At 62.8% G+C, this 57,235-nt stretch carries 59 protein-coding genes and 1 pseudogene (1 of these 60 cut by a window edge); 11 read left to right on the forward strand and 49 right to left on the reverse strand.

Features of this window, described 5'->3' with window-relative positions; genetic code table 11:
- Nucleotides 1-9 precede the first annotated feature (9 nt).
- Complete coding sequence (locus ACKAMS_RS21050; protein WP_408989508.1) at nt 10-399, forward strand: serine hydrolase; 390 nt, start codon at nt 10-12, stop codon at nt 397-399.
- A 42-nt stretch (nt 400-441) separates the two neighbouring features.
- Nucleotides 442-1,080: a PadR family transcriptional regulator gene (locus ACKAMS_RS21055; protein ID WP_021333542.1), complete on the forward strand. Its 639-nt coding sequence runs from the start codon at nt 442-444 to the stop codon at nt 1,078-1,080.
- A gap of 240 nt (nt 1,081-1,320) precedes the next feature.
- Here ACKAMS_RS21055 and ACKAMS_RS21060 read toward each other — a convergent pair.
- Nucleotides 1,321-1,561, reverse strand: a pseudogene (locus ACKAMS_RS21060) (VOC family protein); the annotation flags it as partial.
- A 66-nt stretch (nt 1,562-1,627) separates the two neighbouring features.
- On the opposite strand from ACKAMS_RS21060, the gene ACKAMS_RS21065 reads away from it, so the two are divergent.
- On the forward strand, nt 1,628-2,035 hold the full coding sequence (locus ACKAMS_RS21065; protein ID WP_264614433.1) for a hypothetical protein: 408 nt from the start codon (nt 1,628-1,630) through the stop codon (nt 2,033-2,035).
- 46 nt (nt 2,036-2,081) lie between these two features.
- Here the strand turns inward: ACKAMS_RS21065 and ACKAMS_RS21070 are convergent, their stop codons facing one another.
- From ACKAMS_RS21070 to ACKAMS_RS21175, 22 genes are all read right to left on the reverse strand, one after another.
- The gene (locus tag ACKAMS_RS21070) at nt 2,082-2,825 is read right to left on the reverse strand and encodes a DUF6390 family protein (RefSeq protein WP_264614432.1); all 744 of its coding nucleotides are present in this window, start codon (nt 2,823-2,825) and stop codon (nt 2,082-2,084) included.
- On the reverse strand, nt 2,825-3,895 hold the full coding sequence (gene hypE, locus ACKAMS_RS21075) for a hydrogenase expression/formation protein HypE (RefSeq protein WP_408989475.1): 1,071 nt from the start codon (nt 3,893-3,895) through the stop codon (nt 2,825-2,827). Before hypE ends, ACKAMS_RS21070 begins: the two co-directional genes overlap by 1 nt.
- A complete protein-coding gene (gene hypD, locus ACKAMS_RS21080) occupies nt 3,885-4,997 on the reverse strand; it encodes a hydrogenase formation protein HypD (protein ID WP_021333540.1) in 1,113 nt (370 codons plus the stop codon). The genes hypE and hypD overlap by 11 nt, the downstream gene beginning before the upstream one ends.
- Entirely contained in the window at nt 4,994-5,293 is a 300-nt protein-coding gene (locus tag ACKAMS_RS21085) for a HypC/HybG/HupF family hydrogenase formation chaperone (protein ID WP_020907459.1), read from the reverse strand. Before ACKAMS_RS21085 ends, hypD begins: the two co-directional genes overlap by 4 nt.
- A gap of 16 nt (nt 5,294-5,309) precedes the next feature.
- Entirely contained in the window at nt 5,310-7,598 is a 2,289-nt protein-coding gene (gene hypF, locus ACKAMS_RS21090; RefSeq protein ID WP_408989476.1) for a carbamoyltransferase HypF, read from the reverse strand.
- A complete protein-coding gene (locus ACKAMS_RS21095; protein ID WP_211916879.1) occupies nt 7,595-7,879 on the reverse strand; it encodes a HypC/HybG/HupF family hydrogenase formation chaperone in 285 nt (94 codons plus the stop codon). Before ACKAMS_RS21095 ends, hypF begins: the two co-directional genes overlap by 4 nt.
- Before the next feature lie 3 nt (nt 7,880-7,882).
- Nucleotides 7,883-8,377 carry a hydrogenase maturation protease gene (locus ACKAMS_RS21100; protein ID WP_211916881.1) on the reverse strand — a complete coding sequence of 165 codons (495 nt, stop codon included), beginning with the start codon at nt 8,375-8,377 and terminating at the stop codon, nt 7,883-7,885.
- A 6-nt stretch (nt 8,378-8,383) separates the two neighbouring features.
- Nucleotides 8,384-8,503 (reverse strand): DUF6893 family small protein, encoded by a 120-nt coding sequence (locus tag ACKAMS_RS21105; protein WP_003942178.1) that lies wholly within the window; start codon nt 8,501-8,503, stop codon nt 8,384-8,386.
- A gap of 64 nt (nt 8,504-8,567) precedes the next feature.
- A complete protein-coding gene (locus ACKAMS_RS21110; protein WP_046378431.1) occupies nt 8,568-9,932 on the reverse strand; it encodes a hypothetical protein in 1,365 nt (454 codons plus the stop codon).
- The gene (locus ACKAMS_RS21115) at nt 9,929-10,567 is read right to left on the reverse strand and encodes a DUF6084 family protein (protein ID WP_046378430.1); all 639 of its coding nucleotides are present in this window, start codon (nt 10,565-10,567) and stop codon (nt 9,929-9,931) included. The genes ACKAMS_RS21110 and ACKAMS_RS21115 overlap by 4 nt, the downstream gene beginning before the upstream one ends.
- Nucleotides 10,564-11,184, reverse strand: coding sequence for a DUF5947 family protein (locus tag ACKAMS_RS21120; RefSeq protein WP_021333534.1), 621 nt, complete (start codon nt 11,182-11,184; stop codon nt 10,564-10,566). The genes ACKAMS_RS21115 and ACKAMS_RS21120 overlap by 4 nt, the downstream gene beginning before the upstream one ends.
- Before the next feature lie 19 nt (nt 11,185-11,203).
- A complete protein-coding gene (locus tag ACKAMS_RS21125) occupies nt 11,204-12,106 on the reverse strand; it encodes a NifU family protein (protein WP_020907451.1) in 903 nt (300 codons plus the stop codon).
- A 3-nt stretch (nt 12,107-12,109) separates the two neighbouring features.
- Nucleotides 12,110-13,903 (reverse strand): nickel-dependent hydrogenase large subunit, encoded by a 1,794-nt coding sequence (locus ACKAMS_RS21130; protein WP_408989477.1) that lies wholly within the window; start codon nt 13,901-13,903, stop codon nt 12,110-12,112.
- A gap of 54 nt (nt 13,904-13,957) precedes the next feature.
- The gene (locus ACKAMS_RS21135) at nt 13,958-15,073 is read right to left on the reverse strand and encodes a NiFe hydrogenase small subunit (RefSeq protein ID WP_020969412.1); all 1,116 of its coding nucleotides are present in this window, start codon (nt 15,071-15,073) and stop codon (nt 13,958-13,960) included.
- Nucleotides 15,074-15,236: 163 nt separating this feature from the next.
- On the reverse strand, nt 15,237-16,052 hold the full coding sequence (hypB, locus tag ACKAMS_RS21140) for a hydrogenase nickel incorporation protein HypB (protein WP_408989478.1): 816 nt from the start codon (nt 16,050-16,052) through the stop codon (nt 15,237-15,239).
- Between the two features lie 2 nt (nt 16,053-16,054).
- Nucleotides 16,055-16,384, reverse strand: a complete 330-nt coding sequence (locus ACKAMS_RS21145) for a hydrogenase maturation nickel metallochaperone HypA (protein WP_020907448.1) — start codon at nt 16,382-16,384, stop codon at nt 16,055-16,057.
- A 155-nt stretch (nt 16,385-16,539) separates the two neighbouring features.
- Complete coding sequence (locus ACKAMS_RS21150) at nt 16,540-18,165, reverse strand: cutinase family protein (protein ID WP_408989479.1); 1,626 nt, start codon at nt 18,163-18,165, stop codon at nt 16,540-16,542.
- A gap of 111 nt (nt 18,166-18,276) precedes the next feature.
- Entirely contained in the window at nt 18,277-19,383 is a 1,107-nt protein-coding gene (locus ACKAMS_RS21155) for an alcohol dehydrogenase catalytic domain-containing protein (protein ID WP_408989480.1), read from the reverse strand.
- A gap of 28 nt (nt 19,384-19,411) precedes the next feature.
- A complete protein-coding gene (locus tag ACKAMS_RS21160; protein WP_317830959.1) occupies nt 19,412-20,770 on the reverse strand; it encodes a pitrilysin family protein in 1,359 nt (452 codons plus the stop codon).
- A 126-nt stretch (nt 20,771-20,896) separates the two neighbouring features.
- Nucleotides 20,897-23,167 carry a polyribonucleotide nucleotidyltransferase gene (locus tag ACKAMS_RS21165; RefSeq protein WP_097387456.1) on the reverse strand — a complete coding sequence of 757 codons (2,271 nt, stop codon included), beginning with the start codon at nt 23,165-23,167 and terminating at the stop codon, nt 20,897-20,899.
- A 438-nt stretch (nt 23,168-23,605) separates the two neighbouring features.
- Nucleotides 23,606-23,875, reverse strand: coding sequence for a 30S ribosomal protein S15 (gene rpsO, locus ACKAMS_RS21170; RefSeq protein WP_003942254.1), 270 nt, complete (start codon nt 23,873-23,875; stop codon nt 23,606-23,608).
- Between the two features lie 197 nt (nt 23,876-24,072).
- Nucleotides 24,073-25,053, reverse strand: coding sequence for a bifunctional riboflavin kinase/FAD synthetase (locus ACKAMS_RS21175; RefSeq protein ID WP_019748071.1), 981 nt, complete (start codon nt 25,051-25,053; stop codon nt 24,073-24,075).
- A gap of 117 nt (nt 25,054-25,170) precedes the next feature.
- Here ACKAMS_RS21175 and ACKAMS_RS21180 point away from each other — a divergent pair, with 117 nt between their 5' ends.
- Nucleotides 25,171-25,917 carry a metal-dependent transcriptional regulator gene (locus tag ACKAMS_RS21180; protein ID WP_019748070.1) on the forward strand — a complete coding sequence of 249 codons (747 nt, stop codon included), beginning with the start codon at nt 25,171-25,173 and terminating at the stop codon, nt 25,915-25,917.
- Between the two features lie 10 nt (nt 25,918-25,927).
- Here ACKAMS_RS21180 and ACKAMS_RS21185 read toward each other — a convergent pair whose 3' ends face one another.
- From ACKAMS_RS21185 to rimP, 12 genes are all read right to left on the reverse strand, one after another.
- Nucleotides 25,928-26,404 (reverse strand): GNAT family N-acetyltransferase, encoded by a 477-nt coding sequence (locus ACKAMS_RS21185; RefSeq protein ID WP_269577312.1) that lies wholly within the window; start codon nt 26,402-26,404, stop codon nt 25,928-25,930.
- Nucleotides 26,401-27,321 (reverse strand): tRNA pseudouridine(55) synthase TruB, encoded by a 921-nt coding sequence (truB, locus tag ACKAMS_RS21190; protein WP_020907442.1) that lies wholly within the window; start codon nt 27,319-27,321, stop codon nt 26,401-26,403. Before truB ends, ACKAMS_RS21185 begins: the two co-directional genes overlap by 4 nt.
- Nucleotides 27,322-27,345: 24 nt before the next feature.
- Nucleotides 27,346-28,005, reverse strand: coding sequence for a 4'-phosphopantetheinyl transferase (locus ACKAMS_RS21195; protein ID WP_003942126.1), 660 nt, complete (start codon nt 28,003-28,005; stop codon nt 27,346-27,348).
- 13 nt (nt 28,006-28,018) lie between these two features.
- On the reverse strand, nt 28,019-28,942 hold the full coding sequence (locus tag ACKAMS_RS21200) for a metallophosphoesterase (RefSeq protein WP_003942180.1): 924 nt from the start codon (nt 28,940-28,942) through the stop codon (nt 28,019-28,021).
- Entirely contained in the window at nt 28,927-30,330 is a 1,404-nt protein-coding gene (locus ACKAMS_RS21205) for an MATE family efflux transporter (protein WP_408989481.1), read from the reverse strand. Before ACKAMS_RS21205 ends, ACKAMS_RS21200 begins: the two co-directional genes overlap by 16 nt.
- Nucleotides 30,331-30,340: 10 nt before the next feature.
- Nucleotides 30,341-31,333 (reverse strand): bifunctional oligoribonuclease/PAP phosphatase NrnA, encoded by a 993-nt coding sequence (locus ACKAMS_RS21210; protein ID WP_141487392.1) that lies wholly within the window; start codon nt 31,331-31,333, stop codon nt 30,341-30,343.
- A gap of 12 nt (nt 31,334-31,345) precedes the next feature.
- Nucleotides 31,346-31,825 carry a 30S ribosome-binding factor RbfA gene (gene rbfA / locus ACKAMS_RS21215; protein WP_003942248.1) on the reverse strand — a complete coding sequence of 160 codons (480 nt, stop codon included), beginning with the start codon at nt 31,823-31,825 and terminating at the stop codon, nt 31,346-31,348.
- Nucleotides 31,826-32,101: 276 nt separating this feature from the next.
- Nucleotides 32,102-32,392 carry a DUF503 domain-containing protein gene (locus tag ACKAMS_RS21220; protein WP_003942205.1) on the reverse strand — a complete coding sequence of 97 codons (291 nt, stop codon included), beginning with the start codon at nt 32,390-32,392 and terminating at the stop codon, nt 32,102-32,104.
- A 113-nt stretch (nt 32,393-32,505) separates the two neighbouring features.
- Nucleotides 32,506-35,442 (reverse strand): translation initiation factor IF-2, encoded by a 2,937-nt coding sequence (infB, locus tag ACKAMS_RS21225; RefSeq protein WP_408989482.1) that lies wholly within the window; start codon nt 35,440-35,442, stop codon nt 32,506-32,508.
- Nucleotides 35,443-35,550: 108 nt separating this feature from the next.
- Nucleotides 35,551-35,901, reverse strand: a complete 351-nt coding sequence (locus tag ACKAMS_RS21230) for a YlxR family protein (protein ID WP_019748063.1) — start codon at nt 35,899-35,901, stop codon at nt 35,551-35,553.
- Between the two features lie 44 nt (nt 35,902-35,945).
- The gene (nusA, locus tag ACKAMS_RS21235) at nt 35,946-36,977 is read right to left on the reverse strand and encodes a transcription termination factor NusA (RefSeq protein WP_003942738.1); all 1,032 of its coding nucleotides are present in this window, start codon (nt 36,975-36,977) and stop codon (nt 35,946-35,948) included.
- Complete coding sequence (gene rimP / locus ACKAMS_RS21240) at nt 36,974-37,594, reverse strand: ribosome maturation factor RimP (RefSeq protein WP_020907437.1); 621 nt, start codon at nt 37,592-37,594, stop codon at nt 36,974-36,976. The genes nusA and rimP overlap by 4 nt, the downstream gene beginning before the upstream one ends.
- Before the next feature lie 271 nt (nt 37,595-37,865).
- Here rimP and ACKAMS_RS21245 point away from each other — a divergent pair, with 271 nt between their 5' ends.
- Together ACKAMS_RS21245 and ACKAMS_RS21250 are read left to right on the forward strand one after the other, a co-directional pair.
- Nucleotides 37,866-38,315, forward strand: a complete 450-nt coding sequence (locus ACKAMS_RS21245; protein WP_019748061.1) for a hypothetical protein — start codon at nt 37,866-37,868, stop codon at nt 38,313-38,315.
- A complete protein-coding gene (locus tag ACKAMS_RS21250) occupies nt 38,312-38,767 on the forward strand; it encodes a ferritin-like domain-containing protein (RefSeq protein WP_080945658.1) in 456 nt (151 codons plus the stop codon). The genes ACKAMS_RS21245 and ACKAMS_RS21250 overlap by 4 nt, the downstream gene beginning before the upstream one ends.
- A 54-nt stretch (nt 38,768-38,821) precedes the next feature.
- Here ACKAMS_RS21250 and ACKAMS_RS21255 read toward each other — a convergent pair whose 3' ends face one another.
- Nucleotides 38,822-40,246 carry an MFS transporter gene (locus tag ACKAMS_RS21255; RefSeq protein ID WP_408989483.1) on the reverse strand — a complete coding sequence of 475 codons (1,425 nt, stop codon included), beginning with the start codon at nt 40,244-40,246 and terminating at the stop codon, nt 38,822-38,824.
- A gap of 84 nt (nt 40,247-40,330) precedes the next feature.
- On the opposite strand from ACKAMS_RS21255, the gene ACKAMS_RS21260 reads away from it, so the two are divergent.
- From ACKAMS_RS21260 to ACKAMS_RS21270, 3 genes are all read left to right on the forward strand, one after another.
- On the forward strand, nt 40,331-40,966 hold the full coding sequence (locus ACKAMS_RS21260; RefSeq protein ID WP_408989484.1) for a TetR/AcrR family transcriptional regulator: 636 nt from the start codon (nt 40,331-40,333) through the stop codon (nt 40,964-40,966).
- A gap of 93 nt (nt 40,967-41,059) precedes the next feature.
- On the forward strand, nt 41,060-41,557 hold the full coding sequence (locus ACKAMS_RS21265) for a nuclear transport factor 2 family protein (RefSeq protein ID WP_211916890.1): 498 nt from the start codon (nt 41,060-41,062) through the stop codon (nt 41,555-41,557).
- Complete coding sequence (locus ACKAMS_RS21270) at nt 41,554-42,393, forward strand: SDR family NAD(P)-dependent oxidoreductase (protein ID WP_020907431.1); 840 nt, start codon at nt 41,554-41,556, stop codon at nt 42,391-42,393. Before ACKAMS_RS21265 ends, ACKAMS_RS21270 begins: the two co-directional genes overlap by 4 nt.
- Here ACKAMS_RS21270 and ACKAMS_RS21275 read toward each other — a convergent pair.
- A complete protein-coding gene (locus ACKAMS_RS21275) occupies nt 42,355-43,311 on the reverse strand; it encodes a DMT family transporter (RefSeq protein WP_070386731.1) in 957 nt (318 codons plus the stop codon). The genes ACKAMS_RS21270 and ACKAMS_RS21275 overlap by 39 nt on opposite strands.
- A 91-nt stretch (nt 43,312-43,402) precedes the next feature.
- Complete coding sequence (locus ACKAMS_RS21280) at nt 43,403-44,698, reverse strand: MFS transporter (protein ID WP_408989485.1); 1,296 nt, start codon at nt 44,696-44,698, stop codon at nt 43,403-43,405.
- A 159-nt stretch (nt 44,699-44,857) separates the two neighbouring features.
- Between ACKAMS_RS21280 and ACKAMS_RS21285 the strand changes: the two genes are divergently transcribed.
- Nucleotides 44,858-45,283, forward strand: coding sequence for a pyridoxamine 5'-phosphate oxidase family protein (locus tag ACKAMS_RS21285; protein ID WP_020907428.1), 426 nt, complete (start codon nt 44,858-44,860; stop codon nt 45,281-45,283).
- 76 nt (nt 45,284-45,359) lie between these two features.
- Here the strand turns inward: ACKAMS_RS21285 and ACKAMS_RS21290 are convergent, their stop codons facing one another.
- The 5 genes from ACKAMS_RS21290 to ACKAMS_RS21310 all read right to left on the reverse strand — a co-directional run bounded on the left by ACKAMS_RS21290 (nt 45,360) and on the right by ACKAMS_RS21310 (nt 51,103).
- Nucleotides 45,360-46,139 (reverse strand): nuclear transport factor 2 family protein, encoded by a 780-nt coding sequence (locus ACKAMS_RS21290; RefSeq protein WP_021343990.1) that lies wholly within the window; start codon nt 46,137-46,139, stop codon nt 45,360-45,362.
- Nucleotides 46,136-47,866 carry an acyl-CoA dehydrogenase family protein gene (locus ACKAMS_RS21295; RefSeq protein WP_408989486.1) on the reverse strand — a complete coding sequence of 577 codons (1,731 nt, stop codon included), beginning with the start codon at nt 47,864-47,866 and terminating at the stop codon, nt 46,136-46,138. The genes ACKAMS_RS21290 and ACKAMS_RS21295 overlap by 4 nt, the downstream gene beginning before the upstream one ends.
- A gap of 58 nt (nt 47,867-47,924) precedes the next feature.
- Entirely contained in the window at nt 47,925-48,584 is a 660-nt protein-coding gene (locus ACKAMS_RS21300) for a rhomboid-like protein (RefSeq protein WP_408989509.1), read from the reverse strand.
- A gap of 22 nt (nt 48,585-48,606) precedes the next feature.
- The gene (locus ACKAMS_RS21305; RefSeq protein ID WP_020969392.1) at nt 48,607-49,278 is read right to left on the reverse strand and encodes an O-methyltransferase; all 672 of its coding nucleotides are present in this window, start codon (nt 49,276-49,278) and stop codon (nt 48,607-48,609) included.
- A 79-nt stretch (nt 49,279-49,357) separates the two neighbouring features.
- The gene (locus ACKAMS_RS21310) at nt 49,358-51,103 is read right to left on the reverse strand and encodes a proline--tRNA ligase (protein ID WP_408989487.1); all 1,746 of its coding nucleotides are present in this window, start codon (nt 51,101-51,103) and stop codon (nt 49,358-49,360) included.
- A gap of 55 nt (nt 51,104-51,158) precedes the next feature.
- Between ACKAMS_RS21310 and yaaA the strand changes: the two genes are divergently transcribed.
- Nucleotides 51,159-51,902: a peroxide stress protein YaaA gene (gene yaaA, locus ACKAMS_RS21315; protein WP_141487397.1), complete on the forward strand. Its 744-nt coding sequence runs from the start codon at nt 51,159-51,161 to the stop codon at nt 51,900-51,902.
- A gap of 12 nt (nt 51,903-51,914) precedes the next feature.
- Here the strand turns inward: yaaA and ACKAMS_RS21320 are convergent, their stop codons facing one another.
- From ACKAMS_RS21320 to ACKAMS_RS21345, 6 genes are all read right to left on the reverse strand, one after another.
- Nucleotides 51,915-53,423, reverse strand: coding sequence for a protein adenylyltransferase SelO (locus tag ACKAMS_RS21320; protein ID WP_408989488.1), 1,509 nt, complete (start codon nt 53,421-53,423; stop codon nt 51,915-51,917).
- A gap of 35 nt (nt 53,424-53,458) precedes the next feature.
- Nucleotides 53,459-53,887 (reverse strand): CBS domain-containing protein, encoded by a 429-nt coding sequence (locus ACKAMS_RS21325; protein WP_007735005.1) that lies wholly within the window; start codon nt 53,885-53,887, stop codon nt 53,459-53,461.
- Between the two features lie 80 nt (nt 53,888-53,967).
- Nucleotides 53,968-55,464: an MFS transporter gene (locus tag ACKAMS_RS21330; RefSeq protein ID WP_020907421.1), complete on the reverse strand. Its 1,497-nt coding sequence runs from the start codon at nt 55,462-55,464 to the stop codon at nt 53,968-53,970.
- A gap of 11 nt (nt 55,465-55,475) precedes the next feature.
- Entirely contained in the window at nt 55,476-56,702 is a 1,227-nt protein-coding gene (cobA, locus tag ACKAMS_RS21335; protein WP_029255169.1) for a uroporphyrinogen-III C-methyltransferase, read from the reverse strand.
- Entirely contained in the window at nt 56,699-57,112 is a 414-nt protein-coding gene (locus ACKAMS_RS21340; RefSeq protein WP_041814958.1) for a cobalamin biosynthesis protein, read from the reverse strand. The genes cobA and ACKAMS_RS21340 overlap by 4 nt, the downstream gene beginning before the upstream one ends.
- Nucleotides 57,096-57,235, reverse strand: partial view of a cobyrinate a,c-diamide synthase gene (locus ACKAMS_RS21345; protein ID WP_047888845.1) — the final stretch only. 1,237 nt of this gene lie beyond the right edge of the window; only the last 140 of its 1,377 coding nucleotides appear in the window; its start codon lies beyond the right edge, outside the window; the stop codon is at nt 57,096-57,098. Before ACKAMS_RS21345 ends, ACKAMS_RS21340 begins: the two co-directional genes overlap by 17 nt.

Here is a 57,235-nt window from a genome sequence, read left to right on the forward strand (position 1 = left end):
TCAGTCATAGTGGCGTATCTCCTTTCAGAGTTACACCGTTGTTCTTACAGTCCCCTGGGAACCGGTTCGCTCCTGAGTCCCGCCACACAAGAGTTGCGTTTGAACAGTGTGCAACCCACAGATGGCGAAGGATCCGCAGGATACGGATACGGTATCGCTCAAATGGGTCCGATGTACGGCCACATCGGCGAACTGCCCGGCTACAACTCGTTCATGGGGTACGACCCGGTCAACGACGTAACCTTGGTGGTGTGGGGAAATCTGGCCCCCACGGCCGATGGTTTCGCCCCGGCCTCTGCCGTCGCTGCAGCGCTCGTCCCCTTCATCTACGGCAAGCCCGCTCAGGACACATCCGACGACATCGCCGACACCGAGGATGCAAACGGTGAAGGGAAGTAGCACTTGTAGGCTCGGATGTAACCGCGGAACGAAGGGAGCCATGTGGCTCAGCGTGATCTCACACCTACCTCGTACATGATCCTGGGACTGCTGACGGTCAAGGACTGGTCGGCATACGAGATCGCCGAACAGGTCGGACGCGGGGTCGCCGAGTTGTGGCCCAGCGCCGACCGACAGCGATACAACGCCCCCAAAATACTGCTTGAACGCGGTCTGGTCACGGCAAGCACGGTAACGAAAGGCACTCAGCGCTCGCGCACGGTCTACTCCATCACCGACGAAGGTCGCACAGCGCTGAGTGACTGGCTCGCCACCCAGGCCACACCCCCCGCCTTGCAGTTCGAAGGCATGATCCGCGTGATCTTCGCCAACCAAGGCACGATCGCCGACCTGCGGACCAACCTGACCACCATGCGCGAACAGGCAACTCGGTCCCGAAGTCTGTTCGTCTCACACGCACAACGGATTTCGGCCCCCGAAGCCGGCACACTCCCCCAGCAGAATCATCTGATGGCACTGGCCAACCGGTTCATGATCGGCCACTTCAACCACATCGCAGAATGGGCCGACTGGGCGCTGGAAGAAACTGCTGACTGGCCCGACACAGTGCAACCGGCAACAACCCACCGAAAGCGCACCGTCTCCACCCTCGCTCACTCGATAGACGGCGGAAGTAGCTAGATCCCCTCGAAAGCCATCGGACGCCGATCCGACACCTTCTCGAAACCAGTTCGATCAGCGATCTGGAAGAGAAGAGTCCGACGAACGCGGACCGCGGGCGACGATCAGAGAAAGCGGGACCCGCAAAGTCCGGTGACGAACGAGGATTCCAAGTGCACGGCCGGGAAAGATGTCGACAGCCGGAGGAGGCAGCACTGAACGACATTGAATCTGGAGTAATTTCTCCTCGGAGTGGTTGGTTCACGGGTAGACGGCGATCTCGATGAGGTTTCCGTCGGGGTCGCGACAATAAGCACAAATCCTCGAAACCTGCTGCCTCGACGGCGCCGGTGGTCCAGGCCGGGTCTTGCTCCGCCGATCCGAGAGGCCTCAGATCGATCTTCTGATCTCCGAACTTCAGTGCAGTGCGTGCCGTGGGGCCGAATATCTCGATCGTCATTCCGAATACCTTCGCGTACCACTGGGCGGTGGCGTCGACGTCACCCCGCCACCGATTGAAACGCGAAACGGCACCGAATCGCCGGTCAAGCGACTAGCGTCGAATCGTATGACTGCACTCAACGCTTTTGCACGTACCGGTGCCGCGGTCTTTGCGGCCCTTGCGATCTCCGGCGTGATGATGCCGGGTACCGCGGCAGCGGCGCCGAGCACGGTTCCGTTCCAGGTCGACCCTTACGTCCCGCTCGTCGACTTGCCCACTCCCCACCTTGCAGCGATCGTCGGCGAAGAACCGGGCGTCGCCGTGCTGAAAGTGCAACGCGCACCCGGAGACGGAAACCCCCACTCCGCGGTCGTCCACTGGCTCAGTCTCGGCACCGGAGCGTACGGATCCGCATCATTTCCGACACTGGATGCACAACCCGTCACGATTCGTCCGGGCTCGGGTCAGGTCGTCGCATACGTCGATCCCCAGGCGATCGGAACACCGGGCCTCGGAACCTTTTTCGTGCCCTGACACCTGCGTATCCTCCAGACCGTGGTCCCTGCTCTGACAGGGCCTGTCACGTCGACAGCATCCGGGTCGCGATCCGCAATGCCGAGTCTTCCGCGGCATCCAATGCCCGTGATTGCTCTGACGTGATGTTGTCACACAGCCAATCCCAGTGCATCGTCACCAAGGCGCCCTGGACTGGCGTCGGTGCGAGTGAGCGGCCGTCAACGCTCCATCGCACTCGCTGCGTCACCGGCGTGCCGCGTACGAGTTGCTCACCGTCGAACTCGAGCGGGGACGAAACCACCAACGCGTGCTCCTCACTCACGTCCTCGACCACTCCCCATCTGATCCGGCAGTTCTGGAGGACGGACAGTGGGACCGCACCGCGCTTCCGAAGAAGCTTGACCCACGGATACACCAGAAATACGTGAAAACTGTGGTGCGCGAGCGCGCGGTCCCGATCCCCGAGGGCAGGGAGAAACCCGGTGTTCTCGCGTTCACCGAATGCCCCCCTCAAGTGCTGCAACAACGCCCCCGAATCAAGCGAGTCGAGGAGATCACCTCCTACCCAATAGGCTTCGATCACTCGCGGATCGAGAGGATCGTCGATGCCCGCACTTGCGGCCAATGCCTCGAGGTACGGCCACGCACCGTCGAATTGACGAGCGCGATCACGGTCGCCGCTGCCCGAGTTGCCGCTGGCCAGACGAAGCAGCATTGAAGGATCGTCGGGTCCGCAGTAACCCAACTCGTTCGGCGGATACGCGTAGCGGGCAAACAACGCCGGCCCGTTCATACCGACGGCAGTCATCAGCAGATCCGCGGAAGTTGTTCACCTGCCGGCAAATCCACTACCCGATTGCCTCCCAACGCCGTACGCGCCACCACCATTCCGCGATGTTCGGCCACGCACTCCCCGATCACGGCAGCTCCCGCACTCAGTGGATTACCGCGCATCGCTTCCAGAATTCGGTCGGAGTCTTCTCGCGAAACGAAGGCGATCAACTTACCCTCGTTGGCGACGTACAAAGGATCCAAACCGAGTAGCCCACAGGCGTCGCGCACGTCAGCGGGAATCGGCAGATCTCGTTCCACCAGCGCAACACCGATGTTCGACGCTTGAGCGATCTCGTTGAGGGTGGCGGCAACTCCGCCCCGGGTAGGGTCGCGCAAGACATGGATGTCGACGCCGGTGGCAATCATGTCGGCGACCACGCCGTTGAGCGACGCGCAATCACTGCGCACCTCGGTCCCGAATTCGAGACCTTCGCGACAACTCATCACGGCCACCCCGTGAACACCGATGTCGCCGCTGACGATCACGACGTCACCCACTTGTGCGCGAGTGGGGTTGATGTCCACCCCGTCGGCGACAATCCCGATTCCCGCGGTGTTGATGAAGACTCCGTCGCCGTGACCGGCATCGACAACTTTGGTGTCACCCGTCACCAGTCGAACGCCGGCAACGTGCGCAGCCCGCCCGAGCGCCTTCGCGATCCCCGCGATGTCGGTCAACGCGGTCCCTTCTTCGAGGATGAATGCCGTCGACATCACCAAAGGTTGTGCTCCCGCCATCGCCAGGTCGTTCACCGTTCCGTTGACCGCAAGATCGCCGATCGTTCCGCCGGGAAACACCATGGGTTTCACGACGTACGAGTCCGTCGAGAAGGCGAGCCGCACCCCGCCGATGTCGAATACAGCCGAGTCGCCGAGCTCGGCATCGGCAGCGCTTCCGAACGAGGGCAGGAACAGATGCTCGATGAGCTCGGCGGACATCGCTCCCCCACCGCCGTGTCCCATGACGATGTTCGGCGAATCACGCAGCGGCAGTGGGCACACCCATGCCGACAGGTCCACGACAGCGGTCTCCTCAGCCGGCATGACCCGCCTCCTGCAGTTCCAGGCGTCGGTACAGGTAGTACGCAGCGCACGCCCCCTCGGACGACACCATCGTGGCACCGAGTGGATTCCGCGGAGTGCATTCCTTCCCGAAGGCACTGCACTCGTGTGGCTTGATCAAGCCTTGCAATACTTCACCGGACCGGCAGACACTCGACTCGTCGGTGTGGATATCGGTCACCGAAAAACGTTCTTCCGCATCAAAATACGCATACTTCGGCGCCAGCTGCCAACCACTGTCCGGGATCGATCCGATGCCGCGCCACGTCCGGTCCGACACCGCGAACACATCCTCGAGCATCGCTTTCGCTGCGGTGTTGCCCTCCGCCGTGACAGCACGGGCGTAGGCATTTTCGACCTCGTGTCGACCCGATTCCAACTGCAGCACAGTCTTTCTGATGCCCTCCAGGAGATCCAGCGGCTCGAATCCGGTAACGACGATCGGGACCCTGTACTTCTCGGCGAGGGCCGGGTACTCCGACGTTCCCATCACACTGCACACATGCCCGGCCGCCAGAAATGCCTGCACGCGGCACTCTGGCGAGTCCATTATCGCGGCCATTGCCGGCGGGACCAGAACGTGCGAGACGAGCAGCGAGAAGTTCTTGATACCCAGGCGATTGGCCTGATAGACGGTCATGGCGTTGGCCGGCGCTGTGGTCTCGAATCCGATCCCGAAGAACACCACTTGCCGGTCCGGATTCTCCTTGGCAATAGTCAGTGCATCCAACGGTGAGTACACCACGCGAACGTCGCCGCCGGCGCTCTTGATCCGGAACAGATCCGACGAACTCCCCGGAACTCGCAACATGTCCCCGAATGAACAGAAAATGACATCGGGCTTTGCCGCGATTTCGAGAGCTTTGTCGATGATCTCGAGCGGCGTGACGCAGACCGGGCAACCAGGTCCGTGAATCATCTCGATCTGCTCTGGGAGTAGTTGATCGATGCCGTGCCTGATGATCGAATGTGTCTGACCACCACACACTTCCATGATCGCCCATCGGCGCGTGGCCAGCGCGCGGATCTGATCCAGCAGTTTGCCGGCCAGTTCCGGATCGGAGAACTCGTCCAGATACTTCATGATTCCGTCTCCTTCGGTTCGATCCCGGCGGCCCGGGCAGCCCTGGCGAACCCGTCACCGAATTCCTCTTCGAGTACGCCGAGGTGTTCGAATTCCGCCAGCGTGCTGCGTGCGGATTCCTCGTCGAGTCGTTGGATCGCGAATCCGACGTGCACCACGACGTACTCGCCAACTCGGGCGCCCGGAATGTATTCGAGGCACACTTCTTTTCGGACGCCACCGAAGTTCACCACCGACATCGTCGTTCCGTCGCGTTCCTCCAAGGACTCGATACGTCCTGGTACGGCTAGGCACATGGCACAACTCCTGACCTCATGACGAACTCCCGACCAGCACTTGGCCGTAGGCGAGACCACCGTCGTTCGGTGGCAACTGCAGTCCTGTCAACGGCGTGAATCCGGCTTCTCCGAGCAGGGCACACGCCCGGACGAGCAGGAGAGGGTTCTGAAACACGCCTCCGGTGAGAACTACCTCGTCCACTCCCGCCAGTTCCCGGCCACGGATTGCCCACTCGAGTACGAGGTGCGCGACGGATTCGTGGAAGCGCGCGCCGATCACGTCGGCGGGCACCTTCGCCCGGAGATCACGGACAACGGCCCGAATGACCGACCGTGGATCAGCTGTCCATGAATCGTCGTCCGACTGCACCCAGTCGAAGGTGTACCGCGACGGGGCGCAGTCGACTCCCCTCGAAATGCCCTCCAGTTCGATGGCGGCCTGCGCTTCGTAGTCGACGCTCTGACGAACCCCGGTCAGCGAGGAGACTGCGTCGAACAACCGCCCCATGCTGGAGGTGTCCACACACCCGAAACCGGTTTCCAACTGGTGAAGTAGGACCGACTGCTCTCGTGGCGGACAGGCCGCCACCGGCGCGAGGTCGGATTCCCAGTCCAACCCGGCATGCCAGAGGTGGGCGAGCGCCATTCGGTACGGTCGTTCCACTCCGGCATCGCCCCCTGGCAGCGGTACGTATCCCAGATTCGCGAGACGGCGATAACCCTTGTACGTCGCCAGCAGCAATTCCCCTCCCCACACTGCGCCGTCCGCCCCGTAGCCGGTGCCGTCGAACGCTATTCCGAGAACCGGTTCGCTCCCGTCCCGGCCGTTCTCCCCCATCACGGAAGCCACATGTGCGTGGTGATGCCCGACGACGCGCACCGGTCGGTCGCCACTACGACTGCGAGCCCACGAGGACGAGCGATACCGAGGATGCTCGTCACAGGCAATCTGGTGCGGCACTACTCCGGTGATCGACTCGAAGTGACTCTCCGATGCAGCAAAACTGTCGAGGACAGCGAGGTCGCCCATGTCTCCGATGTGCTGACTCGGCCAGACATACGCACCCTCGGCAAGACAGAAGGTGTTCTTCAGATCGGCCCCGACCGCCAAGGTGGGCGGTAGATCGAACGGCGCCGCAACGGGCAGCGGTGCATATCCGCGCGAGCGACGAAGCAACTGTCGTCCACTGCCGACTATTCGCATCACCGAGTCGTCACACGGCATCAAGATCGGACGGTTGTGGGTCAACACCCCGTCGGCCAGGTCACCCACCCGTTCGAGATCGTCGTCAGAGTACAGAATTGGCTCGCCACCGATGTTCGCCGACGTCATCACCAACGCCGCCGGGCCCGCAGCGTCTCCCGCCAACCCGAGCAGGAGATGCTGAATCGGGTTGTAGGCCAGCATGATTCCGATGTCCGGAATGCCTGGGGCAATCGAGGGAGACAGCGTGTATCCAGACGCTTTGGCAACCAGCACTATGGGACGCTCGTGCGAGGACATGGCATCGGCCTCGGCATCCCCGACCACACCCAGCGCTCTGGCTTCTCTCACATCGCGCACCATCACCGCCAACGGCTTGCTCGGTCGATGCTTGCGTCCACGCAAATCGTGAACCACGCGATCATCACGCGCATCGCAGGCCAAGTGGAATCCTCCAATTCCCTTGACAGCAAGAATCTTCCCGTCTCGTAGCAGCGCTCGGGCTCGTAGCAGTGCACCCTCGCCGGTCTCCGTGGGCGCGTCGCCTTCCCCGAACGAAAGCGTTGGACCGCACTCCGGGCAGGCAATCGGTTGCGCATGAAACCGGCGGTCGGAGGGATCCACGTACTCTGCCGCACAGTTCGCGCACAACGGGAACCGCTTCATCGTCGTAGCGGCCCGGTCGTAGGGCATCGACTCGATGATCGTGAATCGTGGACCACAATTGGTGCAGGTGATAAAGGGATGACGAAATCGCCGATCGCTCGGATCAGTCAGCTCCCGCAGGCAGTCGTCGCAGATCCCGACGTCGGCCGGCGCCAAGGTTCGCCCGACCGCCCCCGCATCCGTCTCGATGATGCAAAACCCCTGACGACCTAGCGGCGGCGAGTCCTCGCGCTCTATCGACTCCACTCGTGCCAGCGGTGGGGGGCGGTTTCGCACCCGAGCGACAAATGCATCGATTGCCTCTCCGTCGCCTTCGATGTCGATCACGACCCCGAGAGCAGAATTTCCCACCGAACCCGACAGTCCCAGTTCGGTCGCAGTCGCGTGAACGAACGGCCGGAATCCCACCCCCTGGACTACGCCACGAACGATGACACGGTTGGCGATCATCATGTCCCGACCTCGCCGGTACGACTATCGGACTCGTCGATCTCACCGTCTTGACCACGGCCCATCAGTTCGAGGCCGGCCCGGGCGCGCTGCGCTCCCTGTTCGTCGACCTTCTCGACTGCAAAGCCCATGTGGATCACCACCCAGTCACCTGCCGTGACGGTGCCTTCGTCGAGCATTCCGATGTTGACCTTGCGCGGTGCACCTTCCACGTCGACGAGGGCGAGTTGACCGCCGTATCCGTCCAGTAGTTCGCGTACCCGTCCCGGAATCCCCAGACACATGACTCACACCTCCGGCCCCAAAGTGGTGGCATCACAATCCACGTCGATCGACCGGACGAGTGCCATCACCGCAGAGGCGGCTTGCCCTACCGAATCACGCATCTCTGCACTCAATCCGATTCCGTCGCCGACCGATTTCGCGTGTGCCCCCACCACGAACGTCCGCGGGAGTGCTCCGCCGAGGGCCTGCAGGCTGGCAAACACCGAACTCGGATGCATCGAGTGTGCGTCGAAACCTCCTTGCGGACCTTCACTTTCGGGATCCACTTCGATGATCGCAAGCTTCCCCGGCACTCCGGTCACCGGTAATGCGTCGATCAGCACCAGCGCGTCCCACGACTCCAACAAGTCGTATGCCAGATGCACACCACGAATCCCGTAGTCGACCAGGCGAACCCCCGTCGGGAGATTCTCATGCTGCAACGCTCGAACAACTTCGGGGCCGAATCCGTCGTCTTCGAGAAATATGTTTCCGACGCCTGCAATCAGCACGCGCACAGTGCTTTACATCTTTCGCATTCGCAGATAGCGCTGGATGTCCGGCATCGACACCACCAGAACGATCGCGGCTGCGATCGCGGTGGCGCCGAGAAGTGCCGTCGACAGCAATCCCATGCTCCTCATGGCGGGTTCTCCTCTCGATAGCAGTGAAGTCCGACAGCTGTGAAGTCCGACAGCGTGAAGTACGTCAACTCGCGCCGTCTCGCGGCACCGGCTCTATCTCGTCCGGCGCGAAGTACAGGTAGCGGCCGTACCAGTTGTGCAGATCGGCGGCCGGGTCGTCCAAGAGCGTCACCCCAACATGAATGTCGCCGTCCACGTCTTCATGAATGGTGGCGACGTGGGCGATCCGGCCGTCGAAGAACAGGTCCTGAGCATCAGCGCGACGTGAGGGGTGAAGCCGAACCGTACTTCCACCACAGACGCGGACGCCGTTGATCAATACTGCGTCGGTGCGTGGTTGAACACTGGTGTCGGCTTCCGGCGTCCACCAGTCCACGCCGTCAGGCACCTCGGGTATCAGATCAGAACCGGCAATCGAATCTCGCAGCACGCCGTGCAGGCCGGCTAGATCGTCGGCCGTCAAGCTCTCACATCGATCGATGATGTCGGCAGCTTTCGAGTCGGTAGCCCGCGCCCGCGCCTTTTCCTCTTCGGTCATGGCGAGAATTCTCAGGGTGAGAATTTCGTCGATCTCCGTCGAGTCGAACAGGGATCCTTCGCTCTGCGGCGCAATCTCGGGAAAGTCGTACAGGATGATCGGTGACACCAGAACGGTGTGCGATGTACCGGGGTGAGTCGGATCCTCGGTCCCCGCAAGCACGGGATAACAGCGATTTTGCCGCAGCGGCTCCGAGTGATCTGGTTCGTCGAACAACGACACGAACCTCGAGCCTGCGCAGGTCAAAATGACGTGAGTGCCGAGCATCGACTGCGCCGTGGCCGTGCCCTTGTCCCTCATGTCGACGCTCGTGTCGTTCATGATGCTCACGGAGATCACCCTGCGTCTGTCCCCTGCGGAGGCGTTCAATTCCAAGCAGCCAGTCACCGGAAGCCGTGTCCGAACGACCCGTCCGACTACCCGGCCCAGAGAATCCGCCAGAGTCTCTCCGTCGACAACTCCCGCCGCACAGAAGGATTCTTCGACTCCGGCCTCGAGTTCGTCCAGACCCCACGGACCCAAGACGATCTCGGATTCGGTGGCTTCGTCCCACGAGATCGCCTCGTGCCCGTCGACGACCAACCGATCCACCGGAATCCACGCGCCGCCGGCGCCGAGTCGTTCAACCGTCCGCGACTGGTGGTGCAAAAATCTCACCGTCGCCGTTACTTCGGCGCCGTTCCGCTCGAGTTCGCCGAGCAGACATTGGGCGGACATCGACGGTTCCTCGCCGACTCCGTCACCGGCGGCGCCGGGCGGTCCGAGAACCCCGAACTGCCAACGGGATTGATTCTTCGCCGAGCCGGCCCGGTAAGGATAGAGAAGATATCCCTCGTACAGGACAGCGTCGGCCACGGCCCGAACGTCGTGATCCATCTCAGTTCGGGTCATCGGGGCACCTCGCTCGCCGTGAGCAACTGCCGCACGGCTGAATCGAGGTCCGTGAAGCCGTGCGCTGCCTTGAATCGCACGAGATCGGCAATCGTCTCATGGTCGAGGCGTACCCAACCAGAGGCCGGATAATGCGTGGCCATCAGCTGTTTCCACACGTCGACCGGCAATTCGTAGGCAGCAGATCTGTCCCACGGGATCTGCTGTACCGAGAAACCGCGCTGCCCGTCGGTGAATACGGTTCCGCTCAGTAGAACCACGATCGGAATCGTTCCGTCACGGAGTGCGTGCATGTACTTCGACGCCGTCACCGAGAAGTCGTACGTACACGCCATGGGTAAGGCCGCGACCGCTGTTTCCGTGAATCCCTGAACGACCGCGGAACACTCCATCCACAAGAAGGTTCGCAGCGTGCTCGACCAACGCTCCCGCGGACCGAACAAATCGCGCAGGGCGTCGCCTTCCTCGTCGGAGTACGGCCGGCGGTGCGGTTCGATTCGAACCTGTGCGCGTAGAGCGACTGCTCGGACGGTCGCGCCGGTAGTCTCCGACATCCTCAATCTCACCGTCAGATTCGGTGTAACCGCATACGGTTCCACCTCCACGTTGTCGACCGAAAAGTCGAGGACGGTCATGCCGACCTGCTTCGCGCCTCGACGCGCCCGAAGAACTCGTCCACCGCGCGTGCGGCATCCTGGCCACCGTCGAATCCGCGCCACACGGTGCGCAGCCTGCCCACCAGCTCGTAGCAGGCGTCGATGGGAACAACGAAGCATCTCGGCGATTGTCCTGACGTGGGCACCGAGACAATCAACGCCTCGACGTCGGCCCGCATCTGCGAGAGCCCCGGATTCTCCGCGAGCACAGTCTCGAACGAGTCGATGGGCAACTCGGATTCGGTAGCTCCGGCAGGTCCCGGATAGAAGACTATGTACTTGTCGAGGAGTGAGTTCCGAAAGAAGAATGCCAGTCCGACGGGGATTTCCAGGGACTCCCACCGGCCAGGGCCGAGGTCGAAGTCCGGAAATTCGAGGTACCGATCGGGAACCGCCTTGTATCGAAGATCCGCGTCGACCGGCGCAAAGAGCAGATAGCAGGGACGGCACACGCACATCAGGCTCCGGACCTGTACGTCCACGACGTGTTGGTGTTCGTCACCTATGCCCGCCGCGCACATCTCACACAGCGGCCCGGTCGGAACGGCGCGCGTCGAGGCGATTCGCGTGAGTACCTCTCCCACAGTGGTTTTCATGACCAGGCTTCGTCCACGGCTAGGTCACCGGCAACACGGAATCGTCAGCAAGCGCGACCGAGAGCACACCGTCGCGAATAAGCACCGGCAGAGGCGCCAGGTGCTCGGAGCCGGTGCCGACCCGCGCACCCGCTCCGTACACGCTGAAGTGGGCAGAGCACGTCGGACAGGTAAGGACAGCGGCGTCTCGGACAGGAAGGCCCATCATGCGTTCGAGCACAGCCCCCGCCATCGAATGGTCACATACGGGGCAATGGTCGCGATACGCGTACAGATCGTCACCGGAGCGGCAGACCAACAGATCGGTATCCGATACCCGGAAACCCGCGACCTCACCCGCGTCGACTTCGGCAAATTCGGGGACCTCCACCCAGTGCGCGCCTCCCCCTTCGGCGTGTACGTGCGAGAACAGGGACTCGACCGAGATCACACCCGACTTCAGCTCGTGCGAATCCGGTGTTTCGACGTCGATTCCGGTGGTCTCGGGTGCCGCCGCCTGCACCGCGTCCTGGACCGCGGTTTCGAGGGTCACCGACGACGAAGGGCAACTGTTACAGCTTCCGAGAAGCCGTAGCCGCACCACGCCGTCCGCCACCTCGATCAGTTCGACGTCCCCGCCGTGCGAGCCGAGGTACGGACGCACGCTGTCGAGCGCAGTGCGTACGCGGGTCTCGACGTCGTGCGGGTGAAGTCCGTGCACCAGTAGGAGGCTCGACACCAGATCGTCGCGAACCATCGCATCCATCATGGCCGGATCCGCCAGTGCGACGGTGCGTTCGAGTGCGGCGCCGTACAACTGCACGACCTCGCGGACCAGTTGCTCGGCGCGATCCCTGGCCACCGGCCCTGCACCGGCATTGGCCTGTAACAACGTCTCGATGCGCTCACCTGCTCCGCGCCAGTAGTCGGCCGATTGCTCCATCGATCACTCCCCGGTCACGGACTGCGTCGGAGAGTGCAACTTCTCCAGGGTCTTACCGCCGCCGAGATACATGTGAACACCACACGGCAGACAGGGATCGAAACTACGCACGGTCCGCATGATGTCTATGCCCTTGAAGTGGTCTCGATCGTTCTCCTCGAAGATCGGCTGACCCTGCACGGCATCCTCGTACGGACCGGGGGTTCCGTAGCTGTCGCGCGGGCTCGCATTCCACGGGGTCGGTGGGTACGGGTGATAGTTCGCGATCTTGCCGTCACGAATCACCATGTGATGTGAGAGAACTCCGCGGACGGCTTCGGTGAATCCGCAACCGATTCCCTCGTCCGGAACCTCGAACGACTCCCACGTCTTGGTACGGCCTGCCCGGATCTCGACTAGCGCCTTCTCTGCGAAGTGAAGGGCAGCCGCTGCTGCGTATGCCTGGAAATACGTTCGCGCACGGTTCCTTTCGAGAGTATTGCTGCCATGCTCTGGAATCTTCCACTCGAGCGAGACAGGACCCTTCAGTGCTGTTTTCGGAAGATTGATCTTCACACTGTGTCCGTTCGACTCCAGGTATCCGATGTCGACCAGGCCGGCAAGAGCGGTGCTCCACAGACGAGCCAATGCTCCCCCGCCGGTATCCAGAGCGAGGTTGTCTTTTCCGTCGAACCATCGCGGTGACATGACCCAGCTGTACTTGTCCTCGAGGTTCCGCTTCTGCGGGTGAGGGTTGGTGTGTTGATTCCACGGGTGCCGGCGATCGACCGGGTTACCCAGCGGATCGGTCTTGACGAACATCTCCTGATCACTCCAGTCCTCGTAATACGAGGACCCCAGCATGATTCGGATACCGAGGTTGATGTCCACCAGATCCGTGGTGACCAACTTTCCGTCGACAACCACACCGGGAGTGACAAACATCTTCCGGCCCCAGTCGGTCATGTCCTTGTACGAGAAATTGCAGTACTCGGGGTCTTGGAACGATCCCCAACAACCCAGCAGGGTCCGCCGCAGGCCAACCTTCTCGTAACCAGGCAGCGCCTGGTAGAAGAAGTCGAACAGGTCGTCGTGCATCGGCACGACCTTCTTCATGAATTCGACGTACCGCATCAGCCGCGACATGTAGTCCGTCATCAGTTCGATCGTCGCGACGGTGCCGACGCCGCCGGGATAGAGCGTCGACGGGTGGACGTGCCTACCCTCCATCAAGCAGAACATTTCGCGAGTCGAACGCGAGACTTGCAACGCTTCGCGATAGAACTCACCCGTGAACGGATTGAGAGTCCGCATGATGTCCGCGATCGTGCGATAACCGTGCTGCTCCTCGTGCGGGCAGCGCGTGTTCTCTGCCTGCGCCAGCACACCGGGATTCGTCTCGGAGACCATCTTCTCGCAGTAGTCGACTGCGACCAGATTCTCTTGAAAAATGTTGTGGTCGAACATGTACTCGGCGGCCTCGCCGAGATTGACGATCCACTCGCCTAGATGCGGCGGCTTGACGCCGTACGCCATGTTTTGTGCGTAGCACGAGCACGTGGCGTGATTGTCACCGCAGATGCCGCAGATACGACTGGTGATGAAATGCGCGTCGCGCGGGTCCTTCCCCTTCATGAACAGGGAATACCCACGAAAGATCGACGACGTGCTGTGGCACTCCACCACTTCGCGATTGGCGAAGTCGATCTTGGTGTAGATACCCAGACTGCCGACGATTCGGGTGATTGGGTCCCACGCCATCTCGACAAGACCGTCGCGGTCCGCAGTCGAGGTGGGTTCGGGAACGATGGCCGTCATTGCAGTGCCTCCCAGAGACGTTGCTCACGAACTGATTTGAAGGTATCCGGTCGGTCACCACGTACGCGTCGCACCGGTGAGCAACTTCGACCCGCGCTCGCGCCAGTGCGGTTCCTTGTCCAACGTGTGACCGGTGATCCGGCGCAGACTGTGGATCACGGACCCGTACATTCCCACCGCATTGGTGGAGAGTTTGCCGCCAGGTGGTTCATCCATGAACGGCATGAATTTGTCCGGGAATCCCGGCATCGTGCAGCCGATGCAGATCCCGCCGACATTAGGGCACCCGCCGACTCCGTTTATCCAACCGCGTTTGGGGACATTGCATTTCACGACCGGTCCCCAACACCCCAGCTTGACGATGCACTTCGGCGACCCGTACTCCGTCGCGAACTCGCCCTGCTCGTAGTACCCGCCACGGTCACAGCCCTCGTGAACGGTGGCACCGAAAAGCCACTGCGGGCGGAGGGATTCGTCCAAGGGAATCATCGGCGCCTGATCAGTGGCCATGTACAGAAGATAGGTCAGGGTCTCGGAGAGGTTGTCCGGCTGAATGGGACACCCGGGAACGCAAACGATCGGGATGCCCGCCTTCGATTTCCAGGTCCACCCGAGATAGTCCGGCACGCCCATCGCACCGGTCGGATTGCCGGCCATCGCATGTATGCCGCCGTAGGTTGCGCACGTGCCGACCGCAACTACCGCAGTCGCTTTCGGCGCCAGTTTGTCGAGCCATTCGCTCGTGGTGACCGGTTGGCCGGTTTCACGATTGTTCCCGAAACCACACCAGTACCCTTCGTCGTGAAGTTTCTCGTTCGGTATAGATCCTTCGACAACAAGAACAAAGGGTTCCAATTCTCCCCGGTCGGCTTTCCAGAACCATTCCAGGAAATCGTCAGCGCCACCCTGCGGTCCACATTCGAAGTCGATGAGCGGCCAATGAACCGCCACCTGAGGCAGACCGGGCAACGCACCGAGCGCGATCTCCTCGATACTGGGTTGCGTGGCCGCGGTGAGCGCCACCGAATCACCGTCGCAACTGAGACCGGCATTGATCCACAGCACGTGGATCAGAGTTTCTTCCGCTTTGGCCGCTGCGCTTTCGGGGGTAGCTGCGCTTTCGGAGGCAGGTTCCGCCGTGGTGCCAGCAGTCGATTTTTGTGTGTCCATGTCAGCCGCTTTCACGGGTGCACTTGCGCCTGATTCTCGGCACCGCTACTGCCTGACACGCTATGGCCTCAAATTGCTGCGGCACCGAAACGCTGACGCCACCGGAGTCGAACCTCGGCCCACTTGCGTGGCACCCACTCATTTCATTAACTACCCGAGCAGATCAGTTGTCAACGGCCACCGGAGAAATCGCCGAACGACTACCGATCCACTCGTACCACTCGTCCATGCCCTCACCTGTCGTGGCCGATAAAACAACAACGCGCACAGCAGGATTGAGGATTTTCGCTTGCGCGACACAGGCATCAACGTCGAACTCGACGTACGGGAGCAAGTCGATCTTGTTGATCACCACGAGGTCCGCGACGGCAAAGATGTGCGGGTATTTTTTCGGCTTGTCGACCCCCTCCGGCGTCGAAATTAGGACAACCTTGCCTTCCTCGCCCAGGTCGAAGAGCGCGGGGCACACCAGGTTTCCTACGTTTTCGATCAGAAGCAGCGACTCGTCCGCGGGGTCCAAGGCGCGCAGCGCGCGATCGATCATCTCGGCATCGAGGTGACAGCCCGCCCCCGTGTTGACCTGGACCACTGACGCGCCGGCCTCACGAATCCGCTCGGCGTCGAGCCGGGTTTCCTGGTCACCTTCGATCACGGCAATCGGTCGTTGTCGTCCTAGTTCCCGGATCGTTCGCGCCAGCAATGTCGTCTTACCCGCGCCGGGCGAACTCATGATGTTGAGCGCCGTGATTCCGCGGCCCCGCATCCACTCACGATTGTGAACCGCAATGCCGTCGTTCTTGGCAAGCACCTGCTGCTCGAGAATTACAGTGTGGTCGGAGTGACCGTGCCCAAGGTCATGGTCATGGTCGTGGTCGTGGTGGTGACCGTGCCCATGGCTGTCGTCCTGCTCGTGTTCTCCGCCGGAGACGACCGACACCCGAGGTCCCGTAGTGTCCCCGCACCCACACGTCGCGCACATGCTCAGCTCACTTCCATCGACAGGATCCGCAACTCGCGGCCGGCAAGCACCTCGACATCAGCACTGCCGCACCCACACAACAAGAACATGTCGGGCGGCGAGAAAGTCACGCCACAGCTATTGCATCGCGCGCTGGTTGCAATCTGATCGATGTGCAAGCTGGCACCCTCGGCGTGAGTACCCGCAGTGACAACGTCGAAGCAGAACAGCAGAGAGTGTGGAACCACCGCGCAGAGTTGCCCTACTTCCAGCCGCACACTCGATACTCGTCGCTCGCCGGCACGCTCGCACACGGCTTCGACCACACTCTGCGCAATAGACAGCTCGTGCACGGTGAAACCCACGATTCGTGATCCGGAAACCTCCCTTCCACGATAAGCACCAACCGCCGCTGTAGGTAACCCGTACATACAAAACAGGCTGCGATCCGCAACTACTTGCGGATCGCAGCCTGTGACAGCGTTTTTGACGAACGGAAACCTCTCGGCTAGCCGGTCGTAACTTGTGTCGTTGTTGTTGTTGATGTTGTCGTGGTCGCGGCGGGCGGTGCACTCGACTCGACTGAAGTCGACGGCGCCACGGTTGAAGTCACACTCGGCGTCGCGGCCGGCGCAACGGATGTCGTCGTCGGAGCCGCGGGTGCCGGTACTGCAGATTCCGAACCTGCGGGTGCGGGTTGTACCGCTTCGCCCGTGGTTGTGGTGGGCTTGGCCGAGTCGGTAACCGAAGGCGAAGCAGCCAAGGCGTCGATGGCATCCGCCATCTCTTCGGCGGTCGGCTTCGCCGACGAATCGACCGGCTTGCCGTCCTGCGCCTGCTTGGCCAGATAGGTCAGCCACGCCGCTGCGTACTCCGCTGATGTCAGGGGCTTGCCGTTTGCAGCATCCGAATCACGCCAGTAGTCGAAGTGGTGACCGACATCCGGGCCCAAGGTCAGGCCGTACGGATCGTTCATGACTACGGGGATGGTGTTCTGGTTCGTGGCGATGAGGCCGACGATTTCCTTGAACAGCTTCTGCGGCAGGTACGCCAACGGCGACACTTCCTCAGTGGAAACCGAGTCCTTTGCGACCGGCGTCGTGGTGGCCTCGCTCGGCTTGTACGCCGGATCGGACACCTTCAGCAAGACGTCGAGGAAGGTTTCGTCGCTCTGCATCCAGGTGGGATTGCTCGAGATGTCGTTGAAGGCGTCGAACATCACTCGTCCCATCACGACCGCGATGTCCATGCCGGTGGCGGGCGTCAGATTCTGCGCTTGCAACTGGTCGACGTTGAGCTGCCGACCGACGTTTGCCGCCAGAATCAGGAGTGAAATGTTCTCGGGAGCTGCGCAGGTGAGGTCGCCGTCAGAGCAGAACGACGCAATCTTGCCGTTCAGGGCCCCGAAATCTCCGCTGGTGCCTGGAAGTGCCCCGGATCCGGAAGCGGTGTTCTTTCCGTTCTGATATTGCTGGTTGAAACCGTTCGGGTTCGCGTACGGGTTCTCGGAGCCGGGGAACGGCCCCTCGCCCGCGAGTCGACCAGCGTCGGCGAAGATGACCACACCGACGACGTTGTCCGGATTGATGCCGGAGGTGCTCGACTCCGAGCCGATGTCCATCGCGACGCGGCGCACTACGTCAGCGCCTTCGCTGTAGCCGACAATCGAGAACTTCGTGTTCGGGCAGGCCGCGCTGATTGCCTTCATCACAGCGCGGGTGTTGTCCGCGCCCGTCGTCACGGCCTCTTCGTAACTGTCCATGTTTGCGGGATACGCGATGTAGACGGAGGCGTACGAGCCGTCCTTGACCGAACCGGCGGGCGCCTTGAGTACCGGGTCGACCCAGTAACTGCTGTAGTCGTCTGTGAGCGCCGCCGGGAGGAGTGTCGTTCCATCCGCACCGACGAGCATCTTCGTTGTGCCCTCGACCGGCGTGTCTCCGCGACCGGCAACACCGATCCCGACCGTGTCGTGGCACTCGGTGACAGACGCGGTCAACTCGGTCTCGATCGTCTGCGATTGCGGAGAATCCACGGCAACTGCGACCGCCACCAACGCGGCCACGCCGAGCGCTGCGGGCGCTACTGCACCCGCCAGTATTCGATGTCGCGAAAAGAACCCACGAACCGGCATATCTTCTCCCCAATCAACTTTTGGAAAACGTACGACCGACCCCCGGGGCGTCACGCAACGTCATTCGAGTAGTCGTCCAGTATGAGAGAAGCGTTACAGGAGGTAACGATTTCAGTCAAAAATAATGACCTGTCGGATTGCTTTTCCGTCCGCAAGTTCGTCCATGCCGGAATTGATGTCGTCCAACTCGATTCGCGAGGAGATGAGCTTCTCGACCGGTAGCTTCCCGTCCCGCCACAATTGCGCGTAGATCGGGATGTCGCGGGCGGGGACGGCGGATCCGAGGTAGCTGCCGATGATGGTCCGCGCTTCGGCCACCAGCCCGAGCGGCGAGATCGACGAGCGCGCATCAGGCGCAGGCAACCCGACCGTGACGGTCGTGCCACCCGCTGCCGTCGCGGCCACGGCTGTCTCGAACGCCCGAGCATTTCCCGCAGCTTCGACGACGATGTCTGCGCGAACGCCACTCTCGGACAGGCCGGACGGTGTGAAGACCTCGGTCGCGCCCAGTTCCAGCGCCTGAGCCCGCTTGGACTCCAGTGCGTCGACGCCGATGACGTTCTCGACCCCGAGTGCCCGCGCCGTCAGGATTGCGGCCATCCCGACGCCGCCCAAGCCGACCACCATCACAGTGTCCGCCGGGCGAGGCTTGGCCGCGTTGAGTAGCGCTCCCCCGCCGGTCAACACCGCGCAACCGAGTACGGCTGCAATCTCGGCCGGAATATCGTCTTCGACGGCAACTACGGACTTGGCGTTGACCACCGCATGCGTCGCGAAACCCGAAACGCCGAGATGATGTTTGACGCTCTCGCCGGAGCGCCGCAGTCGTTGCGCGCCACCGAGCAAACTGCCGTCGTTGTTGGCGGCGCTACCCACCGTGCACGGCATCCGGCCGTCAGTGGCGCATCCCGCGCACTCGCCACACCGCGGAAGAAAAGTCATCACGACGCGGGTGCCCACCGACAACGAATCAACGCCGTCGCCGAGTTCGACGATTCGACCAGCTGCCTCGTGGCCCAGCAACATCGGCACGGGGCGAACGCGATTCCCGTCGACCACGGAGAGGTCGGAGTGACAAAGCCCGGCAGCTTCGATCTTGACGAGGATCTCACCCGGGCCCGGGGATTCGAGGTCGAGTTCCGAAATCGAAATCGGAGTCGACTCCGCAAAGGGACGCTCCCGGCCGATCTCTTCGAGCACTGCACCACGGATCTTCAACTGCACACCCCGATTTCGATAGTTCGAACTACTTGCCCACGATCCCGCGTACCGACGCGGGAAGGTCACGAACCCGCTTGTACGGGCCGACAACGGCGGCTGCAAAAGGCCTGGTCAAGAGCACCTGCGCCACCTCGAGCACCTCTTCGGAGGTAACCGCGTCGATGGTCGCGAGCGTCTGCGCAACACTGCGATGGTTGCCGTAATTCAGTTCACTGCGACCGATACGGTTCATGCGTGAACCTGAATCTTCCAGTGCCAGAACCAATCCGCCGCGCAGCGATCCCTTGGCGCGGGCGATCTCGGCATCGGTGATTCCGTCCGTCGCCACGTTCGCAAGTACCTCGCGGATCACTGTGGCAACCTCCCCGAGGTTCTCCGGCTGGCAACCCGCGTACACGGAGAACGCTCCGGTGTCCGCGAAGGTGTCTACGCCGGAATAGACGGAGTACGCAAGCCCACGCTTCTCGCGAATCTCTTGGAACAGACGAGAACTCAGCCCGCCGCCCACTGCGGCGTTGAGAACAGACAGGGCCCAGCGATGACCCTCGTGCCGACCGAACGCGCGTACTCCGAGCGCAAGGTGGACCTGCTCGCTGTCGCGGTGGGTCAAGCTCAGTTCAGGCATCGTTCGCAAACGCAGAGTGCCTTCGCGCCGCGGCGCCGGCTTGACTCCACGCTCGAGATGCCCGGCGAAGGCGCGGCGAGCCAGCGTCACAACCTGCTTGTGGTCGACGTTCCCCGCTACTGCCAGCACCATCCGCTGCGGCGTGTAACGCCGAACATGGAAGGAATGCAACTGATTGCGCGACATCGACTCGATCGATTCGACGCTACCGATGATGGGACGACCGACAGGATGATCTCCGAACAACGCGGTCAGGAAGGCGTCGCCGAGCAGGTCTTCCGGATCGTCGTCTCGCATCGCGATCTCTTCGAGCACTACTTGCCGCTCGACGTCGACATCCGCAGTTCTGCAGCGCCCACGCAGTACGACGTCGGCAACCAGGTCCACCGCCATCGGGAGGTCCTCGTCGATCACGTGCGCGTAGAAACAGGTGTGTTCCTTCGACGTGAATGCATTGAGTTCGCCGCCCACACCATCCATGACCTGCGCGATGTCCAACGCGGTCCGTGACGGCGTCGACTTGAACAACAGATGCTCGAGAAAATGCGCGGCACCGGCCACACTCGGCTGCTCGTCGCGGGAACCGACTCCGACCCACACGCCGACGGAGGCGGAACGCACACCGGGGATGAATTCGGTGACGACGCGCAGGCCGCCGGGAAGGACCGTGCGCTGCACTCCCGATTCAGGAGTCGCATCGATCGGCGATTTCAGCACAGCGCTGCGGCTGCGCGTGGTGTTGGGAGTGGTCTTTGGCATGAAAAGGTTCAGCAGTCCTCGGTGCAAGTGTTGAATCAGGTATCTACAGGCTCGTGTCTACAGACAGTACAGATGCGGCCCCGCACGGAAATCCGCGCGGGGCCGCATCAGAGTACGAAGTGAGATCTACTCGGAAGCAGCCTCGTCGGCGGCCGGAGCGGCAGCCTCGTCGTTGCCCTCTTCGACCGGGATCAGCGAGATCTTGCCACGTGCATCGATGTCGGCGATCTCGACGCGGATCTTGGATCCGACGTTGACCACGTCTTCGACCTTGGCAATGCGCTTACCGCTGCCCAGCTTCGAGATGTGCACCAGTCCGTCGCGTCCCGGCAGGAGCGAAACGAAGGCACCGAAGGCGGTGGTCTTGACGACCGTGCCCAGGAACCGTTCGCCGACCTTGGGGAGCTGCGGGTTGGCAATGGCGTTGATCATGTCGATCGCGGCCTGTGCAGACGGTCCATCGGTGGCGCCGACGAACACGGTGCCGTCGTCTTCGATGGAGATGTTGGCACCGGTCTGCTCGGTGATGGAGTTGATCATCTTGCCCTTGGGGCCGATGACCTCGCCGATCTTGTCGACGGGGACCTTGATGGCCGTCACGCGGGGAGCGAACGGGCTCATCTCGTCCGGGGTGTCGATGGCCTCTGCCATGACCTCGAGGATCGTGGTACGAGCATCCTTGGCCTGCGCGAGTGCGCCGGCGAGGACCTTGGACGGGATGCCGTCGAGCTTCGTGTCCAGCTGCAGGGCCGTGACGAAGTCCTTGGTGCCTGCGACCTTGAAGTCCATGTCGCCGAAGGCGTCTTCGGCGCCGAGGATGTCGGTCAGAGCGACGTAGCGGGTTTCACCGTCGACCTGGTCGGAGACCAGACCCATGGCGATACCGGCAACCGGAGCGCGAAGCGGCACACCGGCGTTGAGCAGTGCGAGCGTGGACGCACACACCGAGCCCATCGAGGTGGAACCGTTGGAGCTCAGAGCCTCGGAGACCTGGCGAATCGCGTAAGGGAACTCTTCGACGCTGGGCAGAACCGGCATGAGAGCGCGCTCGGCGAGTGCACCGTGACCGATTTCGCGACGCTTCGGCGAACCGACGCGACCCGTCTCACCGGTGGAGTACGGCGGGAAGTTGTAATGATGCATGTAGCGCTTGGTGGTCTCGGGACCGAGCGAGTCGACCTGCTGAGCCATCTTGACCATGTCGAGAGTGGTAACACCCAGGATCTGGGTCTCGCCGCGCTCGAACAGTGCGGAGCCGTGTGCGCGCGGGATGATCGCGACCTCGGCGGACAGCGAACGGATGTCCGTGACGCCGCGGCCGTCGATGCGGAACTGATCGCGCAGGATGCGCTGGCGAACCAGCTTCTTGGTGAGCGAGCGGAACGCTGCTCCCAGTTCCTTCTCGCGGCCTTCGAAGTTGGGTGCAACCTGCTCGAGAACCTCGACCTTGACCTCGTCGGTCTTGTCGTCGCGTTCCTGCTTGCCGGCGATTGTCAGTGCGGCATTGAGCTTTTCGGACGCAGCAGCCTCGACGGCAGCAAAAACGTCGTCCTGGTACGCCGGGAAGACCGGGTAGTCACCCGTGGGCTTTGCAGCCTTGGATGCCAGTGCTGCCTGAGCAGCGCACAAGCGTGCGATGAACGGCTTGGCGGCCTCGAGGCCCTCGGCGACGATGGCCTCGGTCGGTGCCTGAGCGCCGTCGGCGATCTTCGCGATGACGTTGTCGGTGGCCTCGGCCTCGACCATCATGATCGCTACGTCGGCGTTGTCACCGCTGCCGGACACGACGCGGCCGGCTACGACCATGTCGAAGACGGCGTTCTCGAGCTGATCGACCGTCGGGAATGCAACCCACTGGCCGGCCTTGTTGTCCTCGGAGACGATGAGTGCAACACGCACGCCACCGACGGGTCCGGAGAACGGCAGGCCCGCGATCTGCGTCGACGCGGAAGCGGCGTTGATGGCCACGACGTCGTACAGATCCTGCGGGTTGAGGCTCATGACCGTGACGACGACCTGGATCTCGTTACGGAGACCGTCGACGAAGGACGGGCGCAGCGGCCGGTCGATGAGGCGGCAGGTCAGGATCGCGTCGGTGGAGGGGCGTCCCTCACGACGGAAGAACGAACCGGGGATGCGGCCCGCTGCGTACATACGCTCTTCGACGTCCACCGTCAGGGGGAAGAAGTCGAAGTGCTCCTTGGGGTGCTTGCTGGCGCTCGTGGCGGACAGCAGCATGGTCTCGTCGTCCAGGTAAGCAACGACGGCGCCGGCGGCCTGCTGAGCAAGGCGTCCGGTCTCGAAACGGATGGTGCGGGTACCGAAGGACCCGTTGTCGATCACGGCGGTGGATTCGAACACGCCTTCGTCGACCTCTACTACGGAATTCTCTGTCATTCTTTTCTCTTCACTTCCCTCTCGTCTTCGCCGTACCCGCGCGGGCGTTTCCACCCTCCTGGTGGAAACTGCGCACCGAGGGACGTCCCCCTCTTGAATTGCAGACGCTCCTTGCGATGCGAGCGATTTCTGCTTCGGGACGTCACGACGTTCGGGCGGCCGTCGATCGAAGTCCGCCGGAGCTTTCGGGCACTTGCCCGGTCCGGAGAACCACTACCGACAACCGACACCACGTTCTCTGGTGCATACGGTGTGCTGGCTGCGCACTGCACAACTGTGCGTAGACAACTGTGCATAGCGCCGACAGCGGAAACTGCCTTGCGGCAGCTAACGCCGAAAGCCAGCGAAGCCCAGTATATGCGTGGCTTCGCCGGCTAACGGAGTGTTCGGCAAACCGAAGCGTGCCGTGTTGCTTTCGATCAGCGTCGTGAGAAAAATCTAGCGACGCAGGCCGAGACGCTCGATGAGCGTGCGGTAGCGAGCGACGTCAGTCTTTGCCACGTACTTCAGCAGACGACGACGGCGACCGACCATCAAGAGCAGTCCACGACGCGAGTGGTGGTCATGCTTGTGGGTCTTGAGGTGCTCGGTGAGATCGGTGATGCGCTTGGTGAGCATTGCCACCTGAGCTTCGGGCGATCCCGTGTCGGTCTCGTGCAAGCCGTACTCGCCGAGAACGACCTTCTTCTCTTCCGTGGTCAATGCCACTTGATTCACTCCTGTGATGACGTTTGCGTGAAAGGAACTAGATCGGGCGCGGCCACCGCAAACCGCAGCACGCACCGAGAGAAGATCCTACCAGCAGCAATGAGGCGCTTTCGCCCACCTGGAGCGAATGTGGCCGCCGCCACTAGTGCGGGACGAGTTCAACCCACTCTGCGCTCAACCCACGCTGCGCTCTGCGCTCAACCCACGCTGCGCTCTGCATCCTCACTCAGGATTTGGCGTGCGCGTTCGACGTCTCGGTTCATCGCCGTGATGAGCGACTCGATCGAGTCGAACTTCTCCATGCCCCGAATCCGCGAAACCAGGTCGACAGCGACGTGTTGTCCGTACAGGTCGGCTTCGGTGTCGAGAACGTACGCCTCGACGGTTCGGGTCCGGCCGGAGAAGGTCGGGTTGGTCCCCACAGACACTGCGGCTTGGTATCGACGACCGGGAACGACAGTTCCGAGTTCCTCGCCGGCGCCGAGCACCGTGAACCACGCTGCGTAGACGCCGTCGGCCGGAATCGCCGAAAACATCGGCGGTGCAACATTGGCCGTCGGGAATCCCAACTCGCGTCCACGCTTGTCACCGTGGACGACTACACCTTCGACACGATGTGGACGGCCGAGAGCTTCGGTAGCCGCTTCCATGTCGCCTGCGTCGACGCACGAGCGGATGTAGGTCGACGAGAACGTCACCGCATGCTCGGCGAGCAGCTGGACGCCGTCGACCGCAAAGCCGAAGCGAGCGCCCATCTCACGAAGAAGATCGACGTTGCCGAGCGCCTTCTTGCCGAAGGTGAAATTGTCCCCCACCACCACCTCGGCGACATGCAGACGTTCGACGAGAATTTCGTGGACGTAGCGCTCCGGCGTCAGCTTCATGAAATCAGCGGTGAACGGCATCACGCAGAACACGTCGATGCCCAGATCCTGAGCCAATTCCGCACGCCGTTGCAGCGTCGTCAACTGGGCTGGATGACTACCCGGCCGCACAACCTCCATGGGATGCGGGTCGAACGTCATCAACACGCTCGGAACACCACGTTTGCGCGCAGCGGTAACCGCTCTCGCTATCAATTGGGCATGCCCACGATGCACACCGTCGAACACACCGATAGTGAGCACACAACGACCCCAATCGGCCGGAACTTCGTCGAGACCACGCCATCTCAGCACGATTGGCAGCCTACGGGTCCACCGGCGGCGGGTCACGTTCGGACCCGCCCAGCGAATCACCGCTGTGCTGCCGCTCACGTACGGAAGTTCCGGATTTCGTAGCCTAAGCTAAGCGTTGTGGCAGCTCACAAGACCGGAACCTCGGAAGCATCATCGACGTCGGATGGCGACAGCACTTCGGCGCACGGCGCGGCAATCGACACGCTCGCACTCTCGTCGGTGGCTCAGGACTACCTCAAGGTCATCTGGACGATCCAAGAGTGGTCCCACGAGCGGGTGTCCACCAAGCTCCTGTCCGAGAAGATGAACGTCTCGGCTTCGACGGTGTCCGAGGCGATCCGCAAACTCTCGGACCAGGGCCTCGTCGATCACGCCCGCTACGGTTCCATCGCTCTGACGGACAGTGGCCGCGCGGCTGCTGTGTCCATGGTCCGGCGCCACCGGTTGATCGAGACCTATCTGGTTCAGGAACTCGGCTACGGCTGGGACGAAGTCCACGACGAAGCCGAAGTCCTCGAACACGCCGTTTCCGATCTGATGATCTCGCGGATGGACGCCAAACTGGGCTTCCCCGAACGTGACCCGCACGGCGATCCCATTCCCGCCACCGATGGTTCGGTGCCGACTCCCCCGGCCCGTCAGCTCAGCGACTTCGCCAACGGCGAGCGGGGCCGCGTTGCCCGGATCTCCGATTCCGATCCCGAAATGCTTCGGTACTTCGATTCCGTCGGCGTCAGTCTCGATGTCGACATCACTGTCGAAGAACGCCGTGATTTCGCCGGAACAGTGTCCGTTCGACTCGGCGACAGCCCCGACACAATCGACCTGGGAAGCCCAGTCGCTCAAGCAATTTGGCTCGTGTAGTCGAGGTCGCTCAGAGCGGCAGACGGTATCGCCGTTCCACGGGCCGGACTCCGTCGGTCCGGGTCCAGTCGGCGAGCCTCTCGTCGACGTACACCCAACCTCGACGCTCGTACAGCGCGATCGCCGGCAAAGCGTCCTCGACGACGTCGAGCACCAGTTCCAACTGACTTTCGGCTGCGAAATCCGTGACAGCGTCGAGTAGCGCACCGCTGAGGCCGTTTCCGCGCGCATGGGGATGAACGAACAATCGCGACACGGCTATCGATCCCGCGGTGGTGGGCGCGCCTGCAACCTCGCGGTCGACGGCCACATGACCGACAACACGGCCGTCGCTCTCACCGACCCACGCCTTCACCACCGTGGGCGAACTGAGCCAGCGGTGCGGGTTCTGCGGCCACATGTTCGGATATCCGTCGCACTCGTGGACCTGTGCCAGCGCATCGACGCAACCGTCGAGGTCGCCGTCGACACGCTCGCGGACGATCACCCGCGAAGCGTCGCCGGTCGCACGACCATCACCGAACTGGCGCGTCGACCCTTCTCCTGCAGAAGCGCAATCGTGTGACCGGTGGGATCGATCGCCGCACAGATCCCCTTCATCCCGATCGGCTCGAGCCAGCGCCCCTGGCTGATCGCCTCGGCTTCCTCCGCCGTGATCTGCCGATGCGGAAAAGCCGTCTGCGCGGCCTGATCGATGTCGAGGCTCACACCCGGCTGATCCGCGAGATCTTCGAGCGTGCGCGCATGTTCGAGAGTGAACGGCCCGACGCGGGTGCGGCGCAATGCCGTCAAATGACCGCCGACGCCCAATTCACGACCGAGGTCGCGTGCAAGCGAGCGGATGTATGTTCCGGAAGAGCACTCAACGTCTACATCCAGATCGACGAAGCCACCCGGGACATCTCGCCGAGCCAGAACTTCGAAAGTCGACACCGTTACCGGGCGCGGCGCCAGCTCGACGGTTTCTCCCGCACGCACCAGGGCATGTGCGCGTTGACCGTCGACCTTGATAGCGCTCACGCTTGCCGGGATCTGCTTGATGTCTCCGGTCAGCGTTGCCACGATCGCCGCGATCTCCGCGTCCGTCACCTGCGAAGCGTCTGCGGAAGTCAGGACCTCACCTTCGGCATCGTCCGTGTCCGTCGCTGCACCGAGGCGAATGGTCGCCGAGTACGCCTTGGTTGTCAGTGCCAGGAGTCCGAGCAACTTGGTCGCACGCTCGACGCCGAGAACGAGGACGCCGGTCGCCATGGGATCAAGAGTCCCGGCATGTCCCACCTTGCGGGTGTTCAACAACTTGCGGCATCGCGCGACCACGTCGTGGCTGGTGATGCCCGCCTCTTTGTCGACAATCAGGATTCCGGCGCCGACAAGACCGGAGGAAGGCTTTTCACGAGCTGACACGTGTGCCGATTCTGCCAGTCGTGCTCACTGCACCGAAATTGCCGTCAGAATGAGCCCGTCCGACACCAACCACCTGCCGTCGAAAGAGGTGAGCGGCGGACCAGACGTCGCCTCACCGGGGACCAGCAGACGCGAGTTGAAAGTTCCGGAAGTTTCCGACTCCGCCTCGAATGTGATGTGGGCGTCCTCGAAACCCAACCAGCGCCCGGTGAGCGGAAACCACGCCTTGTACGTGGCTTCCTTCGCGCAGAAGAGCACTCGATCCCAGTGCACCGGACCGCCGGTTTCCTGAGTGTCCAGCCACGTTCGTTCCGCTTCGATGCTGACCGCGGGCAATACCCCGTCCGGCAGCGGGCCGTGCGGCTCGGCGTCGATACCGAGTGAGCGGACCTGCATGGAGTACGCCAGGACAGCGCCGCGGTAGCCGTCGCAATGGGCGAGGCTTCCGACTACTCCCTGCGGCCAGAGTGGGGCACCACGCTCGCCGCGCATGACAGCGGCAGACGGAACACCGAGCTTGCCCATCGCCTGACGCGCGAGGTGCCGGGTAGTCACGAACTCGCGACGGCGCTTCTCGACCGCGCGGCCGATCAACGCCTCCTCGCTGGGGTGCGGAACCAGACCGGGCGGATCCACGAAGGCCTCGGCCGTCGCAACTCCACCGGGAAGAATCTGTTCGATCACGTAGCGATACCTCTCAGCGTCCGGCGCGCATGCGCTCGACTTCGGCTTCCTGCTCCGGCGTGACCTTGAAGTGGCCACCCCACTTGTTGAGCGTTCCCGGCGGGTACTCCGGAACGGGAAGAATCTGACGCAACAACTTCTCCGGCAGTCCACGCCGACGCCATTCGCGCGGGTATCCGAGTGAGACTTCCTCGAAGCGGACGCCGTCGTAGTACGTGGTTCGAGGAATGTGCAGGTGCCCGTACACCGAGCACACCGCGTTGTACTTCACATGCCAGTCGGCGGTCGCGGTGGTTCCGCACCACAACGCGAACTCCGGATACATGAGCACGTCCGTCGGCTGCCGGACCATCGGGAAATGGTTCACGAGAACGGTTTTTGTGCCTTCGGGGAGCGCGTCCAGCCGTGCCTGGGTGTATTCGATTCTCGCCCGGCACCACGCGTCGCGCGTTGCATACGGCTGCGGCGAGAGCAGGAACTCGTCGGTGGCGACGACGTTCTTGTCCCGCGCGATCTCGAGCCCGTGTTCCTTGTCTCGCGCGCCTTCCGGCAGGAAGGAGTAGTCGTAGAGAAGGAACATCGGGACGACCGTGACCGGGCCCTCGTCTCCCTCCCACACCGGGAACGGGTCCTCGGGTGTGATGACGTCGAGTTCGCGGCACATGTTGACCAGGTACTCGTACCGCGGCGCTCCGTGAATCTGAACCGGATCCTTGGCGGTCGTCCACAGTTCGTGGTTGCCCGGAATCCAGATGACCTTTGCGAATCGGCTGCGAAGGAGCTTCAACGCCCACCGAATGTCGTCAGTTTTCTCGGAAACATCTCCGGCGAGAATGAGCCAGTCGTCAGGCGAATCCGGGAACAGTTCCTCCGTCATCGGCTTGTTGCCGTTGTGACCGACATGAATGTCGCTCACCGCCATCAGCTTTGCTGCCACGATCCCTCTGCTTCCTCAGTTGAACTTCCGCGCTTCGCCGTCGCCGGACCTGTCACTGCCCACTTGCCGGAAAACGCTCGCCACGACACCGCGACCATCCGAAGTACTACGAACACGGTAAGCCCTGCCCAAATTCCGGCCAGCCCCCAGTCGTAGGCGAGGGAGAGCCAGATCGCGGGCAGAAATCCGAGAACTGCGCAGAGCATGGTCGCGTTGCGCAGAAACACCACGTCCCCGGCGCCGAGCAGAACACCGTCGAGTGCAAACACGATTCCCGCTACCGGCATGATCGCGACGAAGAACCACCAGGCGATCGACATTTGACCGAGGACCTCGGCGTCGGACGTGAAAAGTCCGGGGATCACGGAGTGGCCCGCGGCGAAGAAGATCGCGAGTACCACGGCAAATACCGTCGACCAGGCAGTGATCCGCCAGGTCATCCTCTTCGCCGCGGCTGCGAATCCACCGCCGAGGGCAGCTCCGATGAGCGTTTGGGCGGCGATCGCCAAGGAATCGAGAAGGAGCGAAACCAGGTTCCACAGTTGGAGGACAACTTGGTGTGCACCGACTACGGCTGCGCCGAACCTCGACGCCACCGCGGCCGCCGAGACGAAACATGCTTGGAATGCGAGGCTGCGCAGGATCAGGTCACGGCCCATCAGCATCTGCGCCCGCATGATTACAAGATGCGGTCGAGCCGAGACCGGTTCACGAAAGAGTGCCCAAGCGAACAGGCCACCCGAAACGCTCTGGCCGACCAGATTCGCGACAGCTGATCCTTCGAGTTCCATCCGGGGAGCACCGAGCAAACCGTGCACGAGAATCGGGCACAACACCGCCGAAATACCCAGGCCGACAAGGACGAACCGAAGCGGTCGCACCGTGTTCTGAACCCCGCGCATCCAGCCGTTGCCGGCCAGAGCCACCAGGATGAGCGGAACACCCAATACCGCTATCCGAAGCCAACTTTCCGCAGCCGCCGCAATGTCGGGAGTCCCGGCCACCGCCGAAGTCAGCGGGCCCGCGATCACCTGCACGATCACTACCAAGGCCAAGCCGATCGCGGCCGCCAGCCAGGTCGCTTGAACACCCTCGCCCACCGCGTCGCGCTCGCGGCCCGCCCCGTGCAGCCGTGCGGCGCGCGCCGTCGTGCCGTACGACAAGAAGGTCAGCTGCGTACTCACCAACGACAGGATCAGACCACCGACTGCCAATCCGGCCAGCGGAAGCGCCCCGAGTCGGCCGACCACGGCGATGTCGAACAACAGATAGAGGGGTTCGGCCGCCAGTACCCCGAGCGCCGGAAACGCCAGGGAAAAGATTCGACGCCCAGTGACGTCGAAATCAGCTGCCGAAGATCCCGCCGAGGTGGCGTCAGATTCGCTCAATGCCGCGGATTCAGCCGAGTGCCGCGACGAGCGCGGCAACAATCTCGTCGCTGGAAGTGGTCGACGTATATCCGGCCGACAGCCGGTGCCCGCCGCCACCAAGACTTTCAGCGACCGCCGACACGTCGATCGCCGACTTTGCACGCAACGAGATCGACCAGCTTCCGGAAACCGACTCTTTGAGTACTGCGGCAACTTCGGCTTCCGAAGTAGTTCGCACGATATCGACGACGCTCTCGATCTCCTCGGAGCGAAGATCGCCGATGTCACTGCGTCGGATCACCGCGTACACCAGCCCACGGCCGTCCGCGGCTTCCGGGACCAGCACCGCGGACCCGAGTACCGAAGCCAGCATCGGCAACCACCCGAACGGATGGGTGTCGAGCAGCTTTCGCGCAATCGCGTCGCCGTCGATGCCGGTCGCCAGCAAACGCGCGGCGAGCACGTGCGGAAGCGGACCTCCCCACCGGAAGGAGCCGGTGTCGGTGACCAGTCCGGCATAGAGACAGTGCGCGATATCGCGATCGATCGCGACTCCCCACGCATCGAAGAATCGTGCGATGAGCGCCGTCGTCGAAGCCGCGGTTTCGTCGACGACGTTGATGGTTCCGAATTCGGAATTGGAGCGATGGTGATCAAGGACGATTGTGCGATGCGCGCCGGCGAGTCGACTCGCCAACTCACCGAGGCGGCCCTCGCTGCCGACATCCACGGTCACCAGAACATCGACGCTTTCCCGAACATCGGCGGGCGCCGTGAGCAAGTGAACACCAGGGAAATCACACATCGACTCGGGCAGCGCCGACGGCCGACTGAACGCGACCTGCACCGAAATGCCCCGACGCTCGAGAACGAGACCGAGCGCAAGTCCGCTGCCGATCGTGTCCGCATCCGGCTGCACATGGCAGAGAATTGTCACCGTGTGTGCCGATTCGAGAACCTCGGCCACCTGAGCGAACTTCGCCTCGCAGGGGTCGACGTCCGAAAGTGCGGTGATCGTCATTCTCGGTGCGCGTCAGTCGGCTTCACGAACATCTGGCGACGCCTCGTCTTCGTCCGAAGCCACTCGCGGCTCCTTGTACGGATCTGCATCTCCGGCCGGCTGTGCATTCTCACGCGCCTTGGCGACCTCGTCGTCGGCGGCCTTGGCACGGGCCAGCAGTTCTTCCATATGACGCGCGGTGTCGGGAACGGTATCGGCGACAAACGTCAGAGTCGGTGTGAAGCGAACGCCAGTTCCGGCACCGACCTTCGAGCGGAGAACACCCTTGGCCTTCTCGAGTCCTGCGGCGGCGGCTTCCACATCGGGTGCGGAATCGACCTTCTCGCCCATGACTGTGTAGTACACCGTCGCGTCGTGCAGATCGTTGGTGACCTTGGTGTCCGTGATGGTCACGAATGCGAGTCGCGGATCCTTGATCTCGTGATCTATCGCGGTCGCGACGATGGTTCCGATACGCTTTGCCAACTTGCGTGCCCGGGCTGGATCTACCATGACTGTCAGTCTCCTCTACCTGGCCACTCGAATCGAGGTGACTCGATCGATCAAAGTTCTGGTTAACAAGAATTATTACCGACAACAGTCTCGTCCATCGGCTACCCGGCAACCAAATCACCATCGGTAGAGGTCTTCGGCCACAAGCCACCGTGCACATCGAGCGTGAGTACAGACACCGTCACACTTGGTCCCCTGGACGCCGAATCCCTTGCCGACCAACTCGATTCGGTACGCCGTCCGGAAGAGTGGCTCAGCGACACAGATCGGTGACACTCAGTCTTCCGGGCCGAAGATTCGCCTTCGCACAGCCAGCAACTGAATCTCCGGACGCTCGGCGACCGCTCGCTCACAATGATCGAGAACATCGTGCAGGTGATCGACGGACGAACTGACCACACCGACGCCCACGAGCGCACGACGCAGGCGTCCCTGCTCCCCCGCCTCCGCTGCACTCACGCCGAATCGACGGAGTTCCGTCAGGATCGGCGACAGCATCGAACGCTTTTCCTTGAGTGAGTGGACATCGCCGAAAAGAATGTCGAACTCCAGTGCCCCTACAAACATTTTCCCCCTAGACAGAGCCGAATGGACTCTTCCGGACTTGTATGTTCAAGTCCGGAAGAGTCCATGTCAGCTAGTACTCACGTGCGTCCGCCCCAACGCCCGTGTCGACATAATCAGTCGCGCGGCTTCTCGCGAAGCTCGTAGCACTCGAGAACGTCACCGATCTTGATATCGGAATAGGTGACGGTCAAACCACATTCGTAGCCTTCGCGAACCTCGGTAGCGTCTTCCTTCTCCCGCTTGAGCGAGGAGATGGTGACCGTCTCGGCGATGACCTTGCTGTCGCGGATGAGACGTGCCTTGGCGTTGCGACGGATGCTGCCCGACGTGACCAAGCAACCGGCAATGTTGCCGATCTTGGACGAACGGAACATGGCGCGGATCTCTGCCTTGCCCAGCTCGACCTCTTCGTACACCGGCTTGAGCAGACCCTTGAGTGCCTTTTCGACCTCATCGATGGCCTGGTAGATCACCGAGTAGTAGCGAATGTCGACGCCCTCGCGGTTCGCCAGCTCCGTTGCCTTGCCTTCGGCGCGGACGTTGAAGCCGATGATGATCGCGTTGGACGCAGCAGCCAGGTTGACGTTGGTCTCCGTGATGCCACCGACACCGCGGTCGATGACGCGCAACTGCACCTCGTCGTCGATCGGAATTCCGAGGAGAGCCTCTTCGAGGGCCTCCACGGTTCCCGAGTTGTCACCCTTGAGGATCAAGTTCAGCTGTGAATGTTCCTTCAGAGCTGCATCGAGATCGTCGAGGCTGATGCGCTTACGACTCTTCGCTGCAAGCGCGTTGCGCTTACGTGCGTTGCGACGGTCCGCGATCTGGCGAGCGATACGGTCCTCGTCGACCACGAGCAGGTTGTCACCTGCACCGGGGACCGACGTGAAGCCGATGACCTGGACCGGACGTGAAGGCAGTGCCTCGTGGACGTCCTGACCGTGCTCGTCCACCATGCGGCGGACGCGGCCGTAAGCATCGCCGGCAACGATCGAGTCGCCGACCCGCAGCGTTCCGCGCTGAATGAGCACGGTAGCGACGGGGCCGCGGCCACGGTCGAGGTGCGCCTCGATGGCAACACCCTGAGCGTCCATGTCCGGGTTGGCGCGCAGATCCAGGGAAGCGTCCGCCGTCAACAGCACTGCTTCGAGCAGTGCGTCGATGTTGAGACCCTGCTTCGCCGAGATGTCGACGAACATGGTGTCTCCGCCGTATTCCTCGGCCACCAGTCCGTACTCGGTGAGCTGCTGCCGGATCTTGTCCGGGTTCGCGCCTTCCTTGTCGATCTTGTTCACCGCGACCACGATCGGCACATCGGCCGCCTGGGCGTGGTTGATCGCTTCCACCGTCTGCGGCATGACGCCGTCGTCGGCTGCGACAACAAGGATCGCGAGGTCGGTGGCCTTGGCACCACGAGCACGCATGGCCGTGAAGGCCTCGTGACCCGGGGTGTCGATGAACGTCACGAGACGCTCGTTGCCCTCGAGCTCGGTCAGCACCTGGTAGGCACCGATGTGCTGCGTGATGCCGCCGGCTTCGCCCTCACGGACATTCGCCTTACGGATCACGTCGAGCAGACGGGTCTTACCGTGGTCGACGTGGCCCATGACGGTGACCACAGGCGGACGGGACTCGAGGTCCTCTTCTCCGCCGGCGTCCTCGCCGTAGGTGAGGTCGAAGCTGTCGAGCAGCTCGCGGTCCTCGTCCTCCGGGCTGACGACCTGCACGACGTAGTTCATTTCGCCGCCGAGCAGCTCCAGCGTCTCGTCGTTGACCGACTGAGTTGCCGTGACCATCTCACCGAGGTTGAACAACGCCTGCACGAGTGCTGCGGGGTTCGCATCGATCTTGTCCGCGAAGTCCGACAGCGATGCGCCGCGAGCGAGACGGATGGTCTCACCGTTGCCGCGTGGCAGCCTGACGCCGCCGACTGCGGGAGCCTGCATGCTTTCGTACTCGGCGCGCTTCGCCCGCTTCGACTTACGTCCACGGCGAACTGCTCCGCCGGGACGACCGAATGCACCTGCCGCTGCGCCGCGCTGACCGGGACGGCCACCGCCGCCGGGACGACCGCGGAATCCACCGGCCGGAGCTGCTCCACCGGGAGCACCTGCACCAGCACCGGCGCCGGGAGCGCCGCCGCCGCGGTATCCACCGCCGCCGCCGCCCGGACGACCACCGGGAGCGCCACCGGGACGACCCGGACGTCCGCCGCCACCGGGCGCGGGACGAGCGGAACGAGCAGGCATTGCACCCGGGTTCGGGCGAGGAGGCATGGAGCCGGGGCTGGGACGGGGTCCGCCCTGACCTGCAGGCGGACGAGGTCCACCCTGGCCGGGAGCCGGACGGGGACCGCCCTGACCCGGAGCCGGACGAGGTCCACCCTGGCCGGGAGCCGGACGGGGACCGCCCTGACCCGGAGCCGGACGAGAACCGCCCTGGCCTGCACCCGGACGCGGTGCGCCGGGAGCCGGACGAGGTGCCGGACGCTCGGCGGGTGCCGAGGAGTACGGGTTGTTACCGACGCGAGGTGCCTTCGGTCCCGGACGCGGTCCGCCGGGCTTTGCGCCGGTGGACGGTGCCGCCGGAGCCGCGGGGGCTGCCGGTGCCGGAGCTGCGGGAGCAGCCGGAGCCGGGCGTGCCGGCTTCGGAGCGTTGAACGTCGGGGTGGGGACCGGCGCCGACGGTGCTGCCGGAGCAGCGGCTGCGGGAGCCGCGGGGGCTGCCGGTGCCGGAGCTGCGGGAGCAGCCGGTGCGGGTGCGGCCGGCTTGGGGCCGGGACGCGGGCCACCGGGCTTTGCAGCTGACGGCGACGGTGCGCCGGGCTTTGCCGCGGGGCGAGCCGCCGGAGCGGCTGCGCCGGTCTCGGACTTGGTTTCTGCTCCGCCTGCCGACGGGAATGACTCCCGCAGACGACGGGCGACGGGCGCCTCCACTGTGGATGACGCAGACTTCACGAACTCGCCTTGCTCCTTGAGCGTTGCGAGTAGTTCCTTGCTGGTGACACCGAGTTCTTTAGCCAACTCGTGCACGCGGGCCTTGCCTGCCACTGCTCTCCTCACTGATGAGGTCGAGCAGGAGGCATCCCACAGATGTGGGTCCCGCACGACCTCGGGTTATCGCCGATGGACGTTCATCGTTGGTGCTTCACGGTGTGCTCATGAGTGCTTGTGCCTGTTCTTCTCGAGAGGTACTGCTTTTGTGTGAACTGCGTCGACCAGCTGGTCGACAGCGGACGTGTCCAGATTTCCGGACACTCGCAGTGCTCTGCTGAATGCTCGGCGCCGCTCTGCCAGGCTCAGACAACTCGGATCCAGGTGCAGCCATGCACCTCGACCGGGGAGTCTTCGCGATACGTCGGGGACGAGCGGGGAACCCTCCGGCCCCTGCTCACCAACCACGACCCTCAACAGATCGACAGCCGACCCTTGTTCCCTGCACCCCACACACGTTCTGACCGGCGAACCGGGTTTCACGCGCGCAGAATCCGAGGACTCACGTCGAACCATTGTCCACTCTACCGCCGAACCGTCTCGATCACTGCATTCCACCGTTATCCGTTGGACGTGGCGGGCCGGTCGGACGCGTCGCCAACGGGTGCCGCATCGCTCCGAATGTCGATACGCCAACCCGTCAACCGTGCAGCCAGGCGGGCATTTTGACCCTCTTTTCCGATGGCCAACGAAAGCTGGAAATCGGGCACGATGACACGGGCCGCACGAGCCTCCGGATCGACGACAGTGACGGAGACCACTTTCGACGGGGAAAGTGCGTTGCCCACAAACGTCGCGGGATCTTCGTCGAAGTCGATGATGTCGATCTTCTCCCCCGCAAGTTCGCTCATGACGTTGCGGACGCGCTGACCCATCGGGCCGATGCATGCACCCTTTGCGTTCAGCCCCTGCACGCGTGAGGCAACGGCGATCTTGGAACGGTGTCCCGCTTCGCGCGCGACGTTGATGATCTCGACGCTGCCGTCCGCGATCTCCGGAACCTCGAGTGCGAACAACTTGCGAACCAGGTTCGGATGGGTCCGCGAGAGGGTGATCTGGGGGCCACGGGCGCCGCGAGCAACCCCGACGACGTAGCACTTGATGCGCTCGCCGTGTTCGTAGTTCTCGCCGGGAACCTGTTCTGCGGGCGGCAACAATCCTTCGGCGCCATTGGATTCGCTGCCGATTCGAACGACGACCATCCCGCGAGAGTTTGCACGCGTGTCGCGCTGAATGACACCGCCGACGATTTCACCCTCATGGGTGGAGAACTCACCGAAACTGCGCTCGTGCTCGGCGTCGCGCAAACGCTGCAGGATGACCTGGCGTGCGGTGGTCGCCGCGATTCGACCGAATCCTTCGGGAGTGTCGTCCCACTCCTCGCCGATCATGTTGCCGTCGGCATCGGTGTCGTGTGCCATCACTCGCACCGAACCGGTCTTGATGTTGACATCGATCCGAGCGTTCTGCTTGTGCCCCTCGGTGTGGCGGTACGCCGTCAGCAGCGCGGTCTGGATCGTGGCGATCACAGTTTCGATCGAAACGCCCTTTTCGGCTTCGATCGCTCGCAACGCTGCAATGTCGATATTCACTTGTCGAACCCTTCTTCGTTTTCTACGTCTTCTAATTCTGCTTCGTCGTCTTCGACACTGTCCACGCCCGAGTCATCGGTGAGGTCAACCGCATCCGAGGGAACTGCGCGCCCCTCCGGGATGCCGCCCGCGAGTTCCAACTCCGCCTCACTGGGCTTCGAGAACTCCACCTGAACTACGGCCTTCTGAACGTCGCCCAGTGCAATCTCTCGCACGGTCAGTCCGCCACGGCCGCCGATGACAACCGCCACGGAATCGTCGTTCAACGTTCCGATACGGCCGACCACGGTCTCGCCGGCCAGATCGATACGCGCTTTGCGTCCACGAGCTCGACGCCAGTGACGCTCGAGTGTCAGTGGACGATCGATTCCCGGGGAGGTCACCTCGAGGGTGTACGGCGTTTCACCGATTTCCTCGAGGCTGTCGAAAAGTTCCGAAACGAGTCTGCTGATCTCTGCGGCGGCATCGAGTTCGATCCCGGCATCGCTGTCGACCATGATGCGCACCGCGCTGTGCTTGCCCGCACTCGTCACGACAACGTCTTCGACGTCGTAACCCTGGGCGTGCACGAGTTCGGAGATCAGCTCGATCACCCTCTCCCTGGATGGCACCGGCATCTCGCGAACTCCTCATTTCAGTTGTCGTCGATTGTCCGACTTGTGTCGACTGTCGACGTGGGCGGCTGCGAGCATGAAAAGACACCAGGTGCCTCATGCTGCAAGCATCCAAGAGTACCGCTCATTACGCGTCTCCGTGACCAGAGTGCCCGACGCACGTCACACTTGAACACGTGCCGCGGATTCGAACGATCGGCCGACCACCTGGCACGATGGACTGGTGCTGACGCCCATGACTACTACCCCACTCTCCCGGCGGAGTGCGCTCAAGATGACGGGAACCGCAGCAGCGTTGGGCGCTGCAGCCTTCTCGTTGTCCGCCTGCACCGACAACGGCACAGCGGAGGCGGCTGCAGAAGTCGACCAGTTGACGGCCCAGGCCGAGCGAGCTCGCTCCGACGCGGCAGCCGCAACCGCCGCCATCGCTCTTGCGCCGGACAAGTCGGCATCACTGACGACGATCAGCGCCGAACGCACAGCGCATGCACTCGAACTCGATGCCGAGATTGCGCGAGCAGCGGGCGGCGGCGCTACGACCACTGCGCCCCCGTCGACCTCGGTCGCAAACGCTCCGACGGGCGTCGACACCTTGAGGACCTCGCTTAACGATTCGGCGCGCAGTGCCGCGGATCTCGCTCGCACGATGTCCGGCTATCGCGCGGGCTTGCTCGGTTCGATCAGCGCGTCGTGCTCGACCCAGGTTGCGGTGTTGCTTCCATGATCACTTCGCACACCCGTCGAACCGAGAGTTCTGCCTTGCTGACCGCAATCGAATCAGAGAATGCCGCGATCTTCGCTTACGGAGTGGTTGCCGCGTTTTCGAATCCTGCCCGTGTCAACGAAGTTGCCACACATACAGCCGCGCACCGCGCGCGACGTGATGCGCTGGTTGCCCTGTCGACCGACGCGGGCGAGACCCCGCCGACAGCCGCGGCAGCCTACGAGATCCCGTTCCCGGTGACGGACGCCGTTACCGCGGCACAACTGGCAGCACAGATCGAATCCGACACCGCCGTGACCTACCGGGCATTCGTCGAACAGGTCGATACCGACCAACTCCGCACGTTCGGAATCGACGGCCTGACCGATGCGGCAATCCGCGGCGCCGGATGGCGGTCCGCGCTGGGAACCGCTCCGTCCACATCAGCGTTCCCAGGGGACCCGGCTTCGTAAACTGCTGTGCGCCTTTATTAACCGCCGGCGGTTAATAAAGGCGCACAGCAGTGCTCAGCTCTTGCGATGTGAGGGCACGAACCAAGCCGCAACCACGGCCACCAATACGAAGCAACCGCCGACGCGCAGTGCAGGTGTCAGCGCATCTCCGTAGCCCAGCGGCGTGAGGGCGCCACCAGCGGCAAGGAAGACTGCGGTGAGAACCGCGATTCCCAGCGCAACACCGATCTCGCGAAGCGTCGAGTTGGTCGAACTGGCCGTTCCGTGATCAGGCTCGTCCATGTCGACGAGAACAGCCGTCGAACTCGGCGCGAAGGTCAGGCCCATGCCGATGCCCGCCATCAGGAGCGCCGGAACCAGTGAACCGTACGTCACGTCGGGACCGATCAACGCGGCCAACCAGAACAATGCTCCGGCCTGGAGCAGCAGACCGGTCAGCAGAAGTGAACGGAGCCCGACCTTCGGCGCCAGAAAACCGGCGAGAGGAGCGAAGATCATCGGCGCTGCCGTCCACGGAAGCGTCCGCAGGCCTGCTTGGAACGGGCTGTAGCCCATCACGATCTGGAGGTACTGCGACAGCAGGAACACCGCTCCGAAGATCCCGATCGAGAAGGTCAAGCCGATGACGTTCGCCATCGAGAAGCTGCGTGAACGGAACAGACGTAGGGGCATGACCGGATGTGACGTCTTCATCTCGCGAAGAACGAACAGCGCCAACGCGACTGCGGAACCGACCAACGACGCAACCACTCCAAGCGATCCCCAGCCGTCGTCGTTGCCGTGAACGATCCCCCACACCGCCAGAAACACACCGAGTCCGGCGAGTGCGACACCGGGAAGGTCGAGAGGTTGTGTGCGACCGGTCGATTCACGCAACGCATACATCGCGAGAGGAACAGCAACGATCGCAACCGGCACGTTGATCCAGAAGATCCCCTGCCACGAGAACCCGTCGACTACCGCTCCACCGACCACGGGACCCATCGCAATTCCCAGTCCGGAGACGCCACCCCAGACACCGATTGCCATGGCGCGCTTGGCTTCCGGTACCGCTGCGACGAGGAGGGTCAGCGAGAGCGGCATGATCGCAGCTGCGCCCGCGCCTTGAAATGCCCGGGCCGCAATCAGCAGGGCGGGAGTTGTCGACAGCGCCGAAGCGATCGATGCAGCCGTGAACAGCCCGATTCCGAACACGAACATCCGGCGGCGTCCCCACCGATCGCCGAGCGTCGTCGCCGAAAGCATCAGCGTCGCAAAGCAGAGCGTGTACGCATTCATGAACCATTGGAGCTGCCCGACGGACGCGTTCAGTTCCTTCTCGATCACCGGCAGCGCGCTCGTCATCACGAGGTTGTCGAGGGTAGCCATGAACATGGGCAGAGAAGCAGCAACCATCGCTATCGCGATCGGAACCTTACGTCCTCCACTGTTTTCCGACCCGGATGCGGCGTCCGATCCGGACTTCGTCAAAACGGTCATCGTGATTCCTCGATGTGAAGGTGCCTTAAGGCATCGATTGATTACTTAAGTCGAAACTAAGCTATCCGGTGATAACGTGTCAATATGTCGATCGGTGCAGCTGAACCACGTACCCGCAGGATGAGCGCACCGGAACGTCGCGCACTGGTCCTTGCCGCGGCAACGCGGGCATTTGCAAAGGGCGGATACTCCGGCACCAGCACGGACGCCGTCGCCAGGGAAGCCGGCGTCTCGCAGCCCTACGTCGTGCGCATGTTCGGAACCAAGGCAGATTTGTTCCACGCGGTGTTCACGCGTGCGCTCGACGAAATCGTCCGCACCTTCAACGACAAATTGGACACCGTCACAATCGATCCGAGCAATCCGCAGTTCTGGGCCGAACTCGGATCCGCCTACGGCGAGCTGGTCCTCGATCGAGACCTGCTGCTCGTCATGTTGCACGGCTTCGCAACCAGCACCGACGACGTCGCCGCCGTGTCCCGGACCGCCATGTCCGGCATCTACACCTTGCTGCGCGAGCGCACCGGTTGCACGCCCGAGCAAGCCCGCTTGTTCATCGCGAACGGCATGCTGATCAACAATCTGCTCGCAATGATGGCACCCGAACACGCCGACGATGATCCGGCCCTCGGCGAACTCTGGGGCAGCGTCTTCAGCGACTCGACTGCAATCACTCTCACCGGCGACGAATCCTCGAGCGAAACCGACACCGTTTCCTGACCGGTCACTGGGAAAAACTACACACATGTGACTGAGGACACCCTACAGTCGATCCGACATGTCTCCGGGAAACCCAGACGAAAAGGACCGACGGTGGATCTCGCACAACGCCTCGACGCGCTCGAACAGGTCGAGGAAATCAAGAAGCTCAAACATGGCTACTGGCGAGCATGTGACGCCAAGGATCCGGTTCGGTTCCGCAACAGCTTCATCCGTTCAGGAGCGTCGATCGACTACGGCCGTCTCGGCGCGTTCGACGACGCCGGGCCGATGGCGGACATCTTCGAGAAGATCGCTCTTCGCAAGGTCGACGGCCGGTACGCGGTACTCGACATGCATCACGGATTGCATCCCGACATCACACTGACCTCGGAGACGTCGGCGGTGGGGCGATGGACTCTGCAGTTCCGCCAGGTCGACACTGTCGGACGCACCGAGAAGTTGATGACCGGCGAATACGACGACAAATACGTGATCGAGGACGGTGTGTGGAAAATGAGTCAATGCCACTTCACGGAGACGTGGTCGATCACCACTCCCCTGTCCCCCGACACTGATATCGCCGAGGGTTCGTTGGGAGGCCCCCGATGACCACGTCGACAAACGGCAAAGTAGCGCTCGTGACCGGCGCGAGTAGGAGCGTCGGTAAAGGCATTGCACTCGCACTGGGAAGCGACGGCTGGACGGTGTACGTGACGGCCCGAGGAACCGTCGGCGCCGACGGCCCACTCGATCGCACCGCGGCGGAGATCACCGAGCGCGGCGGTCACGGCATTGCCGTGCAGTGCGATCACGCCGACGATCAACAGATCGTCGACCTGTTTGCACGCATCGCCGAGGAACAGTCAGGCCGCCTCGATCTTCTGGTCAACAACGTCTGGGCCAACCCGGCGGGCTATGCCGGCTTCGCCGATCCGTTCTGGAAGAGGCCGATCGACGATTGGGATTCGCTGATCGGAATCGGACTGCGCGCCCACTACGTTGCTTCGGTAGAAGCGGCGAAGTTGATGGTCCCCCGGGGCAGTGGAGTGATCGGCAATATCTCGTCATTCGGCACCCGCGGGTACCTGCACTCTGTCCTGTACGGGATGTCGAAGGCAGGTTTGGACAAGATGGCCGCCGACATGGCTGTCGAATTGAAGGGAACCGGCGTCACCGCACTTTCCTTCTGGCTCGGGTTGATCCGCAACGAGCGGATGGAGGCGAGTGGGATCGAGAGCTTCGAAGGCTTCTCACTGGCCGAGGCCGAAACCCCGGAATTCGTCGGCCAAGTCATCACTGCATTGGCCAACGATCCAGAAGTGAACGCGCGCAGCGGTCACACACTGATCACCGCCGAGACGGCCGTCGAGTACGGAATCACCGACGCCAACGGGAAACAACCTGCGTCACACCGCAGTGCCTTCGGTGGCGGCCCGCTTTTCTGAATCATCGGTGGCAGTGGTCGCGTCGCGTGCCGGCACAGCACGCGGCGCTGCCACTCGCGCCTTCAGGGCAAGCCAGGCACACCCGATGACGACGACGCCGCCGGCCACGATCGAGGGTGACAACGCCTCACCGAGTATCAGCGCCGACCAGGCAATGCTGAGCACCGGTTGAACCAACTGTGTTTGGCTCACAGTGGAAATGGGACCGATCGCCAGACCCCGGTACCAGGGAAAGAACCCGAGAAACATACTCACGCATCCCAGGTAGGCAAACGAAAGCCACGAATTCACATCGGCAGAGACCGGAGCCTGGGCCATGGACGCCACCGTCAACGCAATCGTGACCGGCAGTCCGAGAATCAATGCCCAGGCGATCGTCTGCCACGACCCGATCTCGCGGGCCAGCAACGCACCTTCCGAATATGCCAGCGCTGCACAGACAACCGCGGCGAACAGAAGAAGATCAGCGAGATGGAACGAGCCGAGTCCGCCGTTTGCGACGGCCACGAACCCTACGACCGATACCGCGCCGGCGGCGCTCGCCCACCAGAATCCCTTACTGGGACGCTCTTTTCCTCGGACGACGGCAAATACCGCGGTCGCAGCGGGAAGTAGCCCGATCACGACTGCCGCGTGACTCGCCGGCGATGTCTGCAACGCAAACGTGGTGAACAGTGAAAACCCCAGTACCGCACCAACGGTCACGAGTGCGATGCGCAACCACTGCCGAAGCGTCGGAAGCGTCGCGCGAGTAACCGACAGCATCACAATCGCAAGGGCCCCGGCAACGACGGCGCGGCCCGCGCCGACGAACAGGGGGTCGAGATCCGCGACGGCGACCCTCGTGAGCGGAACGGTGAACGAGAACGCCAGAACACCGAGCAAGCCCCACCACAAACCGGATCGAGACGATGGCATCGGTAGCGGTGCCCGTGACGTGACGATAGCGCTACTCTTCATACTCATATTCAACGATAGCAGTAGCGCACCAACCTGCGAAACTGGAATTTCAGGCGCGAACCCGTGTGCAGGAGATCGAAATTGCACCGAGCAGTCCGACGAGCGCGAAAGCGTAGAAGCCCCACGGCACGGCGTAACCCGCACCCAGGAGAACTCCGCCCAGAATCGGGCCACAGATCGCACCGACCCGGCCGACACCCGCCGACCATCCGAGCGCTGTCGCGCGAATCTGCGGTGGGTGATTGGCGCTCGTGAAGGCGTAGACCAGTACCTGTGCACTGAACACGAAGCATCCGGCGAGGAAGACCATCACGTAGATTCCGAACGACACCTTCACACTCAGAAGCGCCAGGAACAACGCTGCTCCCGTGAACCACACGATTGCTGCGGTACGCGGGCCGATCTTGTTCGCGACGCCCCCGGCGATCAACAGTCCGACGACGGCTCCGGCATTGAGGATCAGAAGGAACGTCAACGAGGCTCCGAGGTTGTAACCGGCTTCGCGCATGATCGTCGGAAGCCACGTGTTCAATCCGTAGACGAGCAGCAAGCCCATGAAACTGGTGATCCAGATGGCGATGCTGTTACGCAGGAACTTCGAAGAGAACAGTGCGCGAACGGGATTGGCGGCTTCGGCGCGCCCAACTTCGGACGTAGGCGCAGCCTCGAGCTCGACACCGTAGCGGGCAGCGATTTCCTCGGCCTCGGCACGCTTTCCGTGAGCGAGAAGGTACGACGGGGATTCCGGCAGATACCGCAACATGAGTGGAATCAGGACGACGGCAGGAAGTGCGCCGACAACGAACATCGCCCGCCAACCGAAAGGTTCGATCACGACGAGCGCCAGCGCGGCGGTGGCAACGGCGCCGACGTGATAGCCGGTCATCAGCATGGTCGACGCAGATCCACCGCCTTGTTTCTTCGAGAATTCGTTGACCAGAGCCAATGCCGTCGGAAGGGCGCCACCCAGTCCCACACCGGCGAGGAAGCGCAGCAGCCCGAAGATGAACGGATTGGGCGCAATTGCGCACAACAGAGTCAGAATCGAGAATGCGGCAACGGCGTACAGCAGCGCGCGGCGTCGACCGATGACGTCAGTGAGAGTGCCGATGACGAGGGCGCCGATGGTCATGCCGATGAGCCCGAAGGTCGAGATCATCGTGATCGTGCCGGTACTCAATCCCCACGCGTCGTAGTCGAGAAGTGAAGGAATGACCGCGCCGAGTACGACCAGATCGAATCCGTCCAGAAGCACAGCTATCCAACACAACGGTGCTACCCACATTGCGGCACGCGCCCCAGGCGAACCGTTGATCGAACTCGATTGCGTATGCGGTGCGGTCATCGGATCCTCGACATTCACTGCTTGTGGGCGTTCGCTACCGGTTCAGATCCAGTAGTCCAGATCGAGATCTGTTCGCATTGCGAACGCATGTTCATAATGAGCACATCGATTGTGTACGGAGTCACAACGCCATGTCAAACGTCGCGGTAATCTCGAGGAATGGCACTCTCCGAAAATGAGCGTGAACAGTTCCTGGCCGAACCCCACATCGGGGCGCTGTCCGTAGCGGACGGCACCGAACGCGGTCCGTTGACCGTCCCGATCTGGTACCTGTACTCACCCGGTGGCAAACCATGGATCCTCACGGGCAAGGATTCGCGAAAGGCTCGACTCATCGAGTCGGCCGGGCATTTCTCGTTGATGGCCGAAAGGCTCGATCCGACAATCCGTTACGTCAGCGTCAGCGGATCCGTCGACAAGATCGTTCCGGGCACCGACGAGATGCTGGTCGAAGTCTCGCGGCGATACCTGACCCCGGACAAGGTCGACGGATATCTCGAATTCGCGCGATCGCAGTTGGGCGAGCAGGTAGCGATCTACATGAATCCGCAGCACTGGCTGTCTGCGGATCTCGGGGCGATCTGACACTTCACCGAAAAGCGAAGGCTCGGCGCGCCGGAGTGGCGCGCCGAGCCTGACCTGCGTTCGAGTGTTCTCGGTATCAGCTCTCGGTGAAGAAGCGCACCCGATTGAGGCGATGACCGCTCGCCTCGAAGCCGAACAGGGCGATGGCCGGTTCCCCGCACACGATTACGCTCGCCGTCACAGTTCGACCGGCAACCAGCATCTTGCTCTTCGTCACGCCGGTGAGCAGAGCGTTGACGTCAGCATTGGACAACTGCGTCCCCGCCGGAAGCTCGACGGGTACCGGCGGCGTTCGACCGACAGCGGCCGCATCGAGGAACCGCGAAGCCGCCTTCTTGCCTTTGTCTCCGACTCCGAAGATGCCGCGCGAGAATCCGAGCGCTCCGCCGATCCCCTGGTTCGAGAGCAGCTGCGGGGTCAACTTCGCGGCAGCCTTCACCCCGGCAACGCCGGCGGTAGCGAGCTGGCTCAGCATCGTTGCCAATTCCCAATGCGCATAGAGGGTTCCGATCCGCAAGGAATCGGGCTCCCCCACCAAGTCGTAGCGCAAATGCATCGGCACGTCGAGGACGACTCCGGTCGACATCTCGGTAGCGAGGCTCAGATCGCGCCACACTGTGCGGCCGCACACGATATCGCGCTCGACGTGGAAGGTGATCGAATTGGGGGCGATGAACGTGTCGTAAAAACTCTCGATCGCCGCCTGCCCGTTATGCGGACGTGAACCTACAGGGTCGTTGATCTGGCCCTCTTCGGCAAACAGCGCAACCCAGGTCGAGCGATCATGCGCGCCGACGGCTTTCGGGGATCCCTCCACGACGGCCATCAACTGCTCACGTACCACCGGCGCGGTCATGCGCGCATCTCGTATGCACCGTCGTACGCCTTGACCTGCTGCCACACCCGGTCGAAGCGTTCACTGTCCACAACAGGCTTCCGCACTGCGGCCAAGGCCCACTTCTGCTGCTCCGGCGTCGACGACGGCTTTCCGTGCAGTGCGATCGCGTATCCCGAGAAGTCGCGAATCTGGAAGTCGAAGATCTGATCGACAACGTCGGCGTCGAGTCCGCTGATCTCGGCCTGCTCGAGAATCAGATGACCGTAGACGACGAGGGAGAACAGGTGCCCGACATTGAGCATGAAATCGAGATCCTTCTGCTGCTGCGCGTCCGGCGCTGCGGCAGTGAGCAATTCGGTGAGTGCGATCGCCTGCTCGTAGAAACGAGCGACGTTCGGGATCGAAGAGTGCTTCTCGTAGACGGGCTTCCACTCGTGGAACTGGATCTTCGCAGCGCCGCGGGTCGGTCCCTGATTCCAGAAGAACTCGTCGTCGGCTGCGTCGTCGCGCGTGACGATCTCCGGGAACTCCGCGGGGTTGAACAGGTAGTTCGGCAAGAACTTGAGGATCAGGCCGACGTTGACGTGGACGGTGCCCTCGAGCTTGGGCAGCGTGCCGATCATCTGCGCTGCTTCACGGAAGTACGTGGACTTCTCGTACCCCTTTGCCGCGATCACGTCGTGCAGCAACCCGACGACCTTTTCACCTTCCGAGGTGACCTTGGCCTTGGTCATGGGATTGAACAGCAGGTAGCGACGGTCTTCGAGGCTGGCGCTGCGGAAGTAGTCGACCGCCCTCGCGCTGAACTGTTTCATCGCGATCAGACGTGAGTACGCGTCGACGAAGGCGGCGCGTACATGGGCGAAGTCGGTGACCGGATTACCGTAGAGAATTCGATTCTGCGCGTGAGTGATTGCTTCGAAGAACGCATGTTCGGTGATCCCGATGGAGCCGGTGCACAGGTTGAACTTTCCGACGTTGACCGTGTTGAGCGCGGCCTCGAATGCGGCGACGCCGGTGTGCAGAATGTCTTCCTCGCGCACCGGGTAGTCGTCGAGGCGGAAATTGCTGACGTACATTTGCCCGCGCAGGACATTGTCCACAAGCTGATAGTTCGGATGTGCACTGTCGGCGACGAAGAACACGTAGCCTTCGGGACCCTCGACGTCGGTACGGCGCCCGAACACAGACACCATTCCGGCTACGTTGCCGTTTCCGATGTAGTACTTCTCGCCGCTCGCGCGGAAGGCGACGTCGCCGTCGGTGGGAGTGAGAAGCATGTCGGTGGAGTACACGTCGGCGCCGTGATCACGCTCGGACAGGCCGAACGCCATGACACCACCGTCGACGAGTTCCTGCGCTGCACGCTTCTTCGCTGCGTCGTTGTCACTCATCCAGATCGGTCCGAGTCCGAGGATCGTGACCTGCCAGGCGTACCAGTAAGCGAGTCCGTAGAAACCGAAGATCTCACTCAAGGCCGCGTTGCGGGCACCGTCCCAACGACGGTTCTCGTCACCGTCGGCGAATGCCGCCGGAGTCTGGAACGTCGCGAACAACTTCTCCTTGCCGACGAACTCGAGAAAGTCGGAGACCCACACTGCGTCGAGGTCGTCCTGAAGCAGTTGCTTCTTGCCGCGCCTCTCGAACCATTCGATGGTGGCTCGCAGCAAACGGCGGGTCTCCGGATCGAACTGAGCGGGGTCGTAAGTATGGGGGTTGAAGAGCAATCCATCGGTGCCAGACACGTCATTACCTTTCGTCGATGACGCTAAACTACCAGCGGGTAACTTTCCGCGGTGCGATTCATGGAAGACCTGCGATTCTTCGCGAATGCCACAGGTCCATCGGATTCCACGTGCCCGCCCGAGCACGCGTGATCGGATAGCACGCCAATCCCAGCAACAACGCAGACATGTGGCCGATGGCGGTGAAATTGGTGGCGAAAATCAGAGGTACACCGTAGAAGACCAACAGCCCCGCGAGATAGACGTATCGCCACGGATCGACGATGCGGTACACCAGAATCCCCATGATGCCGGCCAGACCGTAGCTCACTCCCACGTCGAGAGTGTTGACCGCCGACTCCGCCACGTATCCGTGCCGAATACCTTCGTACAGAACACCTTCGCTGATGTACGTGGCTCCGACGTGGGCGATGGCGACAACACACAGCCACCGCCACGTCCCGAGCCAACGCTCAGCCGTTGCATGAAAGATGGTGAAGAGAACCAGGTATCCCAACCAACCGCCACCTTCGAGCCAGAAGGCACTCGAGAACAGGACTCGTAGCGGGTCTTCGGCCAGGTGATGCAGATTGGTCGAGCGCTTGCCGAGAAAACGCTCCTCGACATTGTCAGGCAGATGCCGCAGGAACAGCGTGGTGAACAGCAGGGCAAGCAACCAGACATAGGTACCGGGAGCACTGCGCACCCATCGCCATGCCGCCTTTGCTGCCCCCAGCATCCTCACCGCTTCGAGTCTGCGCTCACTCGTTCACTACTGCAACGGCAAACCCGTCCCACCCCTTCGAACCCACGGTTTGAATGGCGGTGCCGTCGAGTTTCGGCTCGGCCGCGATCATCTCCAACACCGCTCGACTCGCTTTGACGCGCTCGTCGTCGATATCCGGGTTGGACACATGTCCCCCACGCACCACGTTGTCCACGATGATGACGGTTCCGGGATGCGAAAGGGCCAACGCCCACCGCACGTACTCGGTGTTGTTCTCCTTGTCGGCGTCGATGAAGACCAAGTCGAAAGGTCCCAACTCTTCCTTCGCGATCGACGGGAGGCTGTCGAGCGCCGCCCCGACGCGGACGTCGACACGGTCAGCCAAGCCGGCGCGCTCGATATTCGCCCGAGCGACATCCGCATGAGTGGGATCGAATTCCAGCGTGATGACCTGGCCCGAGGGGCCGACCGCGCGAGCGAGCCAGATCGTGCTGTATCCGCCGAGCGTTCCGATCTCGAGGACATTGCGCGCCAAGCACATTCGCGCCAGAAGGTTGAGGAGCTTGCCCTGGTTCGGCGCCACGTCGATGGGCGGGAGACCGGCCTCGGAGTTGGCGGCGAGTGCCGCGTCGAGAACCGGATCTTCACCTACCAACGTGGAAACGAGATAGCCGTCGACTTCTGCCCAATCCGGTTCGCGTTCCATAGCCACGATTGTGGCAGAAAAGAAGGGCCGCCGCAGACACCTCGGAAGGTGGCTGCGGCGGCCCTGACGACTATTCGAATCAGCCGCGAACTGCGCTGATGATCTCCTCGATCGCCGAGTCGGCGTCGATCTCACGGCTCTCGCCGGTGAAGCGGTCGCGAATCTCGACCTTGCCGTCGGCCCAACCACGGCCGACGACAACGATCAGCGGAACACCGATCAGCTCGGAGTCCTTGAACTTCACGCCAGGCGACGCCTTACGGTCGTCGAGAATCACTTCGAGGCCGGCACGGTCGAGTTGCGCGGCGAGGCCTTCGGCGCCTTCGCGCGCGGTCTCGTCCTTGTTCGCGATGACGAGGTAGACGTCGGCCGGTGAAACCTCGGCAGGCCAGCGCAGACCCTTCTCGTCATGGTGCTGCTCGGCAATGACGGCCACCAGACGCGAGACGCCGACGCCGTACGAACCCATGGTCGGGCGGACGGGCTTGCCGTTCTCGGCGAGGACGTCGACGGTGAAGACGTCGGTGTACTTGCGGCCGAGCTGGAAGACGTGCCCGATCTCGATACCGCGAGCCGAGACCAGCGTGCCGGCTCCGTCGGGAGAGGCGTCGCCGTCACGAACCTCGGCGGCTTCGATGGTTCCGTCAGGGGTGAAGTCGCGACCGGCAACGAGGCCGACCACGTGCTTGCCGTCTTCGTCGGCGCCGGTGATCCAGCTGGTGCCGTCGACGACGCGCGGATCGACAAGGTAGCGAACGCCGTTGGCCCGCAGAGCCTTCGGGCCGATGTAACCCTTGGCCAGGAACGGGTTGTTCTTGAAGTCGGTCTCGGTGATCATCACGAACTCGGCCGGCTCCAGCGAAGCTTCGAGGCGCTTTTCGTCGACCTCACGGTCGCCGGGGATGCCGATACCGAGCAGTTCCCACTCGCCGCCGGGCAGGCGGGTCTTGACCATGATGTTCTTGAGAGTGTCGGCGGCGGTGATCGTGCAGCCGAGGTCGGCACCGTTCGCCCAGTCCACGAGGGTGTCGATGGTGGGTGTGTTCGCGGTGTCGTACACCTTCGCTTCGGGCAGCCCGTCGAACGGAATCGAGTCGGGAACAACAGTCTTGACGGCCTCGACGTTGGCGGCGTAGCCGGATTCGAGGCAGCGTACGTAGGTGTCTTCGCCGATCTCGCTCTCGGCAAGGAACTCCTCGGACGCGCTGCCGCCCATCGCACCGGAGGTGGCCGAGACGATGACGTACTTGACGCCCAGACGCGTGAAGATCTTCTCGTAGGCACCGCGGTGCGCCTGGTACGACTCCGTCAGACCTTCGTCGCTGAGGTCGAAGGAGTACGAATCCTTCATGAGGAACTCGCGACCACGCAGAATGCCCGCACGCGGACGCTCTTCGTCGCGGTACTTGGTCTGCACCTGGTACAGGGTGACCGGGAAGTCCTTGTAGGAGTTGTACTCACCCTTGACCGTCAGAGCAAAGAGCTCCTCGTGGGTCGGGCCGAGCATGTAGTCGTTGCCCTTGCGGTCCTTGAGGCGGAACAGGTTGGGGCCGTACTCGGTCCAGCGGTTCGACGCCTCGTACGGATCGCGCGGGAGCAGAGCAGGCAGCAGAATTTCCTGCCCACCAATGGCATTCATTTCTTCGCGGACAACACGCTCAACCTCGCGCAGCACCCGCAATCCCAGCGGCAACCACGAGTAGACGCCTGGAGCGATACGACGCACGTAGCCGGCACGAACCAGCAATTTGTGGCTGGCAACTTCGGCGTCCGAGGGATCGTCACGCAGGGTACGCAGGAACAGGTGGGACAGACGGGTAATCACGAGGTGTAAGGATAGTCGCCGCAGTCGGCCGAGCGGGCCTCGGTACGGTTACAGCGTGCTTGTACTGCTGCCTCCCTCAGAAACCAAGTCCGACGGCGGCAAGGATGCGCCCCTCGATCTGGCCGAACTGTCGATGCCACAGCTGACCGAAACGCGCGAATTGCTGGTTCAGACGCTGGTCGATCTGGCCGCTGACGTCGAGGCGTCGTGCGAAGCGCTCGGGCTCGGTCCGACGCAAGCAGACGAAGTGGAACGCAACGCCAAGCTGTGGGTGTCCGCGACGCGGCCCGCGCTGCAGCGCTACACCGGGGTGCTCTTCGACGCCCTCGACGCCAAGTCGTTCACCCGCGCCCAGAAGGCCAAGGCTCTCGATCGGATCGCGATCGGCTCCGCTCTGTTCGGTGCAGTCCGTGCGGGAGATCTGATCCCCGCCTACCGCCTTTCCGGCGGGTCCAAGCTGCCCGGGATGGGCACGCTCCGCTCACTGTGGAAGCCGGAGTTGCCGAAGGCCTTGGCGGCCGAAGCCGACGGCCTTGTCATCGATCTACGGTCCGGCACCTACCAAGACCTCGGACCGGTTCCGGACGCACTGATCGCAACGGTCCTCACCGAGAAGCCGGACGGCACCCGCACTGTCGTCAGTCACTTCAACAAGCACCACAAAGGTCTGCTCGCCCGTGCGCTGGTGGTCTCGCGCGGCGAACCGACCGACATCAAGGGTGTTGCGCGGGTGGCGTCGAAGGCGGGCTTGCGCGTCGAAATCGCGTCGGAGCGTGAATTGATCATCCTGACGGATTGATGGCTTCGTCTGTCAAGTGCCACAGAAGGTTTGGAATGTTTCGCTGAAAGACTGCGGAGCCGCCTCGGTGTAGTCAGCCCACTCGTCGCGTCGGTCGAAGGGATGCGTGACCACCTCCAGCAGCTTCTCGAAGGGAGCGAGGTCGCCGTCGGTCGCGGCGCGCAGGGCAGCGTCGAGCCGATGATTACGCGGAATGTACAGCGGGTTGACGCGATCCATCGCGCTCGCGGTCTCCGCGGCCCCGTGTCCGTTTTCGGTCAGGGCTCCCTGCCACCGCTGCAACCAGGGCGCGATGTGCTCCCGTGGCATGAGGTTGTCGAGAGGCACCGAATTTCCGCGCAATTCGTCGGCGAGAGCGCGGAAACTGCCCGTCCAATCAGCACCGTGTTCCGCCAACAACGTCAGCAGATCGTCGACGAGCGCCCGATCGACAAACGGCTGGGCCAGACCGAGCTTTGCCGCGAGACCGGCCGCGTAGTGACCCTCGTAGCGCTCGTCGAAGGTCTCGAGAACTGCTGACGCCGCGGAAATTGCTTCGTCGGGTGTGGAATCGATCAGTGGCAACAGTGTTTCTGCCAAGCGCGCCAGGTTCCACTTCAGTACAGCGGGCTGATTGCCGAATGCATAGCGGCCCCCGTGGTCGATCGAGCTGAACACTGCCGCCGGATCGAACGCGTCGAGGAAGGCGCACGGACCGTAATCGATGGTCTCCCCCGAAATTGTCGTGTTGTCGGTGTTCATGACCCCGTGCACGAAACCGATGAGCATCCACCTCGCCACCAGTGATGCCTGCGCCTCGACCACCGCCTCGAGGAACTTCAGGTAGCGATTGTGTGTACCCGTTGCCGGAAGTTCGGTCAGCTCCGGGTAGTGCCGGGCAATCGCGTAATCGGTGAGCGGCTGCAATACCTCGCCCTGCCGGGCCGCGAACTCGAAGGTCCCAACGCGTAGGTGACTCGACGCGATCCGTGCAAGCACGGCACCGGGTTCTGCGCCGTTGCGGCGAACGTCTCGGCCCGTCGCCACCACCGACAGCGCGCGCGTAGTGGGGACACCGAGGGCATTCATCGCCTCGCTGACGAGATATTCGCGCAGCATCGGCCCTACGACCGCATACCCGTCGCCGCCCCGAGAGAACGGGGTGCGCCCAGAGCCCTTCAGATGCAAGTCCACTCGCTGCCCGTCACTGCTGACGAGTTCGCCGAGTAACAACGCCCGACCGTCCCCGAGAATTGGCGCGTACCCACCGAACTGATGACCCGCATATGCCATCGCCACCGGTGTGGCCCCGACCGGCACCGTCGAACCGGACAGGACGCCGATCCCGTCCACACTTCGCAGCGCTTCTACGTCCAATCTCAACGACGCAGCCAGCTGCTCGTTCAGCACGAGCAACTGCGGGTCGGGCGCGGCAGCACCTTGCCACGGCACCGTCAGAGCGCCGAGTTCGTCGGCGAAGGTGCTCTCGAGGCCGGCCACGATGGTGACCGTGTCTGCTGTGGATTCCTGGAATGCGGCCATCACACGAGAGTAGTCACCGTGCGACAACCTATCGATCAGCCCTGATCGATGTACGACTCGAGCTGATCGCGTTCGCTCTTGAGCTCGTCGATGCGGCTCTTCACCACGTCACCGATACTGACGATGCCGAGGAGGTTGCCGTCCTCGATCACCGGCAGATGCCGGATTCGACGCTCGGTCATGATCGCGGCAATGCTGTCCACTGCGTCTGCCGGAACGCACGTGTACATCAGAGCGGTCATGACCTCGGACACCTGGATCCCGAGAAGGTCCGGGCCACGCTCGTGCAGGCGTCGAACGACATCGCGTTCGGAGATGATGCCGACCACCGCGTCGTCGTCGACCACCACCATGGCTCCGATGTTGTGGCGGGCAAGATCGCACAGCAACCCGTTGACCGTCGTGTGGGCGTCGATCGTGACGATGCTGTTGCCCTTGTTTCGCAATATGTCCGCGATCCGCATCACGGCACCCCGATTCGTCGAGACTCTCGGCACGTCCTGCAACGATCGTATCGGCTAGCGAAGCGGAAAAACAGGACTGATCAGGCGATTCCCTGAGCTGCCTTCTCCGCAGCCTGTGCCTGGGCTACCTGCGAAGGTGTGAACCTGATGCACAGCGCCGCGATACCGGCGAACACCGCGCAGACCGCGCAGCCCACGAGCGCGAAGGTGTATCCCTCTCCGAGTGCGATCAATTGCGCCGGATTCATGTCCGCTGCCTTACCCGAAGTACCGCCGAGCGAGAGCGTCTTCGACGTCGCCATCGCACCGATCACCGACAGCGCCAGAGGTCCACCGAGCGTCTGGGCAACCTGAGCGATGGCCGTCAGCGGGCCGATCTCGGTCTCCGGCACACCGGCGATCGCGCACAGTGGCAAGGGCACCATCGCGAGGCCGATACCGAATCCGATCCCGATCACGGGCACGAACAAGTTGGCGAGGTAGGTGGAATCGGAATCGAGAGTAGATCCGTAGAGGAGTCCGACGATCATGATCACGACGCCGGTGAGGACCAGCCAACGGGGTTGAACCTTCACGGCGAGCTTGGAAGCAACCGACGCGGCGGCGCCCAATCCGAACGCGAACGGAATGAACGCGATACCGGCACGCAACGGCGAATACTGCATGATGTCCTGCACGAACAGTGCGACGAAGGCCGTCATGCTGAACATCGCGCCACCGACGAAGAAGATGGCGAGGAACGTCGCGACACGGTTGCGATCGGCGAACAACGAGAAGGGCAAGAGCGGGTTGTCCGCAGTTCGCTCGACGAAGAGGAAGGCGGCGAGGGCGACCAATCCGGCCGCCAATGCACCGATGACGGCGATACTCCCCCATCCCATTTCCGGGCCTTCGGTGAGAGCAAAAACAACACCGGTACAACCGAGGGTCGCGAGGATCGCGCCGGGGACATCCAAAGCCAGACGCGTCTGATTCGTCTCGCGAAGGGCGCGGAACGCCATGCCGACGAGCGCGATGCCGATCGGGACGTTGATGAGGAAGATCAGACGCCACGACACCTCGGTCAATGCGCCGCCGATGATCAGACCGGCGATCGATCCGACGCCCGTCATGGCGGCAAAAATCGCGATGGCCTGATTACGAGCCGGACCCGCGGCGAAAGTCGTGGCAACAAGTGCGAAGGCGGTGGGCGACGCTACGGCTGCGCCGACACCTTGAAGCGCCCGCGCTGCGATCAACATGCCCTCGTTCAGGGCGAGACCACAGAGCAACGACGCCACCGTGAACAGCGAGACTCCCGCGATGAACATCTTCTTGCGCCCGTACGCGTCACCGAGGCGACCGCCGAGGAGCATGAGCCCACCGAACGCAAGCGCGTACGAGGTCAACACCCAATTACGACCACTGTCGCTCAGCCCGAGGTCTGCCTGCAATGGCGCCAGCGCGAGGTTCGCGACGGTGCCGTCGAGCACCACCATCATCTGCAAACCACTCAGGACGATGATGGCGAGCCCGATGACTCGAGTGGCTACCGGGGCATTCGCCGAAGCGGTTTCAGATGTTGGGGAATCAGACACAAGACTTCACGTTACCCAGCGTCGACGGAAAAGCCCGCGACCGGCCCGATCACGATGATCGCCGGAGGCTTGATCTCCTCGTCTTTGACGCGCTGAGCAACGGTCGCCAGATCGGCCCGAAGTTCACGCTGAGTGCGCAGCGTGCCCTCTTGGATGACGGTGACCGGCGTGGTTGCCGGGCGTCCACCGTCGACGAGTACCTTGGCGAACTGATCGATGCGCTCGACCGCCATGAGCAGCACGATCGTGCCGCGCAACTTGGCCAGTGCCGACCAGTCGACCAGCGAATCCGGATGATCCGGAGCCACGTGCCCACTGACGACGACGAACTCGTGGGTGACACCGCGGTGGGTCACCGGGATGCCCGCGGCCGACGGGACCGAGATCGCGCTCGTGATTCCGGGCACTACGGTCACGGGAACGCCGGCAGCGGCACACGCTTCGAGTTCTTCGTATCCCCGCCCGAAGACGTACGGGTCCCCGCCCTTGAGGCGGACCACGAACTTGCCTGCCTTCGCGTTGTCGATCAGCGCGGCGTTGATGGCCTCCTGAGCCATGGCACGGCCGTACGGGATCTTCGCGGCGTCGATCACCTCGACGTCGGGACCCAGTTCGGCGAGCAACTCCGGCGGAGCCAATCTGTCGGCCACGACGACGTCAGCGCGTGCGAGCAAACGGCGTCCGCGCACGGTGATCAGGTCGGGGTCACCGGGGCCACCACCGACGAGAGCAACGCCCGCAGCGGCCGGCTCGGCCGTATCGGCGAGCACGCCCGACTGAAGACCTTCGACGACCGCGGTGCGGACTGCTGCCGAACGACGGTGATCGCCGCCGGCAAGAATTCCGATACTCATACCGTCGTACTCGGCGCTGGCGGGAGTTACCGCGGTGCCGTGCTTCGCGTTGTCGGCGCGCACGCAGAAGATGTGGCGACGCTCCGCTTCGGCGACGATCGCTGCATTGGTTTCCGGCTCGTCGGTCGAGGCGATGGCATACCACGCACCTTCGAGGTCGCCGTCGGCGTACGGGCGCTCTTCGACCGTGATCTGCCCGGCCGTGGCCATACCTTCGACGGCTGGAGTGAACGCGCGACTGATGACGTGAACACGGGCACCAGAGGCGACCAGCAGTCCGAGTCGGCGCTGAGCCACAGTGCCGCCACCGAACACGACCACGCGTCGATCGGTCAGGTTGAGGCCGACCAAGTAGTTGGTCTCGTCTGCGGTGGACTCGCTCACTCGCACTCCGTTTCGTCGTCAGAATTGTTCAAGCTGGAGGGAACTTTACGGGCCGCCGCCACGGTCACTCCATCCCTGGCAGTCTTGGCCACTAGGAGCGGCCCGCCCCCGGAAGCGAGGATCGCCGCCGCTTCCGCGACGCTTGCCGTCCCGATCGCGTGCTCGACGCGAGTCGACGGTGACGGAACCTGAACTCGCCCAAGTACGTCCGGGTCGAAACTCACAATCGGGACGTTCAGTTCATCGGCGGCAGCGAGCAGAGCTGCAGACGCCGCCTTGCCGGTCGCAGTGGCGAGGACCACGATCCTCGCTCGCTCCTGCAGCACCGCGTTCACCGCAGCGACGATGTCCTTCGCGGTGGCGCTCGTCGTGAATCCAACGCCTATACAGAGGTCATCCCCGTGCGGCATCGACGAACTTCGCGATCGATTGGGGCTGCCCCACCGGATGAGTGTGGAGATACGACGCGTGGACGCCGCCGCGAACAAATCCTTCGCGGACACTGCCGCCGTCCCAGGGCCGCCATCCCCACG

The sequence above is a fragment of the Rhodococcus sp. 5A-K4 genome (assembly GCF_046097995.1).
In the GTDB taxonomy this organism is placed as follows: Bacteria; Actinomycetota; Actinomycetes; order Mycobacteriales; family Mycobacteriaceae; genus Rhodococcus_F; species Rhodococcus_F erythropolis.

Bases quoted from the DNA above. Each gene is read 5' to 3' on its own strand.
- ACKAMS_RS21065 (WP_264614433.1), top strand. From the start codon at position 1,628: ATGACTGCACTCAACGCTTTTGCACGTACCGGTGCCGCGGTCTTTGCG.
- ACKAMS_RS21070 (WP_264614432.1), bottom strand. From the start codon at position 2,825: ATGACTGCCGTCGGTATGAACGGGCCGGCGTTGTTTGCCCGCTACGCG.
- hypE (WP_408989475.1), bottom strand. From the start codon at position 3,895: ATGCCGGCTGAGGAGACCGCTGTCGTGGACCTGTCGGCATGGGTGTGC.
- hypD (WP_021333540.1), bottom strand. From the start codon at position 4,997: ATGAAGTATCTGGACGAGTTCTCCGATCCGGAACTGGCCGGCAAACTG.
- ACKAMS_RS21085 (WP_020907459.1), bottom strand. From the start codon at position 5,293: ATGTGCCTAGCCGTACCAGGACGTATCGAGTCCTTGGAGGAACGCGAC.
- hypF (WP_408989476.1), bottom strand. From the start codon at position 7,598: ATGATGATCGCCAACCGTGTCATCGTTCGTGGCGTAGTCCAGGGGGTG.
- ACKAMS_RS21095 (WP_211916879.1), bottom strand. From the start codon at position 7,879: ATGTGTCTGGGGATTCCGGGACGGGTACGCGAACTACTGGACGGATAC.
- ACKAMS_RS21105 (WP_003942178.1), bottom strand. From the start codon at position 8,503: ATGAGGAGCATGGGATTGCTGTCGACGGCACTTCTCGGCGCCACCGCG.
- ACKAMS_RS21110 (WP_046378431.1), bottom strand. From the start codon at position 9,932: ATGACCCGAACTGAGATGGATCACGACGTTCGGGCCGTGGCCGACGCT.
- ACKAMS_RS21115 (WP_046378430.1), bottom strand. From the start codon at position 10,567: ATGACCGTCCTCGACTTTTCGGTCGACAACGTGGAGGTGGAACCGTAT.
- ACKAMS_RS21120 (WP_021333534.1), bottom strand. From the start codon at position 11,184: ATGAAAACCACTGTGGGAGAGGTACTCACGCGAATCGCCTCGACGCGC.
- ACKAMS_RS21125 (WP_020907451.1), bottom strand. From the start codon at position 12,106: ATGGAGCAATCGGCCGACTACTGGCGCGGAGCAGGTGAGCGCATCGAG.
- ACKAMS_RS21130 (WP_408989477.1), bottom strand. From the start codon at position 13,903: ATGACGGCCATCGTTCCCGAACCCACCTCGACTGCGGACCGCGACGGT.
- ACKAMS_RS21135 (WP_020969412.1), bottom strand. From the start codon at position 15,073: ATGGACACACAAAAATCGACTGCTGGCACCACGGCGGAACCTGCCTCC.
- hypB (WP_408989478.1), bottom strand. From the start codon at position 16,052: ATGTGCGCGACGTGTGGGTGCGGGGACACTACGGGACCTCGGGTGTCG.
- ACKAMS_RS21150 (WP_408989479.1), bottom strand. From the start codon at position 18,165: ATGCCGGTTCGTGGGTTCTTTTCGCGACATCGAATACTGGCGGGTGCA.
- ACKAMS_RS21160 (WP_317830959.1), bottom strand. From the start codon at position 20,770: ATGCCAAAGACCACTCCCAACACCACGCGCAGCCGCAGCGCTGTGCTG.
- ACKAMS_RS21165 (WP_097387456.1), bottom strand. From the start codon at position 23,167: ATGACAGAGAATTCCGTAGTAGAGGTCGACGAAGGCGTGTTCGAATCC.
- ACKAMS_RS21210 (WP_141487392.1), bottom strand. From the start codon at position 31,333: ATGACGATCACCGCACTTTCGGACGTCGACCCCTGCGAGGCGAAGTTC.
- rbfA (WP_003942248.1), bottom strand. From the start codon at position 31,825: ATGGTAGATCCAGCCCGGGCACGCAAGTTGGCAAAGCGTATCGGAACC.
- ACKAMS_RS21220 (WP_003942205.1), bottom strand. From the start codon at position 32,392: ATGTTTGTAGGGGCACTGGAGTTCGACATTCTTTTCGGCGATGTCCAC.
- ACKAMS_RS21230 (WP_019748063.1), bottom strand. From the start codon at position 35,901: ATGGTTCGACGTGAGTCCTCGGATTCTGCGCGCGTGAAACCCGGTTCG.
- rimP (WP_020907437.1), bottom strand. From the start codon at position 37,594: ATGCCGGTGCCATCCAGGGAGAGGGTGATCGAGCTGATCTCCGAACTC.
- ACKAMS_RS21245 (WP_019748061.1), top strand. From the start codon at position 37,866: ATGACGGGAACCGCAGCAGCGTTGGGCGCTGCAGCCTTCTCGTTGTCC.
- ACKAMS_RS21250 (WP_080945658.1), top strand. From the start codon at position 38,312: ATGATCACTTCGCACACCCGTCGAACCGAGAGTTCTGCCTTGCTGACC.
- ACKAMS_RS21255 (WP_408989483.1), bottom strand. From the start codon at position 40,246: ATGACCGTTTTGACGAAGTCCGGATCGGACGCCGCATCCGGGTCGGAA.
- ACKAMS_RS21260 (WP_408989484.1), top strand. From the start codon at position 40,331: ATGTCGATCGGTGCAGCTGAACCACGTACCCGCAGGATGAGCGCACCG.
- ACKAMS_RS21270 (WP_020907431.1), top strand. From the start codon at position 41,554: ATGACCACGTCGACAAACGGCAAAGTAGCGCTCGTGACCGGCGCGAGT.
- ACKAMS_RS21275 (WP_070386731.1), bottom strand. From the start codon at position 43,311: ATGCCATCGTCTCGATCCGGTTTGTGGTGGGGCTTGCTCGGTGTTCTG.
- ACKAMS_RS21280 (WP_408989485.1), bottom strand. From the start codon at position 44,698: ATGACCGCACCGCATACGCAATCGAGTTCGATCAACGGTTCGCCTGGG.
- ACKAMS_RS21285 (WP_020907428.1), top strand. From the start codon at position 44,858: ATGGCACTCTCCGAAAATGAGCGTGAACAGTTCCTGGCCGAACCCCAC.
- ACKAMS_RS21290 (WP_021343990.1), bottom strand. From the start codon at position 46,139: ATGACCGCGCCGGTGGTACGTGAGCAGTTGATGGCCGTCGTGGAGGGA.
- ACKAMS_RS21300 (WP_408989509.1), bottom strand. From the start codon at position 48,584: ATGCTGGGGGCAGCAAAGGCGGCATGGCGATGGGTGCGCAGTGCTCCC.
- ACKAMS_RS21305 (WP_020969392.1), bottom strand. From the start codon at position 49,278: ATGGAACGCGAACCGGATTGGGCAGAAGTCGACGGCTATCTCGTTTCC.
- ACKAMS_RS21320 (WP_408989488.1), bottom strand. From the start codon at position 53,423: ATGGCCGCATTCCAGGAATCCACAGCAGACACGGTCACCATCGTGGCC.
- ACKAMS_RS21325 (WP_007735005.1), bottom strand. From the start codon at position 53,887: ATGCGGATCGCGGACATATTGCGAAACAAGGGCAACAGCATCGTCACG.
- ACKAMS_RS21340 (WP_041814958.1), bottom strand. From the start codon at position 57,112: ATGCCGCACGGGGATGACCTCTGTATAGGCGTTGGATTCACGACGAGC.